This is a genomic window from Nocardia sp. NPDC003963 (assembly GCF_053605105.1).
In genome coordinates this window covers 1-57,671 of record NZ_JBSGIP010000024.1, presented here as the reverse complement: position 1 = coordinate 57,671, position 57,671 = coordinate 1, and the positions used below count along the sequence as shown (strand labels likewise).

The window sequence follows — 57,671 nt, the reverse complement described above, 5'->3', positions numbered from 1 at the left end:
ATCTGGACCACTCCGGCGGGCTGCGCCTGGTGCCGGACGGTACGCCGATCTTGCTCCAGCGCCGGGAGTGGGAGTTCGCGGTCGGACGAGCGAAACTGTCGCACTGTTACTTTCGCGACGACTACGCCAGCCGGGACACCGATGTGCGTCTCCTGGACGGTGACGCCGGGATCGCCCCCGGGATCGCGGCCGTCGCCACACCGGGGCACACACCGGGCCACCAGTCGTTCGGGATCGAGCTCGGCGCGCGGCGCATCGTCCTGGCGTGCGACGCGGCAGACCTGCGGGCGAATCTCGACGAGCGCCGCGCCCCGGGCTGGACGGTGGACCCGCAGGACGTGGCGGCCGCGCAACGGTCCGTCGATCGACTCGCCGATCTCGATGCCCGGCCGGATGTCGAGGTCTGGCCCGGCCACGATCCGCAGTGGTGGGTCTGGCAGGCACCCCGCGTGATTCACCGAGCGTCCGGTACCACCATTCACCCGAGGAGAACTTCATGACTGTCGATCAACTGCGACACCCGGGCACTGCCGTGCCGCCCATCGCGTCGTGCGAGCCTTTCCACATCGACGGGAAGTGGGTCGACCCGGCCGGCCACGAGACATTCGAGGTGGTGAACCCGGCGTCCGGGGAACTGCTCACCCGGGCGGTCACGGCGACGGACGCCGATATCGACGCGGCGGTAGCCGCTGCCGCACGCGCCCACGCCGACGGACGCTGGCGCACGCTACCGCCGCTGGCGCGGGCCCGGGTGCTCACCCGGATCGCGGATCTGATCGAGGACAACCTCGAGGAGCTCGCCGTCCTCGAGACACTCGACAACGGCAAGCCGATCGAGCGGTCCCGGGCCGATACGCAGTCCGGCGCCAATACCTTCCGGCACTTCGCGGGTGCCACGACGCGGCTGACCGGTCGCACGATCCCGATCGACGGGGGCGCGCATCATGTCTTCACCACGCTGGAACCGGTCGGCGTGGCCGCGCTGATCCTGCCGTGGAACTTCCCGATCATGACCGGCTGTTTCAAGATCGCGCCCGCGCTGGCGGCCGGATGCACAGTGGTCGTCAAACCGGCGGAGCAGACCCCGCTGACCATGCTGCGGGTTGCGGCACTGTGCGAGCGTGCGGGCCTGCCCGCGGGCGTACTCAACGTGGTCACGGGTGACGGACGGGTGGGGGCACGCCTGGTCGGGCACCCGGCCGTCGCGAAGGTGTCGTTCACCGGATCCACCGAGGTCGGCCGGATGGTCATGGCCGCGGCCGCGCCGACCAGCAAGCGGCTGACCCTGGAACTGGGTGGTAAGAGTCCGAATATCGTGTTCGACGACGCGGACCTCGACGCCGCCGTGCGCACCGCGATCCGGGCGTCGTTCGGGCATTCTGGTCAGATGTGCACGGCGGGCAGCAGACTGCTCGTCCAGCGGTCGATTCTCGACGAGATGCACGAGCGGCTGACCGCGGCGGTACACCAGGTGCCGCTGGGGAACGGACTCGACGGTGGAGTGACCGTCGGGCCGCTGGTCTCGGAGGAGCAGCGGCAGCAGGTACTGCGGTACATCGAGATCGGCCGTACCGAGGGTGCCCGGATCCTCGCCGGTGGCAGCATTCCGGACCGGCCGGGCTTTTTCGTCGAACCCACCCTGTTCGCGGGCGTGGACAATGCGATGACGATCGCGCGCGAGGAGATCTTCGGTCCGGTGGTCGGGGTGATCCCCTTCTCCGACGAGGAGGAAGCCCTGGCCATCGCGAACGATACGAATTACGGACTGGCGGCGGGCGTCTGGACACGCGAGGTGTCGCGGGCGCATCGGATGGCGGCGGGTCTACGGGTTGGGACGGTGTGGGTGAACACGTACAACGTGTTCGATCCGGCCCTGCCGTTCGGTGGGCGCGGAGATTCAGGTATCGGCCGAGATCTGGGTGATGAGGCGCTGCACGACTTCTGCGAACCGAAGAGCGTGGTCATATCCCTCTAGATGGGGTCCACAAAGAGACTTATTGTATCCAATCTGATAGTTTCGGGATATGTTCCCGGGTGGGCGGCCGACCGAACACCCACCCGGTTCTCTCGAATTCCCAGGAGGGTCAGGCGATGACACTGGACACGCCGGTCGGCGCGCCCGCGATCGACCCCGCAATGCAGCGAGCCACCACACCGGGGTCCGGACTCTCCCGGCATCTCAACGCCGCCGGCGCCGCCCTGCCCACGCACCGGGTCTTGTCCGAGGTGACGAGCCATCTGCGGCTCGAGGCCAGGCTCGGCGGCTACGAGGCCGACGCACTCGCCCGTGACCGCATCGATGCCGTGTACGGCAAGGTCGCGGGATTGCTCGGCGCGAAACCCGCGGAGATGGGCCTGGTCCAGAGTGCCACCGTGGCCTGGCATCGCGCGATCGAGGCGTTGCGACTCGGCCCCGGTGACCGGGTACTGATGTCGCGTTCCAGCTATGTCAGCTCCGCACTCAACGTCCTGGAGCTGTCCCGTACCCAGGGCGTGCAGGTCGAGGTGCTACCCAACGATCCCGGTGGCGCCGTCGACCTGGACGCGCTCGCGCAGGCACTACGCCGGCCGGCCCGGCTGGTGACGGTCGCACACATACCGACCTCGTCGGGGTCGGTCGAACCCGTGGCCGAGATCGGGGCGCTGTGCCGCACCGCGGGGGTGACCTATCTACTCGACGCCACCCAGTCCGTGGGGCAGTTGCCGCTCGATGTCGAATCGATCGGATGCGACATCCTGGTCGGCACCGGACGCAAGTTTCTGCGTGGACCCCGGGGAACCGGCCTGCTGTACGTCTCGGACCGCATCCGCGCCCAGCTACGGCCGACCGCGCCGGACGTCCGTGGCGCGATGTGGAAGACAGACCACGACTACGAACTCACCGATACCGCACGCCGTTTCGAAACATGGGAGACAGCGCACGCGCTGCAACTCGGTCTCGGTGCCGCGGTGGACGAGGCGCTCGCGCTCGGTATCGACCGGATCGCCGATCACATCGGCGGTCTCGCGGACTATATGCGGCGCCGGCTGGCCGCCCTCGGCGGAGTGACGGTCCTCGACCCGCCGGCGGCACGCAGCGGGATCGTCACCTTCCGGGTCGCGGGCGAGAGCCCGGTGCAGACCAAGGCGAGATTGCTGAGGAGGGGGATTCGCGTCGTCGCGGTCCCGGCCTCGCACGGCCGCTGGGACCTCGGCGACCGCGGACTCGACGCCGTCGTCCGAGCCTCCGTGCACGTCTACAACGGCGCGGACGATGTGGATGCCCTGGAAGAGGCACTCACCGAGCAGACACCGCTGACAAAACCGGAATCCGCTCCCGCGCCGCTGCGTTCGGTCCGGCACGACGAGCACACCGATGTCATCGTCGTCGGCGCCGGAATCCACGGCAGTTCCACAGCGTGGCAGCTGGCTCGCCGAGGGCTGCGGGTCATCGCGCTCGAACAGTTCGGACCGGGACACGAAGAAGGGTCCTCACACGGCCGGCACCGGATGATCCGGCGCGCCTATCCCGCACCGATCTGGTATCCGCTGGTCGACCGCGCCTATGCGGCGTGGGCGGAACTCGAGGCCGAGGCAGCACGCCCGTTCGTCACCGTCACCGGCGGACTGTACGCGCGCGCACTCGACGCCGAGAGCGGCCTGGATGGGCCGGGTTGTACTCTGCTCGACCACACGCGGGCCGGAACACTGTTTCCGGGCCTGGCACTCGGACCGGACTTCCGGGCCCTGCACGACCCGGCCGCCGGGGTCATCGACGCCGCCGGAGCGATGTCGGCACTGCGCACCCTGAACTGGCGCGCCGGTGTGGATATCCGCGAGGACACCCGAGTCCTGGGTCTCGACGACGACGCCGCCGGGGTGGTCGTCACGACGACGACCGGACGGTTCCGCGCCGACCGAGTGGTTGTCTGTGCCGGACCGTGGACGGGGCGACTGCTACCGGAATTCGCTTCGGTGTTGCGGGTGACCCGGATCGTCAATATCCATATCGGCTCCTCCCGGCCCGAGCTGCTGGCGCCGCCCCGGCTGGGACCGTTCTCGATCGAGATCCCGGATGTCGGCCTGCTGTACGGTATTCCGGCACTCGACGGGAAGTCCCTCAAAGTCGGCCTCGACGAGGGGCCGGCCGATGATCTCGATCGCCCACGAGAGCCGGTGAGCCGGCGCGAGATCGACCTCCTGCACGAGCAGGTGCGGCGTTTCCTGCCTGCGGCGGACGGCGTCGTCGAGGAATCTCTGTCCTGCCGGTACACGATGGCACCGCGCAACCGGTTCGCTCTCGGGGTCCGGCCGGGATCCTCCCGGATTCTGGTCGCGGCGGCCTGCTCCGGCCACGGATTCAAGTTCGGTCCCGCCGTCGGCGCCGCGATGGCCGACCTCGCCACCGGAACCGACCGCCCGGACCTCGATTTCCTGGCCCCGTCGACCATGCTCACGGGGACCGGACACAGCACGGGCTGATCACCGGACCGCACCGGCCACCACCCGCCCCGCCCCTGGCTCGGGTAGTGTCGCCGTTTCCGGGAGGGTGTCGCGGATCAGCCCTTGTAGACCGTCGACGAACGTCGCTCGTACCAGCGGGCCAGTTGCTCTCCCGCACTGAGCACGTGCGCTTTCATCTCTTTGCGAGCGGCATCACGATCACCGGCGCGCAGGGCGGCCACGATTCGTTCGTGTTCGGCCACATTGTCCTCGCGGTGGCGGGAATTGCCCTGGAGTACGCGGGCCGAGACATTACGCGGGAAGTTCTCGTTCAGGTCCCCGATGACCTTGGCCAGTTTCTCGTTGCCCGCGACCCGGTGGATCAGGGTGTGGAACAGGTCGTTGGCCTCGGTGGTGCCGGCGGCCCGGCCCGGTTCGGGCGCGCTGGGCAGTGCGGACCGCAGGATCTCGTTGGCTTCGTCGAGTTGGTCCAGCACATCGGCGGTGATGTAGTCGACGGCGCGTTCGCAGGCGAGTGCCTCCAGTTCGGCGCGCACCTCGTAGGCCTCCCTGACCTCCCACGGCACCGGAACCCGGACGATCGCACCGCGATTGGGCACCACTTCGATCAGGCCGCCGGCCTGGAGTTGACGCAGCGCCTCCCGGACCGGTGTGCGACTGACACCGAGCGAGGCCGCGAGATCGGCCTGGCCGAGCTGGGCCCCGATCGGGATCTCGCCGGACATGATCTTGGCGCGAATCGCGGACGCGGTGCTGTCGACCAGCGCCCGCCCCGATTCGGTGGATGCTGCCATTCGGTCTCCCCCTTCAACGGATCCGGTCGTGTCCAGAAAGCCCTCGCTGCCGCTACGGCCGGCGACTGCCACGGAACGGCCGGGCCGAACCATCTCGGCAAATGTGGATCCAGGATAGCGCAGATGGGATGCGTTGTTGGTCCGGGTCGAACGCGCCGCAGAGAGGACACACTGCGCTATTTAGGATACAGTGATTCGAATATTGGATACAAATAGTCGAGTCTGGAACTTCGGGCTCGCCCTAGGCGAAGGAGGCGGGTGTGAGCACCTACGCGCCCACCCAGGCACCGGCACCGGCGACCGCCCATCCGCTGGATCCCCTCTCCACCAGCGAGATCGACGCGGCCGTGGCACTGGTCCGGGCCGACGCCCGGCTGAGCGACCGCCTTCGCTTCTGGGGCGCGACCCTCGACGAAGCACACGCCCGGGCCGTCATCGCCGGAGTGGCGGCGGAGGCAGGCCGGTACGTCGGTCTCGTGGTACTCGATTACGGGGCGAACCAGGCATGGGAGGTCGACGTCGTACTCGGCGACCGGCCGCGGTGTGCCGACTGGCGTCCGCTGGACCCCCGCCGCCCTGGTATCACCTCGGAGGAGGCGCGGGCCGCGGCCCGCGCCTGCCGCGACAGTGCCGAGTTCCGCGAAGTCCTCGCCCGCCGCGGTATCGACGACGTCTCCCTCGTGATGGTGGATCCCGAGTCGATGGGCGGATTCGTCCCCGAGAAGTACGCCGGACGCCGCGTCACCTGGGGAACCGTATGGCACCGGGTCGACGAGGGCGACAACGGATATGCGCGGCCGGTCCAGGGGGTCGTCCCGATCATCGATATGCAGACCATGGAGGTTCTCGAGGTCGAGGACCACGGCGTCGTACCGCTGTCGGCGGAGACCGGCAACTACGACAGCGGAGTCTGGGGACCCGACCGTGAAGGACTCGCCCCACTCGACGTGATCCAGCCCGCGGGTACCAGTTTCACCGTCGACGGCTGGCAGGTCACCTGGCAGGGCTGGGAGTTCCGGGTCGGCTTCACCCACCGCGAGGGCCTGGTTCTCTACGACCTCACCTTCAAGGGCCGGTCCGTCCTCAAACGTGCCGCCTGCAACGAAATGTATGTCCCCTACCTGGATTCCGATGCCACCCAGTACCGGAAGAACTTCTTCGACTGGGGCGAGTACGGGGCGGGCGCGCTGACCAACTCACTGGCCCTGGGCTGCGACTGCCTCGGCGTCATCCACTACTTCGACACCGCGGTCCTCGGCGGCGACGGTGCCGCGCAGCGCATCGCCCAGTCGATCTGCATGCACGAAGAGGACGACAGCATCCTCTGGAAACATACCGATATGCGGCGCGGCGTCGGCGAGGTGCGCCGCGCACGCACGCTGATCATCTCGAACTTCCAGACGGTCGCGAACTACGACTACGGCTTCTACTGGTCCCTGCATCAGGACGGAACCATTGAACTGGCGATCAAACTCACCGGTTTGATGTCGGCGTCGGGCATCGAAAAGGGGCAGGGCGCCCCCTACGGGCGCGTCGTGTCCGAGAACGTGCAGACGCCGAACCATCAGCACTTTTTCGGTCTCCGATTGGACGCCGCTGTCGACAGCCCGCTCAACCGTATTGTCGAGGAGCACGCGGAACTGGAGACCGACCCGCAGAAGAACCCGTGGGGCAATGCGATTCGCACCGTCCGGGTTCCGCTGCTCAACGAGCGCGACGCCGCGCAGCGCAACGATCCGGCGACAGCGCGACACTGGCGGATCGAGAGTGCCGAGAAGACCAATCGTTACGGCGAACCCACCGGGTACCGCCTGCTGCTCCCCAACACATCGCAGTCGTTCTGCGCACCCGGCAGCGTGATGTCGCGCCGGGCACCGTTCATCGACAACCACCTGTGGGTCACGCCGTACGATCCGAATGAACAGTACGTCGGTGGCCAGTACCCGAACCAGGCCGAACCGGGCGAGGACGGTGTCCGGGTCTGGCAACAGCAGGCGCGCTCCCTCGACGGCGCCGAACTCGTGCTGTGGCCGGTGCTCGGTGTCTTCCACTTCCCACGCCCGGAGCAGTGGCCGATCATGCCCGTTGAGCAGATCGGGTTCGTCCTCACACCCGACGGATTCTTCGACCGGAACCCGGCTTTGGACATCCCTGCCCCGAGAGCAGATTGCGCAGACGATGCCCTGTCAGCCGACCGATGCTGCGGTAACAGCTGATCCGGCGTGCCGAGCACACCGAAGGTAGCGGCTCGAAACGCATCGGAATGACGTATCAATCCGGGTGTCTGAAACAGAAAACGGTTCTTACTCGGTTGAGGATCGAAACAACGCTACGAGCCCTCTGTACAGGCAGTGCACGCTCGGGTAGCGAGGCGTTGCCGTCTGGACCCCTGCACATCTCGTGGGCTGGGGAGACCGCGGGCAAGGCAGCGGCGTGATCGGCCGGGTAGGGAATCGACCACGGTGTGTCGTCCCTCCCCGGCCGTTGTATTCGACTGGGATAGGACGTGGTTCGAGCCCGCCCGCACGATCTCGACGCCCCCGAAATTCGGGAGCCCTTCGAGCTTTGACACAGACCGGCCGTGCAGGTGAGCTGGGATCGCGAATAGCTCATCGAAGGCCGGCCCACAGAAGCTCGTAAGTAGGGGCAAGAAATCCTACCGGGCCTGGCGACCGTGGGCCTGGTTCCGGGCCCACGAAAAGGTAACGGGGCAGATCACGCCGCCGACCATTTCGTCAATCTCTCTGCTGGGTGGACCGCTACTCACTGAGTGAGATCTCGACCGGGATTCCAAGCAGGGCGGCGCTGTCCGCCCACAGGGGCATTGCGGGCATCGGGGTTCTGGGCAAGTTTCGACGGATTCGCCCATTCGAGCTTCCGGCGGCGGAGTCGTGCGTAGCCTCCCCCGGAGGGGATCTCCGCGCGGCTGAGTACGAGGTCGGCGAGTGCCGCACCGGCGGTCTCGACGTCCCCCATCCCGGGGACGATTCGCACGACCGGTGTGCCCAGAAGCCACCAGGCGGCCTACATGCCGGGGCTGTAGTTTCGCGAGAGGCCGGTGCCTGAAGTGGCGCCGGGGCGTACGCGACGGCGGTGATGTCGAGTAAGCGGTGCATGAGTAGGGGTGTGATGAGGTGCCAGGCGTCGACACCGCCTCTGTGGTGGAGCCCCTTCGGCACCTTCTGGGTCTGCAGCGGGATACCGAGCAGCACCCGCACCACGGTCTGCCGCGACAATCGCACCGACCAGCGCCGCAGCATTCGGACCGCCGCCCGCCCGGCCAGCTCCCGCACCGCCGCACGCACGTGCCCGGTCAACCGGGTAGTGCGCCGCCGATAGCGTTCCAGCACACCGGGGACCTGTTCCCGGAACGTGCGCTGGCAACCCCGAGTCGGGCAATACAAGCGCCGGACCCGCACCCGCACCACCACGCTGCGCCCATCGACCGGCAGATCGGCCAGTCGCTCGTGAACTCCATGCACGCGGTCCGATTCCGCACCACAACCTGGGCATTCAGCAACACCACCGGGAGTCCGGGTTCGGACCATCAGCCGTGGACCCACCACACCCACATCCTCGACAACAAGTGGCGACAACCCTGAAAAAATCACGCCGACACCAACACTCACCTCAGCCACCGGGCTATCGTGCCGCCGTCACCTCACAGGCACCACCGAAAGTGGGCCAGAGCCCTTAAAAAATCCACAGTCCCCTGGTCCAGCCCGCACCACTCGCTCACGGTAACAACAACTTACGGCGCTAAACAGCGAATCAGTAGTCCTCCGACTGATTCTGGCGCACGCCCGCCGACACGAGAACGAGTCCGCCGAAGCCCAGAAATCCGAACCCTCCCCTGACCCATCCAGCACACTCACACCCCGCAGCGGTCCGACGCCCGGCCGCGATACCGATCACGACCAGGAGGACCCGCGGCGATGATCAGATTCGCTTTCGCAGGCAGAGTTTCCACCGAGGACCAGCAAGAACCCGAAGCCTCCCGGAACTGGCAGCGGGGCCGCGCCGAAGCCCTGATCGCGCAGCAGGGCCACATCGTCACCGAGTTCTTCGATGTCGGCCAGTCACGCTCCATCCCCTGGAAACGCCGACCCGCAGCAGCACAACTGCTCGACCTCCTCAAGCAACCCGACCGCGGGTTCGACGCCGTCGTCATCGGCGAACCCCAACGCGCCTTCTACGGCAACCAATTCGGGCTCACCTTCCCGGTGTTCGTCCACTACGGCGTCGAACTATGGGTGCCCGAGGTCGGCGGCCCCGTCGACCCCGAATCCGAAGCCCACGACCTCATCATGTCCGTCTTCGACGGCATGTCCAAAGGCGAACGCAACCGCATCAAAATCCGCGTCCGCGCCGCCATCGCCGCCCAAGCCAAAGTCGAAGGCCGCTACCTCGGCGGCCGCCCACCCTACGGCTACCGCCTCACCGACGCCGGCCCACACCCCAACCCCAGCAAAGCCGCCGACGGCAAACGACTCCACCAACTAGAACCCCACCCAGACACCGCACCCGTCGTGCAGCGCATATACCGCGAATACCTCTCCGGCATAGGAATCTTCGCCATCGCCCAACGTCTCACCGCAGAAGGCATCCTCTGTCCATCGGCCCACGACCGCCGCCGCAACCCGCACCGCTCCGGCATCGCCTGGTCCAAAGGTGCGGTCCGCACAATCCTCACCAACCCCCGCTACACCGGCTACGCCGTCTGGAACAAACAGCACAAACACGAATCCCTCATCGACGTCGACGACGTCGCCCTCGGCCACCAGACCCGCCTGACCTGGAACCAGAAAACCGAGTGGGTCTACTCCGACCACCCCGTTCACCCCGCGCTGGCCACCAAAGCCGACATCGAAAACGTGCGGCTGCGTCTGGCCTCTCGCGGACCGAAATCCAGCGGCCGAGTCGTGACCCGCACCAAACACACCTACTGCTTCACCGGACTGCTGTTCCACCAAGCATGCAAGCGACGGATACAAGGAACCTGGAACCACGACCGCGCCCACTACCGCTGCCGCTACCCCTCCGAATACGCCCTCGCCAACGACCTCGACCATCCCCCATCGGTCTACCTACGAGAAGACCAACTCACCGAACCCCTCGACACCTGGCTCGCCGAGGTCTTCCACCCCGACCACATCGAACACTCACTCACCATGCTCGAACAGGTCCAACCCGACGCTGCCCCTCCCTCGGACACCGGACGCAGCACACTCCGAGAACTCGACCAGAAACTGAGCAGATACCGCGCCGCGCTGGAAGCCGGAACCGACCCGGCTGTGGTTGCGACCTGGATCAAGGAAGTCCAACACCAACGAGAACTGGTCACCGCCCAGTTGGCGACGCTGGACTCGACTCGAGACCCCCAGCGAAAGCTGAGCAAGAAAGAAATAGAACGACTCATCGACGCCTTCGGCGGCCTGACCCCGGTCCTCCGCACAGCAGAACCAGGCGAAAAGCAGGAAGTCTACCGACGCCTCGGCCTGAAGCTCATCTTCGACCACGCCACACGGACGGTCGATGCTGAAGCTATCCCCCCACCGCCCGTGGGCGTAGTGGTCGTGTCCGGAGGGGGACTTGAACCCCCACGCCCGATAAAGGGCACTAGCACCTCAAGCTAGCGCGTCTGCCATTCCGCCACCCGGACCGGTGTGCTCAGCAAGAGTATCGGATCCCGCCACCCGGGCAAAATCGCGGGTGCCACCTGCGGAAATCCACTCGATTGTCAGCCTATGACGAATTACCACCCGGCCGCCGTGGACCGTGAGTAGATTGTGGTGCGCAGCGGTGCAGTCGCGGTGAGGAGCGCCAGTGGGACACGATGTCGCGGTCGTTATCGGAGTGGGCGGTATGGGGCGGGCCATCGCACGCCGGATCGGGGGTGGGCGGCGGCTGCTGATCGCGGATTTCGATCAGAGCAGCCTGGATTCGGTCGTGGAGCTGCTGGCCGGCGAAGGGCATCAGGTGATCGGACGCCAGGTGGATGTATCCGATGCCGGGTCGGTGACGGCGCTGGCCGCGGCCGCGGGTGCGTCGGGGCGGGTCACCCATATCGCGCATACGGCGGGGGTGTCTCCTACGCAGGCCGTGACGAAGGCGGTGCTGGAGGTGGATCTGCTGGGGACAGCGCTGGTGCTGGACGCTTTCGAAGGGGTGGTCGCCGAGGGTGGGGCGGGGGTGGTGATCGCGAGTATGTCGGCGTATATGGCGCCGTTGCCGGATGATCAGGTCGCGGCGCTGGCGCATACTCCGGCGGGGGAACTGCTGGCGTTGCCGTTCCTCGACCACGACGCGCATCCGGGTATCGCCTACGCGGTGGCCAAACGGGGCAATGTGGCGCGGGTGCAGGCCGCGGCTGTCGCGTGGGGACGGCGGGGGGCGCGGCTCAATTCGATCAGTCCGGGGGTGATCTCGACGCCGATGGGCCGGCAGGAGCTGGAGGGGGAATCGGGGGCGGCGATGCGGGCGATGGTCGACGCGTCGGCGACCGGCAGGTTGGGGACGCCGGACGATATCGCGCACGCTGCGGCCTTCCTGTTGGATCCGGCTTCGAGTTTCATCGCGGGGGTGGATCTGCTGGTCGACGGGGGGACGGTGGCAGGCGTGCGGACGCTGGCTTCCGGGTGAGGGCGCGGCGGGACGGATTCACGGCGGCGGGTTCGTGTCCAGGGTCGCGGTTCGCGTGAGGGGAATTGTTGACGACGCCGGGGCAGGCGGATGATGATGCGGCCACCAGCCCCGACGTCCCGGAAGTGAACTGTGCCGCCCTCGAGAGTTCCCGCAATCCATCTAGGCCCGGACCACCACCTCGCTCTCGCCCGGGGAATCGAGGCCGGCGGGGGCCGGTTGGTGCCGCTGGACGAAGCCGAGGCGGTGGTGTGGACGGGCGGGCCGGATTCGTTCCCCGCGCGGCTGCCGGCCGCCGTGCGATGGGTGCAGTTGCCGAGCGCGGGGATCGAACGGTGGTTCGCCGCGCGGATTCTCGACGGTGAGCGGGTCTGGACCTCGGCGGCGGGGGCTTATGCGTCGAGTGTGGCCGAGCACGCGGTACTCCTGCTGCTGGCCGGTGTCCGAGGTCTGGGTGAGCAGGCGCGGGCGACATCCTGGCGTAAGGCGGAGTTCGAGACGCGGGTCGGTACGCTGCGCGGGGCCACGGTCGCGATCATCGGCGCCGGGGGTATCGGTCGGGCCATGATCCCGCTGTTCACGGCGTTCGGGGCGGAGGTGCTGGCGTCGACCCGGTCGGGGGCACCGGTGCCGGGCGCCGCCGAGACGGTGGACGCGAGCCGCAACGCCGAACTCTGGGCGCGCGCGGATCATTTCGTGATCGCGGCACCGGCGACCGCGGAAACCGCGCGGCTCGTCGACGAGGACGCACTGGCGCAGATGAAACCGACGGCCTGGATCGTGAATATCGCGCGGGGATCGCTGATCGACACCGACGCGCTGGTGCGCGCGTTGCGCACGGAGACGATCGGGGGCGCGGCGCTGGATGTGACCGATCCGGAACCGCTGCCCGAGGGGCATCCGCTGTGGTCGCTGCCCAACGCGGTGATCACCCCGCATCTGGCGAACCCGTCGACCGGGCTGCCGAACCTGCTCGCCGAGCATGTGCGGGCCAATGTGGCGCGGTTCGCCGCCGGGGAACAGTTGCTGTCCCCGGTGGATATCGAACGCGGATACTGAGCCGGACCGCGGGCCTCCCCGTGGCCCGGCGGCGGCGTCAGACCTCGAGGATTTCGTCGAGCGGACGGCGCGGGGTATCGGCGAGCGGCGCCGCGGTACGGGAACTCCAGCCGACCCGGACCATGGATTGGGGGTACGCGCAATCGTGGAGCAGGCCGGCCCTGATCTCCTGCCGCGATTCCGCCACCCCGAGGGGTTCGGTCTGCACGCTGGTGGCGAGCCCCAGACCGGTCGCGGTGAGCAGGAGCGCGCTGGTGGCCTCCCCCGCGCGCAGCTGCGCCCGGCGGTCGTCGCGAGTGGTGCCGATGACCAGCCACTGGGCGGCGTCGGGGCGATCCGCGGGGTCGAACAGGGACGGGTCGGCGAAGGTGCGTACCGGGATCTCACCGGCCGGACGCGCCGCGGGGGCGTTCTGCGACGGCACCCCGTCGGTGATCCGGTGGCGACCGCTCCAGCGAGCGATCTCCGCCTGGTATCGCCGGTCGGTGGCATGCGCCGCGACCACCTGGCGCATCGGCGCGGACAGGCGGGGCAGCAGCGTGTCCGGGACCTGGCGGACCGCGGCGCCACAGGCCGACACCCGGGTGGCCAGCGACCGGAGATGGCGGGCCGGGACGGGCCTGGGCAGGTAGTGGCGCCGGTCGGTGCGGCGCAACAGGATGGCGGCGGCCAGGTCGATCTGCGCGTCGCTGGGCGGCCGGCGGAGGGTGTGGATCGTGGCGAGATGGTCCGGGTCGCGGGGATCGGGGCAGTAGTCCACGGCGGAGGCCCAGCCGAGCGCACCCAGCGCGGCGCGCATATGGTGCAGAGCGGCACCGCAGCTGACCACGAGTGAGCGCTGATACGGGTCGGTGATCGTCAACTGCCGGCCGGTATCGGCGAAGAGCTGGATACCGGTGACGGTGGGCCGCCAGCGCCAGGGTTGGGTGTTGTGCACCGACGGCGCTCGAACCGCCAGGCCGAGGGCGATATCGGTGACCTCACGATCCGGGATCGCGCAGGGCATGGTGTTGCGTCCTTCCGGTTACAGGCGATGTGCAGATTTCCCGGCCACACAGCCGCTTCCCGGTCACACAATCGCCGGGCGGCCGCGGAGAGCGCGGAGACGACCGCACCACGACCTCGACCGGCACCGGTGCCGCATGCTGCCGTGGCGGATTTCCAGAGACCGAGGGTAAACATTTTCGCGGCCCTGCGATACGGCCTCCGGCCTGATTTGCCGGAGGGCTTCCCGATCGCTCGCGCCGGCCGCCACGAATTCCGCACTGGGCGCGCAGATCCGACTTTGTCCCAGTTGAGACAATAGCTCTCGAGTTAATCTATGACTTTCATCACATAAATGCCCGATTGCCGAATATTCGCGACGATCCGGGGCGACGGCTCGCGCGGACACGGACGGCCCGGTGCTGTTTTCCGCGCCGGATGCCGGGTAGATCGGCAGTATTCTGGCCTACTACCCCTGGTGACCAGCTGTGACAGATGCGATACACCGAGGAAAGGGATGCCCATCATGCTGCTACGCCGGCTTGCCCGCCCCCTACTGGCGAGTGCGTTCGTCGTCAATGGAGTCGAAACACTGATGCATCCGGAATCCCGGGTGAAAGAAGCCTCGACTCTGGTCCACAAGGGCAAGGAGACGCTGCCCTCCGATATCGCCGGCAATCTACCCGAGGACCCCGGCACGCTGGTGCGGGTCACCGCGGCGGTGCAGATCGCCGGGGGCACGCTGCTGGCACTGGGCAAGGCGCCGCGACCGGCCGCGCTGGCCCTGGCCGCGACGGTGGTTCCGGCGACGGTCACCGAGCAGAATTTCTGGGCCGAGAACGACCCCGAACGCCGGGCGGCGAAACGGACGGCCTTCCTCAAGGATGTGAGCCTGCTCGGCGGCCTGCTGATCGCGGCCTCCGATACTGCCGGTAAGCCCTCGCTGGGCTGGCGTGGCCGCCGGGCCGCCCGCCGGGCGGCCGATACGGTGGGCGGTGTGCTCCCGGTCGGTTCGTCCGGTCGCGGCGGTTCGGGCGAGGCCGTGCGGCATCAGCTGCACCAGGCCGGTGAGCGTGGCCGGGATCTGGCGACCGTCGCGGCGAGCCGGGGCGCGGAACTGGCCGAAACCGCTCAGCAGCGGGGACCCGTATGGGCGGAGACCGCCAAACAGCGGGGTTCCGAATGGGCCGATATGGCCAAGCATCGGGGTGCGGAACTGACCGAGACGGCTCAGAAACGCGGACCTGAATGGGCCGAAGCCGCCAAGAGCCGCGCCGCCGGAATCGCCGACTACACCAAACACCGCGGCAGCGAACTCGCCGAAACCGCTCAGCACCGCGGCCCCGAATGGGCCGAAGCCGCCAAGAACCGCGCCGCCGGAATCGCCGACTACACCAAACACCGCGGCAGCGAACTCGCCGAAACCGCTCAGCACCGCGGCCCCGAATGGGCGGAGGTGGCCAAACTACGTGCGGCCGAACTCGCCGATTACGGCAAACACCGCGGCGAAGAGCTCTCGGCCGCGGCGAAAGCTCAGCGTGCCCAATTGGCGAAGACCAAGGCGAAGGCCGAGAAGGCAAAGGCGAAGGCCCGGGGAAAGAAGCGCATGTTCCGCTGAGCGCTCCGCGAATCCGACGCTGCCCGGGCTCTCCCGCCCGGGCAGCGTCGCGTCACATACCGGGGAATTCGAGCATCGGCGCCGGATAGTCCACCTGCAGTCGCCACGGCCGATGGATCGCCCGGCCCTCGATATCGGCGAGTTCGGGAACCCAGCGGCGTACATAGTCGCCGTCGGGGTCGTATCGTTCGGCCTGACGGAGTGGGTTGAGCACGCGGTTCGGGCGGGTGTCGTTTCCGGTTCCCGCGACCCACTGCCAGTTCAGCTGATTGTTTGCCACATCGGCGTCGACCAGCCAGTACCGGAAGTGCCGGGCGCCGATCCGCCAGTCCACACGTAGTGATTTGGTGAGGAAGCTCGCGGTGATCAGCCGGGCACGATTGTGCATCCAGCCCTGGGCGCGGAGCTGCCGCATTCCGGCGTCGACGATCGGCAGGCCCGTCCGGCCCGCGCACCAGGCCTCGACTGCCTGTTCGTCGTCGCGCCAGCGGATCTCCCGGTCCCGATAGTCCGCCCAGGCGGCGTCGGGCCGGGCCGCCAGGACCTGGTGGTGGAAATCCCGCCACGCCAGCTGGCGGACGAACGCCGCCGCGCCCTCGGTGGAATCACCGGCCCGGCGGACCACTTCGGCGGGCGACAGACAACCGAAATGCAGGTACGGCGAGAGCCGTGAGGTGCTGTCCGCGGCGAGATCGTCGCCGCCGCTCGCATAGCCGGCCGCGCTGTGGGAAAGCCAGTCCCGCAATAGTTTCCGCCCCGTCGACTCACCGCCGACCGATAACTCCGGAGACGGCTCCCCGCCGCCGATATCGCTTGGCTCCGGTAGCGATCCGGCCGGTATCGGGGGTAGTTCGAGGTGCCGTGGCGCCCGCAGCGGCGCCCGCCGCTGGGCGCCGGTCCATTGCCGTAGATAGGGCGTGAACACCGCGAAGTGATCGCGGCCGGCCGGGAGCAGATCACCCGGTTCGACGACGGTCAGCGAGGCGCTGTGTACCCGCAGCTCGCGACCGTCTCGGGCCAGCCGATCACGCAGCCGCTGTTCGCGTTTGCGGCTGTAGGAGCTGAAATCGGCGGCGATATGGACGACCGCCGCATCTGCGGCCGCCGCCACCTTCGCCACCTCCTCGGCGATATCCCCGGTGCGCACGATGAGCCGGCCGCCGAGTTCGCGGAGTTCGCTGTCGAGTTCGGCCAGGGCGGCTGCCAGGAAATGCGCGCGGTTGGGCGGGCATCCACCGCCGGACAGGATGGCCTCGTCGAGAACGAAGAGCGGCGCCACCCTGTCGGCTTCGCGATGCGCCGCGGTGAGCACCGGATTGTCCCGGACCCGCAGGTCGCGAGTGAAGAGGGCGACCGCTGCCGCGGTCACGCGAACCAGACCAGACAGAAGGTGTGCCCCACCGGATCGGTGTACACCCGGAATGTTCCTTCCGCGTGGACGAAGCCGGCGCCGAGCGCGAGAACGGCCCGTTCGGCGACCTCCACATCGCTCACCAGCACATCCAGGTGGATCTGCTGGGACCCGGCGGGATCCGGGAACCGCGGCGGTTCGTACTCCGGTGACAACTGGAACGCGAGCCGGCGGCCCTGCGGATCGACCATCACCACCCAGGTGTCGTCGCTCTCCTCGCGCATCACCTCGCCGCCGAGCAATCCCAGATAGAACTCGGACAACTTCCACGGATCCGGACAGTCCAGTACGACTGTGCGCAATCCCGCTACCCCGTCGGCCGCCATGATTCGGCCCTCCTTCCGGATGTGACAACGGTGTACGCGTACCCGGGCGTACACCGGGAAAACCCGCGTGCCGTGCGCGCCGAGTGTAGGGCGGTGGACCGGGCCCGGAGGGTAGGGGCCTCAGCGCGTCGGCGTGGATACCTCTTCGTAGACCTCGCCGACAGCGGCCGCGAGCAGCCGGTCGGTCATCTCCTGCTTCAGCACGGTCAACCGGGCGTCCGCGGCCGCGTCGCGGTCGCGGCGCGCGCCGAGTTCGATGAACTCGGCGGTGACGAAGCCGGCGTCCCGTAATTGCACCGCTACCGCGCGCTCGCCGTACGTGAATTCCCATACATACCGGGCGAGTACGGGACCACGTGCCGTGGCCGCGAGATCGGGGTCCACCACGAAACGGTCGCCGGTTACCGCGCGCAGCACCATCTCCACCGCGTCGCGTCCGCCCGGACCGGGGAAGGCGGTACGGACCGTGACCGCCCGGCGGTCGACCGCACCGAGTAGTGAGACGGCATATCGCATGGCGCAGTAAGCGTGCGCGACCCCGCCGGGGAACTCGGTGCCGTGATATTTCATCAGATCGGCGAACGAGAATTCGATCGGTGTGCCGTTTTCGTGGACTGTCAGCATGTCTTCTCTCTGTTCCTGGTGGCCCAGTGCAGTGCCGAATAGAGCAGTTGGGTGGCACCGGGCATGAATCCGGATCCGTGGTGGTACACCGGATCCATCGTGGTCACGAGCAGCCTTCCCGCGGTGGAGGTCTCGTCCAGGTACAGGATCGAGCCGTCGCGGATGCCGTCGCGGGTGTGCAGGTCGACCAGGCTCACCGCGCCCGGGGGTGGTTCCAGCACACCGTGGTAGTGCCAGATCACCGACCGGTCGGAGAAGAACTCCCACGCGGGGTGATCGGGGACGAGTGCGCGCAGCCGGTGGTCCTCGCCGGTTCGCCACCACCAGAACACGGTGGGCCGGGGCTCTTCCCGCACTCCGGGCAGCCATTGCCCGCTGCGGTTCTCGCCGAATACGAGGACGGTCGCTCCGCGTTCGAGACCGGCCAGGATCGTCGCGGTCCAGCGCCGCAGCAGATCGGGACGCAGCCGGTCGGCGACCACGATCACCTCGGCCGCGGTGATCTCGTCGAGGGCACCGGTCCGCACGTGGACCGGGCGGATCCGGTAGGGCGCCAGCGCGGGATCGGCGAGGGTGGCCAGCTGGGCATGACTGCCGCCGTGCAGGAGCACGATCCCGGTGGCCGGGGCGGGGTCATTCATCGTCGGCCTCCAGCCAGCGCACCAACTGGGTGTGCAGCCGTGCGGTGCCGCGGTCGGCGGTGGCGAACTGCAACAGATCGTTACCGCCGTGGACCAGCACCCGGCCCGCGCCCAGCGGGTAGTCGTAGTCGATCGGGGCGCGGGTGCGGCCGATCGTGTGGACGATACGCGCGCTCTCCGGCAGGTCCGGATAACAACCGCGACCGTAGAACCCGGCCACACCGATTCGTTCGAGTTCGCCGAACGGGACCGGCCCGCGGGTGCCGGTGTTGTAGAGGAACGCGCGCGGGTCGGTCCCGGCCCAGACCGGGTGTTCGGTCACACGCGTCAAGGCGAGATCGCCCGGGTCGCGGAACTCGAGTTTGCGCCATTTCGTCAGGCCTTCGAGGAAAAGACGCTGTACATGGCCGTTCACCACGACTCGGCCGCCGCGGGCGACGAATGCGTCGAGCAGCGGCCGCTGTCCGATCAGGAACTCCTGATCCACGTCACCGGTCAGGTAGAGACCGGTGACATCGGAGTTGCACTCCTCCGATAGGTCGTAGACATCGATCTCACGGAAACCACCGGCGGTCTCTCCATTGCGCGGCGCCATCACCGCTTTCAGCACCGTCACCGGATTCCCCGCCCGAAGTCGGGGACGGTCAGCCGCCGTATCGCACTGGGTGTCTCGATATCGGCGGTCACGATCGGTACCCCGTACATCTCCGACAGCAGGGGTCCGGTGAGCAGCTCACGGGTCGGGCCGATGCGCTGGTCGTCCGGGGCGACCATCAGCATGGACCGCTCGGCCACGTGCAGGGCGTGATCCGGATGATGGGTGGTCATCACGACCGCCATCCCCTCGTCGGCCAGCGCGCGCAGCACGGTCAGTACCCGGGCCTGGTTGCGCAGATCCAGCGCGGCCGCGGGTTCGTCGAGGACGATCGTGTCGCATTCGGAGACCAGTGCCCGGGCGATGAGCACGAGTTGACGCTCGCCGCCGCTCAGCGCGGTGTAGTCGCGGTCGGCCAGATGTGGCACACCCACCCGGCGCAGCGCTTCCCGGGCGGCCGCGCGATCGACGGCGGTGGGAGTGCTGTAGATCTTCACCGTGCGGGCCCGGCCCATCAGCACGATATCGAGGACAGAGAACGAGAACACCACCGAATGGCTCTGCGGGACATAGCCGACTCCGCCGGTCACCTCGACCGATCCGGAGACCGGTGGGGTGAGTCCGGCCAGGCATTTGAGCATGGTGGTCTTACCGCGCGCGTTCGGTCCGAGCACGGCGAGTACCTCGCTCCGGCGAGCCCGGACGGAGACGTCGCGAAAGATCCACGGCCCCTTGGCGGCGTAGCGGAAACACAGTGACCTAGCCTCGAGCATCGGCACCCCACAGGCGGGAACGGTTGCGGATCAACAGCACCACGAAGAAGGGCGCGCCGATGATGGCGGTGAGAATGCCGATCGGGATCTCGGCTGTACTCAGGGTGCGCGAGAGCGTATCGATCACGGTGAGATAGGCGGCGCCGAGCAGCGCGCTGACCGGTAGGACCACCCGGTTGTCCGTACCGATCATCATGCGCACCAGATGCGGGACGACCAGCCCGACCCAGCCGATGACCCCGGCGACCGAAACCGAGCCGGCGGTGATCAGTGCCACGCAGAACAGCAGGAAGTTGCGCAGGCGAGCGGGTTTCAGCCCCAGCGCGGTGGCGTCCTCGTCGCCCATGGCGAGAATATTGAGCCGCCAGCGCAGCGCCAGTACCACCAGGCCCGCCGTCACGATCGGGATCGCGGCGGTCGCCACCTTGGTGTAGCTCGCGGTCGACAGCGAACCCATGAGCCAGAAGACGATCGAGGGCAGTTCGCTGTACGGGTCGGCGATATAGGTGATGAACGAGACCATCGCCTGGAACATCGCCCCCACTACCGTGCCGCCGAGAATGATCATCAGCAGCGGCGCCCCGGGCACCGCCCGCGCGATCGTCACCACCAGCACCAGGGCCAGTACACCACCGAGAAAGGCACCGCCGACCAGTGCGGCACCGCCGAAGCCCGCCAGCAGGATCAGGACACCGCCGAAGGAGGCACCCGAGGACACACCCAGCACCTGGGCGCTGGCCAGCGGATTGCGGAAAACGGCCTGCATCACCGCACCGGTGAGCGCGAGTCCGGCACCGAGCAGGATCGACAGCAGGACCCGCGGCAGCCGCACATCGAGTACCACCGTGCTCTCCTGCGGATACCAGGTCTGCTCGAGCGGGAAGATCTGCCCCAGCAGGATTCGCACGATCTCGTTCGGGGGGACGGTGTAGCGGCCCACCGCCAGCGCGGCGATCGCCACGACGATCAGCAGCAGGAAGAAACCCGGTATCGCGAGCAGCCGCCGATCGAAACGCGCGCGGCGCGGCGCCGGAACCTCCGGCGCCGCGGCCGCGACAGGGTCAGCGGCGGAACTGGTCATAACCCGCGGCGTCCTGGTTCAGGTCGAACCGCAGCACCTGATCGATCTCCTCGTCGGAGATCCGGTAGGCGAACAGATCGTCGAACGCGGCCCGGATCTCGTCGCGGAACTTCCCGTCCCGGGCACCCGGGTACAGGACCTGGTGCATCCACTGCCACATCAGTGGCGATTCCGCACTGGGCACCTGCCAGCGGTAGCCGCCCAGCGGAGTCTTGTAGACCCGCTTGTGCTGGACCGCGCTGACGCTCGCCAGCCGCGGATCGGCGTAGATATCGGCGGGTGTGCTCTCGTCGAACCCGCTGAGCATGATCACCTCGGGATTCCAGGCCAGAATCTGTTCGGGGCTCACCTGTCCGGCATCGGAGACGAAACCCTTGGTCACCAGATCCGCGCCGACGAGGTCGAACTGGAAGCCGTCGTAGCCCTTCGGGCTGGTGGTGCTGTAGGTGTCGCCGGCCCGGGACAGGATCATCGCCTTGGGGCGCGGTCCCTGCTGCGCCGCCACCTGCGCGCGCATCTCGGACAGTTCGGTGTGCTGCCAGTCGATGAGCTGCTCGCCGCGTTCGGGTTTACCCGCGATCTGCGCGAAGAGGGTGATCCACTGTTCGAGATCGTCCTGCGTCCCGTATTTCAGGCCCACCACCGGAAAGCCCGCCGCCTCGATGGGCGCGGTGACGTCCGGCCCGCGGTCACCCCACTGGACCACGACATCCGGGTCGAGTTGCAGCAGGGTCTCCACATTCGGCACGAAGTCGTTACCGGCGACGACCGCCGATTCGGCCGAGGCGGGGAACATGGTCGCGAACATGCCGCCTTTGTTGGCCACCAGGGTGGACTGGTTGATGCCGACGATGCGGTCGTAGCCGCGGTCGACCGCGGCGAAGATCGACGGCGCCGGCATGACGGTGAACGCCACCTCGGCCGCCGGGCCGTCCAGTGCGACGGTTTCGCCGCGCTGATCGACGATGGACAGCGCACCGGTGCCGGCCGCGTCCTCGGTCTGCGCTTCCCGGGTCGAGCACCCGGCGGTCAGCGCGAGGGCCCCGATCATGCCGGCGACCATCCATCGCCGTGGCGGCAAGCTCCGCTTCCACCGCCGTGCACGCTGCATATTCGATGCCATGCGCTCTACCGTCCTGCCTCTGAATCGTACAAACCGGATTCAGGTTAGCCTTACCTACAAGAACCGTGTGAATCGGGGGTGACTCACTTGACGGCACCGGCGAGCGGATTTCGCGCGACCACCCCGGCGGCGGACGGAAGGCCTCCGGACGTAGTCCGGTGCAGGTACTCCCGGCAGGTTGCGGGCACAGAAACCACGGCGACCGGGCGAATCGGCCGCGCCGCGCGATCGCGGTGACACCGCGCGCCCGAGTCGCCGGGTCCGGAATCCGTTGCGGAAAGACACCTTTCGAGTTCGGCCGGCAAATACGCCAGGAGCCGAACCACGATCGGGCGGCTCCGCGGACGCCCGGAAATCCGGCGGACAGAGTCCGCCGGATCGCCACGACACACGCCCTCCGGACGAGAGGGCGGCGAATTACTGCCGCTGTTCCGCGAGTTCGGCGCGGGGCGTTTCGGGCGCACCATCGGCGAAGCCGCTGGGCCACCACACCTTCGGGCCGACGAGGGCGAACAGGGCGGGTATGACGACCGTACGCACCAGGAACGTATCGAGCACGATTCCGATACCGACGATGATGCCGAGCTGAGTGAGGGTGATCAGCGGCAGGACACCCAGGACACAGAACACCGCGGCGAGCACGATCCCGGCGCTGGTGATCACCGCACCGGTCGCCGAGACCGCGCGGACCATACCGTCGACGGTGCCGTGCCCCGGCGTCTCCTCGCGCGCCCGGGTCACCAGGAAGATGGTGTAGTCGATACCCAGCGCCACCAGGAACAAGAAGCCGAACAGCGGCACGGTCGTATCCAGCGCCGGAAACCCGAAGAGGTGCGTGCTCACCAGGCTGCCCAGACCCAGTGCCGCCAGCGCGCTGAGCACGGTGACGCCGATCAGCAGGACCGCCGCGGGCAGCGCGCGCAGCAGGACGAGCAGCACCGCGAACACCACCACCAGGATGAGCGGTATCACCAGCAGTTGATCGTGGCGGGCGGCATCGCGCGTATCGAGGGCTTTCGCGTCGCTACCGCCCACCAGGGCGTCCGCGCCGGGAATTCCGGACAGTGTCGTCCGCAACTCTTCGATCGTGGTGTAGGCCGCCTCGGATTCGGGAGCCGCCTCGAGAGTGACCATCCACCGGTCCACCCCGTCGTGACTACCGGTGGGCACCACGCCGGAGACGCCCGAGGCGCCCTCCAGTGCGGGCCGCACCGCCGCCGCGGCACTGTGCTCGGCGAGGACGATCGTGGGATCGGAAGCACCCGAGGGGAAGTGGGCGGCCAGAGTGTCCAGACCGTCGACCGATTCGGCCCGGACCCGGAACTGCTCGGTCTGGGACAATCCGATATCCGCGCCGGTCAGACCCGCCGCGAAAACGAGCAGCAGTACGATCGCACCGCCCGCGACCGCCGCGGGCCGGGCCACCACCCGGGTGGCGATCCGATGCCAGACCCCGTGGGCCGCGGTGCCGTCGGCGCTCGCACGAGGAACAAAGGGCCAGAAGATCTTCCGACCGCACAGCGCCAGGGCGGGCGGGAGCGCCAGCAGCACGAAGAGCACCGCCACGAGCAGCCCGGCGGCCGCCATGAGCCCGAGTGAACGGGTATTGGGCAGAGTGGCGAGCAGCAGCGTGCAGAGCGCGAGTACCACGGTCACATTGCTGGCGAGAATCGCCGGTCCGGCGCGGCGGACCGCCTCGTGCAGGGCGCGGCGATGATCGCTGTGCCCGTGTAATTCGTCGCGATAGCGCGATACGAGCAGTAGCGCGTAGTTGGTTCCCGCACCGAAGACAAGCACGCTGGTGATGCCCGAGGTGGACCCGTCGAAGGAGAGGTCGGTGACCCGGGCGAGTGCTGTACCGATACTGGTCGCGGTCCGGTCCGCCAGGCCGATCACCAGGAGCGGCACCAGCCACAGCACCGGCGAGCGATAGGTGACGATCAGCAGCAGCGCGACCACCAGAGCGGTGACGGCCAGCAATGTCACATCCGCACCGGCGAAGGAGTCGGCGATATCGGCTCCGAAGGCCGGACCGCCGGTGATCTGAACGGTCAAACCGGGGGGTGCGTTCTGGGCAGCCGATTCACGCAACCGCTCGATCTCGGTGGTGAGATCCTCGCCGCTCAGTTCGGCCGAAACCGTCGCGCGGCCGAGTGCCGCCTTACCGTCCGGCGCGACCATGAGTGCGTCCCCACCCGCACCGGAGACCTCCTGGACGGTTTTCGCGGCCGCCGCGCGGTCGGACTCGGTCAGTGCGGCGCCGTCGGTCCGGGTGATCACGAGGATCGCGGGCGCGTCGCGGCCGCCCGGGAACTCCGCCACCGCGGCCTCCACCTGCGCGGCTTCGGAGTTCTGCGGTAGCGAGGTGGGAGCCTGCCCGGCGTCACTGTTCTCGCCGACGCCCATGATCACCGCGCAGGCGGCGGCGAGAACGGCGACGAGCAGTACCCATGAGCGGCGACCGGTGACCACGGTGGCGAAACGTTCCCAGGCATTCACACGGCCGACTATTTCAGAAACTGAAATAATTGGCAATCCTGACAGCCCGGGCACCTACACTCTTGCGAGCGGGAACACGGAAAGGACGTCGCAGGTGACCAACGAACCAGCGGAGGAGGCCGGCACCGGGCGCCGCGACGACGCCGAAACCGCGATCGCCACCGATATCCGCGCGCTCACCGCGGTCTCCGAACAGATCGGGCACCTCTTCGCGCATTCGCATTCGCTCCGGAGCAACGATTTCCGCGCACTCATGCATATCGCCACCGCCGAAGCCGAGGGCCGACCGCTCACGGCCGGGCAGTTGCGCGAACTCATGGGTCTCTCACCGGCGGCGATCACCTACCTGGTGGAACGAATGATCACTTCGGGCCATATCCACCGCGAAACCGATCCCGGCGACCGCCGGCGGGTACTGCTGCACTACTCCGACCACGGCATGTCGGTGGCCGGCGAATTCTTTCGCCCACTGGGCGCGCGCACCCGCGGGGCGCTGGCCGATCTGCCCACCGCCGACCTCGCCGCCGCCCACCGGGTGCTCTCCGCTGTCGTCTCCGCGATGCGCGACCACCACCTCGCCCTGACCCAGGAGTCGGCCGGCGGATGACCCGGCGGAAGTCTCCGTGGATACCGGCTCGCTCGCGGGTACGCCGCCCAGCGACCCGCGGTGGACCACCGCATGCTGATTGCCCCGGCCTTGCGTGGGTATCCGGCCGGGCAGACAGGAGGTGTGTCATGCCGAAGGAATGGACCGGCAAAGAGGAACGGCAGTACGAGCACATCAAGGATTCCGCGGAGGAGCGCGGGGCCGGTACGAAGCGGGCGAAGGAGATCGGTGCGCGCACCGTCAACAAGAACCGCGCCCAGTCCGGTCGGTCGAAAACCGCGAGCCGATCCTCGACCCGCGATATCTCGCCGCAGCGGCGCGGTGGCCTGCGCTCGGGGACCGACAAACCCAAGGGCCGCACCCGCGACCAGCTGTACAACGAGGCCAAGAGCCGCAATATCAAGGGCCGTTCGAAGATGACCAAGAACGAGCTGGCCGAGGCGCTGGGCCGGTCCTAGGTCCGATCACCACCGCCGCTGTGGTGCCGTGGCCCGGGTCACGGCCACGGTGCACAGTGCGTCGGTGTCGCTCGCGCCCGACCGTGGCGGGACGTATTCCCGCGAGATCTCATCTGCATCCGCGATACGGCACCGACCCGGACCCGTCGCGGCCGTGTTCATCTGCCCGGCCCGAGGTCGAGGCGCCGGGTGACACGGTCCACCAGATCGGGAGGCATACCCGGTTCGCGGCGGGCGGCCTGCGCCTCCCGCCGACCGGCCTCGGTGACCTCGGCACGGATACGTTTCACCGCGACCACCATGCGCGCGTCCCGCTCGGCCTGGGCGCGTGCGTCCTCGTCGGCAGCTTCCGGGTCGGCCCGGGCCAGCCGCCGCCGGATGCCCTCGCGGAGCCGCTCGTAGAGTTCCTCGGGTACGTGCTCGGCTTCCGACAACTCTTTGAGCCGGGCCAGTTCCGCCTCGACCACTCGTTCCCACAGTTGCCGCTCGAGCAGACGTTCGGCCCGGGTGTCGGAGTGCACCCCGGTGAGCCGGACGACGAGCGGCAGGGTCGGCCCCTGGACGAGCAGCGTGAACAGCACCACCGCGAACGCGGTGAACAGGATCTGGGTCCGCCCCGGGAAATCCGCGCCCGCATCGGTCGACAGCGGAATGGCAAGCGCGAGTGCCACCGTGGCCACCCCGCGCATACCCGTCCACCAGGTCACCACGGTCTCCCGCCAGGTGTGCGGCTCGTCGGCCTCCTCGTCGGGCCACAGTTTCGTGCGCAACCACAAGGTCGTCATGAGCCAGCCGAGCCGCAGCACCACCACCACGGCGACCACCACGCCCGCGCCGCCGAGCAACTGCGGCCAACTGTCGCCGGTCGCCGCCAGCACCGCGCTCAGTTCCAACCCGATGAGGCCGAAGGCGAAACCGCTGATCAGCAGTTCGGTGATCTCCCAGAACGAATTGCCGACCACGCGATAGTCGGCGTCCCCGAATTCGGTGACGGCATCGGTCAGATACAGGGCACACACCAGCACCGACAGCACCCCGGAGCCGCCCCAGGACTCCGCCAGTCCGTAGGCCGCGAAGGGCAGCAGCAGGCTGAGGGCCACCTGCCAGCTCGCCTCGGCCAGATAGCGGGTGAGCCGACTACCCACCATGCCCAGAACCAGCCCGACCGCGATCGCGACCACCGCCGACACCACGAACTCCAGCGCCGCGCGCGGTGTGGAGAACTGCCCGGTGAGAACCGCCTGTACGGCGACTGTGTAGACAACGATCGCGGTGACATCGTTGAACAGCCCCTCCCCACCGAGAACGACCACCAATCGACGCGGCAGTCCCAGCCGTCCGGCCAGCGCGGTCGCCGCGACCGGATCGGGTGGCGCCACAATCGCCCCCAGTACGACGGCGGCGGCGACCGGCAGACCCGGAAACCACGCGTGGAACACCGCGGCCACCGCCGCGGTGGTCGCCAGAACCAGTCCCACAGCCCGCAGCACGATGGGTTCCCAGCTCTCCGCGAACTGCCGCCACGAGGTGCGTCGCGCCGCGGCGTAGAGCAGCGGGGGCAGGACGAGCGGCAGGATCAGATGCGGCGGGATCGCGATCTGTGGAACGAACGGGACCAGGGCGAGCCCGCAACCGAACAGCGTCATCAGGACCGCGGAGGCGATACCGATCCGCCGTCCGATCGCTTCGGCGAGTACCGCGGCGAACAGGATCACGAATGTCAGCACCAACTGGTCCACGACCGTTCAGTCTGCTGCCACCGAGCGCTCCGGGTCACGCGCAATGCCGAACAACGCCGGAAAGGTAGTTGGACAGGTACTGACCTGGCCGGCGGACCGGCCGCGTCAGCCAACCACCGAACATCAGAAGATTGATTTCTGGTCGGACACGCTCCGTTATCGATCACCCAGAATTCAGAACTCAGGTCACCGCGTAGGGCACATCCGGTTCAGCGACCCAGAACACGCCCGCAGTGGAGTACACACACCCTGCGGGCAGCCGCGGTTCGAAAACCGGGCCGGGCCACACGGTAAGGAAGCTGAACGCCGCGGACCCCGAGCGATCCGACGACACTCCCAATCGAATGATCGACGGTCCGAGCAGGCCGAGAACCGCGGCAGAGAACTCGCGAGAGAACCGATCACGTTCTCTACGAACACCTTCCAGTCCGGGAACTCCGATCGCAACTGCGCCGCGGCCGCCGAATCGTCAAGTGCGGCCGGGTCCATCAGCAAGTTGTTCGCCACCACCTACGTCGCCGGATTCGCCACCCAACAGGCTGCGGTAGTTTCGGAGCAGCTCATGGTCTGCAGTCATCGCGGTGAGTTGATCACCGAGCCCCGCCGAATCGGTCGCAAGGTTCACTCGGACATGCACTTGACCTCAACAATAGTTGAGGAACCAGAGTAGGTGCCGGAGCGGCGCATCGGCCGCCCGGCACACACTGGAGGAAACATGGACAGCACCACCACCGCATCCGGCACCACGCCCCTGCGCGTCGCGGTCATCATCGGCAGCAGCCGCGACGGCCGCTTCGCACCGGCAGTCGGTGACTGGTTCCTGGCCAGGGCCGCGCGCCGGGCGGATCTGTCGCCGGTCACCGTCGATATCGCGGCCACCGAACTACCGCACACCTTCGGCGCCCCGGCCGCCGCTCTCACCGGAACTCGGGAAACCCTGGGTGCCGCGGACGCTTTCGTGGTCGTCACCCCCGAGTACAACCACAGCTATCCCGGCACCTTGAAGAACTTCATCGATCTGCACAATGCCGAATGGCAGGCGAAGCCCGTAGGTTTCGTGAGCTACGGCGGGATATCGGGTGGCCTGCGCGCGACCGAACACCTCCGGACGGTGTTCGCCGAGCTGCACGCGGTCACCGTGCGGGAGACCGTGAGCTTCCACAATCCCTGGAGTCAGCGCGACGAAGCGGGTGCGCTGGTCGGCGGCGACGGTGCCGATACCGCGGTCACCACCCTGCTCGATCAGCTCGTCTGGTGGGGCGAGGCACTGCGGACCGCCCGTGCGGTCCGGCCCTACGGCGGCAGATGAGTCCGCGCCGAACCGTCCGGCGCTCGGTGACCGATACCGCGGAAGCTGCCGTCACGCCTGGTCATACGATGTTCCGGTGACCGAATACGACCACCTCGACACCTCGACACTGCCGCACCGCCAGCGCCGGATTCTCGCGGCGATACAGGAATGGGTGGTGCGTCACGGCTATCCGCCCAATACCCGGCAGCTCGGCGAGGCGGTGGGACTGCGGTCGTCGTCCTCGGTGTCGAAACATCTGAAGAGCCTGGAGGAGAAGGGCTTCCTGCGTCGCGGCGACGGGGTCTCCCGGCCGATGGATATCCGGTTGTTCCTGAACGCCGGGACGGAGGACCGGCCGGACCGGGACGCGGTAGCCGTACCCGTCGTCGGCGATATCGCCGCGGGCACACCGATACTCGCCGACGAACACACCGACGACGTCCTCACCCTCCCCCGCGAACTCGTGGGTCGCGGCACCGTATTCGGACTGCGAGTGCGCGGGGATTCGATGGTGGACGCCGCCATCTGCGACGGGGATATCGTCGTGGTCCGTCGCCAGCCCGACGCGCAGACCGGGGAGATCGTCGCCGCGATGCTCGACGGTGAGGCGACGGTCAAGGTGTTCCGCCGCCGGGCCGGCCACGTGTTCCTGGAACCGCGCAATCCGGCATATCAGGTGATCGACGGCGATCACGCGGTGGTGCTGGGCAAGGTGGTCTCGGTGATGCGGCGGATGTGAACCCGGCGCCCGCCGCCCGGCGGCACCGGGTCGATGGTGCATGATCGAACGTATGGGCGCAGATCCGGGACCGCGGGTCCCCCACGACCTCGACGATTTCCGGACGCTGGCGCGGGCCCGGCTCGCGGTGTTCCCCCGGGTCGTGGTGCCCGATACCGAGGGGTTGCGCCGGGCCGCTGTGGTGCTGTGCGTGGTCGATACCGGTGGTTCGCTCGCGGTCCTGGTCATCAAACGCGCTTACCGGGGCCGCAACGCGGGGCAGTGGGCACTGCCCGGCGGCCGGGTCGAACCCGGCGAGACCACGCAGCAGGCCGCCCTGCGCGAACTGCACGAAGAGCTCGGGCTCGCGATGGAACCCGGCGATGTACTCGGCACCCTCGACGACTTCCCGGCCGCATCGGGATTCGCCATCACTCCCCTGGTCGCCACCCTGTCCGATATCACCCGGCTACAGCCCAGCCCGGACGAGGTCCATTCGGTGCACCGGGCCGGTTTCGATCGCCTCGCCGCCGACGACGCCCCGCATTGGGTGCTGCGGGACTCCGCTCGGATGCACACCGCGGGCCCGGCGATCGACGCGCCGCCCGGGGAGCCCGGTCTGCTGCAGATGCGGCTGGGCCCGGGTATGACCATCCACGCCCCCACCGGCGCGATGCTGTGGCAGTTCCGCGAAGTGGTGTTACTGGGCAGCGACCCGAAGGCGGCCCGGGTCGCCGATTTCGCCCAACCCGACTGGACCCACCACTGACCGGTCGCCGGCCGACGCGCCGCACCGGGATCGGCTGGTGGGTTCAGGACCGATCGATACCCCGCCGGACGTCCGGTCCAGTCGCCGATCGCTACCACTCCGGCACGATATCGGGCTCCTCCTCCGGGAGCCGCCGCTCCATCGGATCCCCGGCTCGCTGTTCCCTGGGGGTGTGGCGTAACGATCGGCCGCCGACCAGTCGTCGGGCGGGTCCATGGCCTCCTCCAGCGAGTCGGCGGCCAGTTCGTCCTCGTCCAGTTGCTCGCCGGTCGAGGGGATCGCACCGCTCGCCCACTCGGCGATATCGGCGGATTCCCGGCCCGGATCCTCGGTTCCGTTCATCTCCGCGTCCTTTCCGGACGCCACCGGGCAAACCCGTGATCGCCGATTTCCTCGAACGGGCCGTCACCGGGGCGGGCTCACCTCGACCCGGCCGGTCTGCCGGTCCTCGACGCCGCGGCCGCGGCGGCTGCCGTCGTAGGCGGATTCCCGGAGCCACTGAACCTGCCGGGGTAACAGCGCCACTTCGGCGGGATGGTTCAGCACCGGGTCGTAGAAATCGGTCCAGTGCTCGCCCGGATCCGCTGCGCGCAGCAGCAGATGCCCGGCCTTCCGGCGGCCGGGCCCGAACCCGGCGACGGACAGGGTGTAACCGACAGGGTGCTCGTGTACGTGCCGCGCCAATACCGTCAGCGAGGTGGTCGAGGGTTGTCCGGGATCCGGTTCCGCGAGGACCCAGAGCGGGCCGGACGCGCCCCATCGGTACGGCAGCAGACTGCCGTAGCGCGCACTGTCCCACCCGCGAGCGAGAGTCAGTGTCCACCGGACCGCCGTGCTCTGCCCCGTGGTGGCCAGCGCGAAATCCCAGGGTTTATCGTCGCGGTCGAGTACCCGGAAGGCGAGACCGAGAATATCCGGCACCCCACCGGGTGTTCCCACACCCTTCGACAACCGCGCGATGGTCGCGCGTTCGCCCGCGCCGAACAGCGGCTCGAATTCGGGTTCGGCGTGGAACCGGCCGGACAGGCGGATACCGCGCGGATGGAAGAAGCGAGCGTGCCGCAGCCGGGCGCCGGTATCGAAGGCGCCACGGACCAGCACCGACAGCGGACCAGCCGGAGTGTGATCGGTCATCGCCGGTCCCGCCTTCCGCCGGCGCACACCGGCCACCATCTGCGACCCGGGCCGATCCTTCGGCAGGCGCGGCGCCGGCCGAGCGATGGGCGATACCCGTATCGGCACCCGCCGACCGGGGCCGCCACGCGGCCGGCAGACGAATCGGCGCCGGTTACGACCGCCCGTAGCGGCGCGGCGATACGTTCCTCGGATAAGAGAGCGATAGTAGCCATGGCACGCGGCTACCCGGGTCGGCCGTGATCACACAGGCATACTCGACAGGATCGCCCCGACCGCCCACCGGGATCGGGCGGCCGGTACGACGATGTGACCACGGCATTCGGGCTCGCCGGCGCGGCGACCCGCACCGCCGGGGCCGTCGATGATCGCGATACCGCGCTGTGCGGTGCCGGCGGGTCGTCAGCCGGCGAGGATCTGCGGGGAGAGCGCCTTCAGCATGGCGTTGGTCCAGCGCAGTTGCCGCAGCGTACCGGGGTGGCACTGCGCGGCCAGGTCCAGCAGCTCCGGTTCACGTGCCGCCTGCGCACCCTGGGCCAGCAGTTCCCAGTCGACCGAGACCCCGGCCGCGAGCTGATGCAGCCGGCGCAGGTCGCGGAGCAGTCGCAACCCCGGGTCCGGTGTCCGGCCGGCCGTTCCGCGCCACCGGTGACCGCGGGGCAGCCGGGCCCACCGGTGGCGGCGATAACGCGCCGCGGCCGCCCCGAAACGGGGTGCGAGCGCGTCCAGTTCGCGCAGATGGTCCTGCGACCGGACCGCCAGATCCTGGGCCGTATGGTGGATCTCGTACTCGGCGCGGTGCCGGATCGCGACCGCGGACAGTTCACCGGCGAGTTCGCGTTCGGAGAACTGTAGTTCCTCGATGACGATATGCAGTTTCACCGGGCGCCTCTCTCCGGGACGTCGACCATACGGCGCACCAATTCACCGCCGTCACAACACAACTGTCTCATCGGGCGGTCCGCCCGCGGCCGTGCCGCTTTCGAGGTGCGGCCCGGCCGTCGCCCACCGGGTCGATCGCCCGGACCCCGCGCATCGGTCCGCCCCGCACTCGGTCTCGCGTTTTCATCCCCGCCGATTACCCAGCGCGCCGCGATTCATCGCGATGATCCCGCTCGGGCATCTCAGGCGCCCGGACGGGCCCCCGGCGCGCTCGGGGTCGCATGCCCCGGAAGTACACAGACCGCGTCGAGTCCGAGCACATGGTTGAGTCGGCCGAAGGCGAGCCAGGAGCCCAGGCACATACTCAGTTCCACGATCTCGGCCTGGCTGTAGTGCGCGGTCATCCGGGACCAGAAGTCCTCGTCGAGGTTGTGATGGTCCACGGCGTAGCGTTCGGCGTATTCGGCGGCCAGCCGCGCCCGGTCGTCCAGCACATCGGTATCGCGCCACTGGGCGACGGCGGTGTCGAATCCCTCCTCCACCTTTACGCCGTCGCGTTCGGTACGCCAGTCCAGGCAGAACACACACCCGTTGATCTGGGCGATCCGCAACCGCGCCGCCTCGAATTCGCGCAGACCGAGCGTGGTGTGCGAGTACACCGCCAACGAGAAGTTCGACGCGGCGACACCGATCCCGGGCACCATCTCGCCCCAGACGTAGCCGATCGGATCCTTGCCTTCGGGGATGTCAACTCTCATGACCGTTCCTTCCCAGCTTTCCCGCCGCGGGCCGCAGCGGCACATCGAGCGCGTCGTAGAGGCCGGGCCCGGCCGCGACCAGCCAGTCGATCGCACTCACCAGCCGTCCCACCGCGGTGGCGTTACCGCCGGCAGCGTAGTTACCGCCCTCGTCGGTGGCCTCCACGGTGACTTCGATCCGCGGGCGTCCTTCGATGATCACCCGGTGGGCGCCCTCGCCGTTGGGTGGGGCCGGCCATTCGGGTGCGCACGAGGGATGGATGCGGGTGATGTGCTCCACCACGATCCGGGGCTCCCCGGCCACGATCCCCTGCACCTCGAAGCGCATCGCGCCCTGGGTACCGGCCTCGAACTTGCCCATGGTCGCGGTCTCGACGGTGGTTTCCAGTGGTAGCCGCCGCACGGTCTCCCGGATCTCGTCCAGTTCGACCCCGAGCGCCCGGGCCATGAGCCGCACCTGACCGCCCCACACCATGGTCGGAACGGTGGGTGCCACCATGGGCGGCACCTGATCCATCGGTTGCCCCATACCCACGAGGTAGCGCACGGAATCGGGCTGGTCGTAGCTGGAGTAGTCGAAGATCTCCTGGCAGCGCACCACGTCCACGACGCTGCCCAGACCGCTGACCAGCAGTGGCAGCACATCGTTGCCCCAGCCCGGGTCTATTCCGGAGACGAACAGCGAACCTCCACCGGATTCGGTCGCGGCCAGTACTGCCTCGCGCATCTCGGGCGGTGCGTTGCGCTGGTCGTAGAGGGCATACAGCGCCGGCGTCACCACGACCGCGCCGACGCCGATCGCGCGGACGATATCGGCGAGGGCGTCGTCGGGCCGGATTTCACCGGAGGCGGCGTACACCACCGCGCCCGGACGGCTCGCGAGTACCGCGTCGATATCGGTGGTGGCGGCGATGCCGAGCGCCCGGTCCAGTCCGGCCAGTTCGCCCGCGTCCCGGCCGGCTTTGGCGGGATCGTGGACGAGGACAGCACGGAGTTCGAGTGCGGGGTGGGCGTCGACCGCCCGGATGGCGGCGCGGCCCACATTGCCGGTCCCCCAGACGACCGTCGAGATCATCGCCGGAGTCTAACAAGCGCTTGGTTGTGAAGGGGGCGATTCCGGCAGCTTCGCCGGCGATACCTGATCGTTCGCCGGGTGGCCGATATCTCCGCCGGCGGGAATGCCGCACCGGACCCACACCCGTATCGTTTACCTGGTGACGGAATTCCTCACGGACACAACGGAATCCGATTTACCTTCGGTTACCCGGATGTTACTGCGCGCTGACGGCTCGATGACGAAACTACTGGAGGCGCTGGTCGGCCGCCCGCTGGCGCTCGACCTCACCGATCAGCACCTGACCATAGGCCGCGGCCTCGACCCCACGGTACGGGCGGCCCTGCGCTGCGCCGACTCCGATCCCGTGGTCGTCCGCCGCTCGACCCTCACCACGAGCGACGGTGCGGCGGTCTCGTGGAACTGTGTCGCGGTAGTGGCCACCGACGACGAACTCACCGCCCTGCTCACCGACGAACGACTACCCATCGGCCACAGTCTGGCCGCCGCCCACCGCCACCTGGCACGCACGGTACTGGGCGCCGGGGTCACCCGGTGGCCGGTGACCGGGGACCAGGAAGACCGGCCCTGCGCGTACAAGGAAAGTGTGCTCAGCGACCACGGGTCCACCGTGGTGGCACATCTGCACGAGCGCTTCAACCCCGCCTACGTCCCATTGGACGCGGACCGGTGAAGGTACTGATCGTCGGCGCCGGGATCGGCGGGCTGACGACCGCCCTGCACCTGCACGCGGCCGGGATCGAGGCCCAGGTGATCGACCGGGTGCAGACCCTGCGCCCGCTGGGGGTCGGCATCAATCTGCTGCCACACGCCACCGGCGCCCTGGCCGAACTCGGCCTGCACGACGCACTCGCCGCAACGGGGGTCGCCACCTCCGAACTGGTGCACTACGACAAATTCGGCAACGAGATCTGGCGGGAACCGCGCGGACTCGCGGCCGGGCACCGGTGGCCGCAGTATTCGGTGCACCGGGGTCGGCTACAGGCATTACTGCTGGACGCGGTGCTCGCGCGACTCGGTCCCGGTGCAGTGCGCACCGGATACCTTTTCACCGCAGCCACCCAGGAGGACCGGTCGGTCCGCGTAACCGTCGAGGACCGCGACAGCGGGAGCGCCGTCGAATTGACCGCGGATGCGGTGATCGGCGCCGACGGTCTGCACTCCGGAGTGCGGGCACTGCTGTACCCCGGCGAGGGACCGCCGCGCTGGAACGGAATCCGGATGTGGCGCGGGGTGGCGACCGCGTCGCGTTTCCTCAGCGGGACGTCGATGCTGATGGCCGGTAGCAACCACGCGGCCAAACTCGTCGCCTACCCGCTCACCACCGCCGCGCCCGGTCACGATGTGCTCGTCAACTGGGTCGCCGAGGTTCGGATACCGCAGGACACACAGGGTGAGGCCGAGTGGACGCGCGCCGGGCGCCTCGACGAGGTACTGCCGCACTACCGCGGCTGGCGGATCGCGGGCCTGGACGCGGCGGAGCTGATATCCGCCGGCGAAACCCTGCTGGAGTATCCGATGGTGGACCGGGACCCGCTGCCACGCTGGAGCTTCGGCCGGGTCACCCTGCTCGGCGACGCCGCGCATCCGATGTATCCGGTGGGCTCCAACGGCGGTTCACAGGCGATCCTCGACGCCCGCGCGGTGGCCGCCGGATTGGCGGACGCCGGCGATCCGGTCGCCGGGCTGGCGGCCTACGAAGCGGCACGGCGCGAACAGGCCAACGCCGTGGTGCTCGCCAACCGGGATATCCCGATGGACCGGACGCTGCGCATGGTGGCGGAGCGGGCACCGGCGGGCTTCGCTCGTATCGAGGATGTGCTGACCGATACGGAACTGCGTGCGATCAGCGACGGATACCGCCGGACGAGCGCGGTCCGGTAGCCGGCACGCCGGGCCGGCCACCGCCGCGCGAACCGCTACGCGGATTCGGGGAGCTGCTCCCCCTGCACCACCTGGATATCCAGATCGATCTTGACCGTGGTCCCGATCGCCGCGACACCGGCGCGCACCACCGCGTTGTAGTCGATGGCGAAATCGTCACGCCGCAGAGTGGTCTCGGCGTGGAAGGCGGCCCGGATCCCTCCCCAGGGATCCGGGCCGAACCCGCCGTAGGTCAGCGCGAGATCGACCGCGCGGCGCTGCCCGTGCAGCGACAGCTCACCCGCCATCACCCAGGTATCGCCGCCGGTCCGGCTGAGCCCGTTGCTGGTGAAGGAGATCAGCGGATAGTTCTCGACATCGAGGAAATCGCTGGACCGCAGATGGGTGTCGCGCATCTCGATACCGGTATCGATGGTGGCGGCCTTGATCTCGGCGTACCCGGTGGTCTGTTCGAACCGGTCCGCGATATCGAGCCGGCCGCTCACTTCGGCGAACCGGGCTTTGATACTGGAGATACCCAGGTGACGCGCGGTGGCGATCACCGAGGAGTGCACCGGATCGATGGTCCACGGACCGGCCGGCGGCAGGGCGACGGCGTCCACCACCGGCACCAGCGCGATATCGCCCAGCAGGCCCGACCCCGAGGACGAGATCTGCACCGCCCGGGCCGCGGGCTGATACCCGGCGGCGGTGATCACGGCCGTGTGCACACCCGGACGGACCGGCTCGGTGGAGACCACTCCGTTCTCATCGGATACCGCGCGGCAGATCTGCCGACCGCGCATATCCGTCACGGTCAGCACCGCTTCGGGTACGGGCCAGCCGTCGGCGCCCTGGATGCGGCCGGTCACACCGGACATGAGCATCACCTTTTCACCACTCAGAGTTGATTAGCACAAGCAACTAGTTGCCGATGCCGAATATACCCACGCCACCGAACCGCCGACAGAGGTGGTGGCCTCATCCCTCGATGATGGAGAGCGCACCGCCGATCCGGACGAAGGCCGACGGAGTGAGCCCGAACATCGCCCGGAAGGTATCGCTGAAATGGGACGGCGAGGCGAAACCCGCGTCCGCGGCCGCCCGGGTCATATCGTGGCCCGCCGCGTGGGAACGCGCGATTCGCACCATCCGCGCCCACTGGACATAGCGGCGGAAACTCGTCCCGGTCTGCGCGGCGAAGGTGCGCAGGAAATACGAGGTCGACAGCCCCACGCCGCGCGCACAGTCCGCGGCCCGGTGCGGATGCGCGGGGTCGGCCCGGATCGCCGCCGCCACCGCGGCGATCCGGGCGTCACGGATCGCCGGCAGCGGCACGCTGGCCAGCGCCAGGATCCGTTCGATATCCGGATCGGGCGCGCGGCACAGGGCAACGAGTTCGTCCTCGTGGCGGTGGGCGTAGGGGTAGCCGGCGGCCACGGCCGTCATACCGCCCAGACACCGGGTCATCCGGGCACTGGTCGGATCGAAGAAGCAGAACAGCATCCGCCCGTCGGTCTCCACCAGATGGTGGACCACCCGGGCGCGGAACAGGAAACTGCGGGCGGTGAGGTCCACCGATTCCCCGGCGCGGACCCGGAACGGCGCGTCCACACCCAGCCCCAGCGAAGGGATCGCGGTGGAATGCGGGGCCAGGCCCAGCCCGGGACCGAGATAGACGGCATGCCCCAGCCGCACCCACAGACGCGCCGCCGACGCGGGCGCGGCGCACGTTTCCGGAAGTGCCGACAGGGTCATACGCGCGACGATACCGGCGCGTGATCGACCAGCGGTTCGAACGCGATACCCACCGCGGACCACTCTCAGGAGGCAGCGATGACCACCGATCGAATCGACCCCGCCGCGAACCGATCTCCGGTGTCGTACGAGACCACCGTGGACGGAGCGAGACTGTGCTACGCCGCGGCGGGGGCCGGGGACCCGCTGGTCCTCTTACACGGCTGGCCGCAATCGCATCTGGCCTGGCGACACCAGATCGGACCGCTGGCCGAGAGCCGGCGGGTGATCGCACCGGACTGGCTCGGCTGGGGTGATTCGGCCCGCGATACCGCTCTGTCGTGCGACTACGACAGCGAGGTCGACCGGATCGCGCGCCTGCTCGACGCCCTCGAGCTCGACCGGGTCGATCTGGCCTGCCACGATTACGGCGGCTTCCTCGGACTGGGTCTCGCACAGCGCCATCCCGACCGGGTCCGGCGGCTGGCCGTCCTCAACTCACGCGCCCACGGCACTTTCGTCGCACCGTACGCACTGCTGTTCGGGGTGTTCACCGTCGCCGCCCGGCGGCGTCTCGGACGGCGCCTGATCACCACGCCGGCGCTGCACGCGGTACATCGCTGGGGCCTGCGCCGGTACCTGCGGAACGGGACCTTCACCCCGCAGCGGTCGGAACAGGACCTCGGCTTCCTGCGTACCCCCGGCGGACGGCGCTGGTACGCGCATTTCTGGTCGGGCTACGAGGTGCGGGTGCGCCCGGAACTGGGCGCGCGGCTGCGGGAGATCGCCTGCCCCACCACGATCGTCTGGGGTATCCGGGACCCCGCGATCCCGATGACCACGGCGCTGGAGCTGGCGCGGAATATCCCGCACGCGGAACTGGTGTGTATCGACGCCGACCACTTCCTGATGGAACAGCGACCCGCGGAGGTCACCGAGGCGCTGCGCCACTGGCTGGCGCGGCCCGCACTGTGACAGCGAGCCCCGTACCGGACCGGCTACCGGCCAACACTCGCCGAACTGTGCGAGCAGGTATGAGTGCGGACATCCCGGGTAGCCGCCGCGTATGGATCGGACAAGCGACCGGACCGCGGCCCGGCGCGGGCGGATTCACCGGGCGACCGGGGCGGCGGCGTCCGAATTCCGGGCGGACCGGCGATGACACTGCGGATCGGCACCTCGGGGTGGCAGTACCGGGACTGGCGCGGCGTCCTCTATCCGGACGGATGCCCGCAGCGGCTGTGGCTGGAACACTATGCCGCGAATTTCGCGACCGTCGAGAACAACAACGCCTTCTACCGGTTACCGGCACGGGAGACCTTCGCGTCCTGGCGCGAACGTACCCCCGGTGATTTCGTCGTCGCCGTCAAAGCCAGTCGTTTCCTGACACATATGAAACGCCTGCGCGACCCAGGGGAACCGGTATCGCGACTGCTGGACCGCGCCGCGGGACTGGGATCGCGCTTCGGACCGGTGCTCCTACAGCTGCCCGGGACATTGCGGGCCGATCCGGTCCTGCTCGATACCTGTCTGCGCTGTTTCCCGGACGGTATCCGGGTCGCGGTCGAACCCCGGCACGAATCGTGGTGGTCCCCGCGTATCCGTGGCGTACTCGAGGACAACCGGGCCGCGCTCTGCTGGGCCGATACCGGATCGCATCCGGTGACACCACAGTGGCGGACCACCGACTGGGGCTATCTGCGCCTGCATCGCGGCCGAGCGCGTCCGCTGCCTCGCTACGGTCCGCGCGCCCTGCGGACCTGGGCCGAGCGGTTGACCGGAACCTGGGGCGCCCGCGACGACGTATTCGTCTACTTCAACAACGATCCCGGCGGGGCGGCCGTCCGCGACGCCGTCGCGTTCGCCGCCATCGCGACCGAGATCGGTGCCACCGTGACGCGTACACCCACCGCCCTCGGCCGGGCGGCCCCGGCCTGACGCGGCGGCAGTGGCCGCGGGGACGGATCTCCGGGTTTCTCGCGGGACCGTTCGGGTATCGCGCGGCTGTCCGGCGTCGCGTGCTCGCGAACCCGGACTCGCGGTGCCCATCGACGACCACAGTGTTCGGAGGAAACCATGGAGATCGGCTACAAGCTCGCCGCCGAAGGATTCGGCCCCACCGAACTGGTCCGGCAGGCCGTTCGCGCCGAGGCCGCCGGGTTCGATTTCGTCGAGATCAGCGACCATTTCCACCCGTGGCTGGACAATCAGGGCCACTCCCCCTTCGCCTGGTCGGTACTCGGTGCCATCGCGTCGGAGACCGAGCGGATCGGACTCGCCACCGGCGTCACCTGCCCGACCGTGCGGTACCACCCCGCGATCATCGCGCAGGCGGCCGCGACGCTCGCGCTGCTCTCCGAAGGCCGCTTCACCCTGGGCCTCGGCTCCGGTGAGCGCTTGAACGAGCACATCGTGGGTGAGGGTTTCCCGGTCGATGTGGCCGGGCGCCACCAGCTGCTGCGGGAGGCGGTGGAGATCATCCGGCTGCTGTGGCTCGGTGGATACCGGTCCTATGACGGCCGGTACCTGAAACTGTCCGACGCCCGTATCTTCGATCTCCCCGCGGAACAACCACCCATCGCGGTGGCCGCGGGCGGGAACAATGCTGCCGAACTCGCCGCGGAAGTGGGCGATGGACTCTTCGCCACCGAGCCTAGGCCGGACCTGGTGGCCGGCTACGAATCGGCCGGCGGCGCGGGGCCGCGCTACGCCGAGGTACCCATGGCCTGGGCGCCCGATGTACACACCGCCGCCGCGGCGGCGCTGGACACCACGCGCTGGGCGCTCACCGGCTGGAAGGTGATGAGCGAACTGCCCAATCCGGTGAATTTCGAGGCGGCCTCGTCGACGGTACGCGAGCAGGACATAGTGGACCGGTTCGCCTGCGGGCCGGACCCGCGACGCTATCTCGACGTCGCCCAGCCCTTCGTGGATGCCGGATTCGACCATCTCGTGATGCAGAACGCCGGGCCCGATCCGGACGGTTTCCTGGACTTCTTCCGCGCGGAACTGGACGAACCCCTGCGCAAACTGACCCCGCAACCGGTCTGACGGGCGTGGAGCCGGTAGGTCGCGGTACCCGGCACAGACCGCGATTTCGCCGGATCGGCGATTCGATCGGCGCCGTCCGGGTATGGCGCCTGCCGTGAATGGCATGAGTATCAGAGACGTAGCGCAACGATCGGGACCGTTCGCCTCGCTGTACATCGACGCCGAACACGACACCGAGGACGCGGAACGGCAACGCGCCCTGCGCTGGCGGGCGCTCGCCGAGCGACTCGCCGCCGGGGGCGCGTCGGAACAGATGATCGCGGTGCTCGGCGCCGCGGTCACCGGTGCTCCACCCGAACCGGGACGTACCGGCCGGGTCCTCATCGCCGACGCCGAGTCGGTACTCCTCGACAGACGGCTACCGGCGCCGCCGCAACCGGAGATCGTCCGGGTGTCGGCACTGCCGTATCTGCTGCCGCTCATCGAATCCGGAGCGGAGGAGGTACCGCACGCGGTGGCGGTGGTCGATCGGGTCGGCTCGGATATGTACGGAGTCGACGAACAGGGCGAGGTGGTCGACGAATCCATCGAGGGCACCGGGCATCCCGTCCACAAGGTGCGCCACGGTGGCGGGTGGTCTCATCGTTCGATGCAGCGGCGAGTCGAGGAGACGGTCCGGCGCAATGCCGACGAGGTCGCCGATGAACTCACTCGCGTCGCCCGGCGGGTCCACGCGGAGGTCGTGGTGGTGGCCGGCGAGGTCGGCACCCGGTCAGCGGTTCGGCGGGCACTGGGTACCACCGGGGCGCGGGTGGTGGAGGTCGAGGCCGGAAGCCGGGCCGCGGGCTCCGGCGACGCCGAACTCGACGAGGCGATCCGCGAACTCGTCGCCGAACAGGCCGAACAGCGCCGCGACGAGGTGGTGGCACGTTTCGACAAGGCCCAGGGCCGCGACGAGGGACTGGCCGTCACCGGATTGTCCGGGACGGTCTCGGCGCTGCTGGCGGCCAATGCGGAGAATCTGCTCATCAACTCCGCGGCGCTCGGTGATCGCACCGTTCGCCTCGCGGCCGAACCGCTGCGCGACCCCGCCGAGCTCGGTGCGCCCGGGACGGACACCGGGGCGACCTGCCGGGCGGACGAGGCGCTGCCGGTGGCCGCGCTGGTCCGAGGCGGCACAGTCACGCCGGTCGGCGAACAGGCCGCACCGCTGGAGGGAGTGGGCGCCCTGCTGCGCTACGCCTGACCGACAACCGCTCGAATCGAGACAGGTCGAGACAGATCTGGACAGGAGGAACAGATGGAACGAGGCAGCAGCAAGCACGGTCCGGCGCGCGACGAGCAGCTGGCGCACGAGCTCCAGGGCACCCTGCGCGGTAACCGGTCCAGCCGGGCCGAGGAATGGCGCGATCCGGAACCACCCGCCGACGACGATCTCCTGATACACGAACGGGTGGACCGGACCGAACGCCGCGACCGCGGATAGCCGCTCGGCCCGAGACAGTTCCCGAACGACAGCGCCGAGCCCTCGGAATCGGCCCGGCGAGGCTGTCGAGACGGCCACCGACCGGCACTCCGCCCGATTCGGTGGGCCGCGGCGAGCACTGTCACGCGAGGTCGTCGGGCGGAACAGAACCCCGGACGACAGAACCGGCCGCCTGTGTACGGGCGGCCGGTTCGCTGTGTACGTGACGGTCTCCGGTGCACTCCGTCCCGGATATCCGCCGGAATTCCCGCTGGTACCCGGCACAGTGGCCGGTGCTCCGGTCAGGACGGCATCTCGGTGGCCTGCGCGGTATCGATCACGCCGAAGGTCTCGCCCTGCGGAGCGGTGAGTACGCCCATCCGGCCGAACGGGCTGTCGTCGGGCCCCATCACCAGCGTCGCGCCCAGACCGGTCGCCGCGGCGAGGATCGCATCGGTGTCGTCCACCTGGAACCAGGTCAGCCAGTACGCCGGTCCGGCACCGGGGTTCTTGGTGGCATCGTTCAGACCGCCCACCGGTTCCCCGTCCGGAGTGAGCGCGAAGGTCGCGTAGTCGACATTCACCCCGTCGCCGATCTCGGTGAAGGTCCAGCCGAACACCTGCGAGTAGAACTCCTGGGCCCGCTGGTAGCCGTCGGTGTGCAGCTCGTTCCAGCAGTACGCCCCGGGTTCGTTGTAGATCCCGGCACCGGAGTGCCGTTTCGCCTGCCATACCCCGAAAGCCGCGCCGGTGGGATCGGTCGCGACGAGCATCCGTCCGACGTCCAGCACGTCGAAGGGCGCGGCCAGGACGGTACCGCCGGCGGCCACGATCGCGGCGGCGGCGTCGTCGGCGTTCTCGGTGGCGATATAGGTGGTCCATACCGAGGGCATGACCGGCCCGGGTGGTTTGGGACCGATGCCCGCGGCCGGGTGACCGTTGCGCAGCGCCATCAGGTAGCCGCCGGCTTCCGGCGCGCTCTCGGCGATCTCCCAGCCGAAGAGGGCGCGGTAGAACTCACGGGCCCGGTTCGTATCGTCGACCTGACAGTCCGCCCAGCACGGAGTGCCCGCGGGCCAGGGGGTTTCTCGTATCGGCATTGCGTGTCCTCCGTGTTCCGTTTCGGGTTCGCACGAGCGATTACGGGGCCTTGCGGCGGATGGGACAGAGCCGGATGAGAGAGACGCATACCGCCGCGAGTGGTGCCTTGCTCCACGGCCGGTGGTGAGCCAACGGTATCCAGCGGACGGCAGGCGGGCAACCACCTGGCAACGTAGCTGCCCGGCGCCGGACCCCGGAACCTCAGTTGCCTATATTGTGAGTCTGTGCTCATAATGTGAATCCACTGTGGCCTGCGTCACGGATTCGGTGCCACGGGCACGAGTACCGCGCCGGGCCGAGTGCGACTCGATGGGATACACAAATGTCAGACCTTGCCACGATGATCAATACGGCCGCCGCGGTGCTCGCGGTGGTCGTACTGATCATCCGATTCAAAATCAACCCGGCGGTATCGCTGGTCATCGGCTCGGCCTATCTGGGACTCACCGCAGGCCTGGGCACCGAGCAGACGGTCGAAACGATCGCCACCGGTTTCGGCGACATCATGGCCGAGGTCGGGTTGCTGATCGCCTTCGGTGTGCTGACCGGTGCGATGCTGCAGGAAACCGGGGCCATCGAACGCCTCGTCCAGACCCTGATCCGGGTCTTCGGTGTCAACCGGATGCCGTACGCGCTCTCGCTCACCATCGCCACCGCCCTGCAATCGATCTACCTCGATGTCCTGCTGGTGATCTCGGCGCCGCTGGCCCGGTCCGCCGCCGCCAGGATGACCAGGAAGGGCACCGCCCGGATGGCCACGGCACTGGCGATCGGCGGTGAATGCGGGATCGTGCTCACGGTGCCCGGTGTCGGCGCCCTGGCCCTGGCCGGCCTGCTCGGCGTACCGCTGGGCAAAATGCTGCTGTTCGGCCTGATCCTGGTGATCCCGACCGTCACCATCGCGGTGGCCGTCATGTGCTTCCTCTTCGATCGCGGCTGGTGGAACGAAGAGCGCGACGAACAGCCCTACTCGAGCGCCGAACAGCCGGATTCCACCGGCGACCGGACGAGTCCGGGCGAGGACGAACCCGCAGTCGGGACCGGTGGTCTGGCTGTCGCCGCACCCGGACGGACCGAGGTCCGCACCCCGCTGCCACTCCTACTCGCTCCGCTGCTCACCGCACTGCTGCTCATCGCCGCCGGCGCCGTCCTGGATGTCGCCGATATCCACCATCCGGTGATCGGATTCCTCTCGACCCCGGTCATCGCCCTGCTGATCGGGCTGGTCGGCACCAGTATCGTCGGCCGCCGCAGTGTCGGCATCGACCGGATCCAGCGGTGTATCGCGACCGGCTTCCAGGAGAGCGGGCAGATCCTCATCCTGACCGGTGTCGGCGGATCCCTGGCCGCCACCATCGCGGCCACCGGCCTCGGCGATATCCTCGGCGACTACTTCAGCGCGAGTACCGCGGCGCCCCTGCTGATGGTGTGGGCCATCGCGGCCGTACTGCATATCGCGGTCGGTTCGGTGACGATCTCGGCGATCACCGCGGCGGGCATCCTGGCCCCGGTGGCACCGGCGCTCGGCATCGATCCGGTGCTGATCGCCCTGGCCGCGGGCGCCGGATCCCTGTTCGCCGTACACGTCACGAGCAACACCTTCTGGCTGCTGCAGTCGCTGATGGGTCAGACGACGCGCGGCACGCTGAAAACCTGCTCGGTGGGTGTCTCGGTCGCCTCGGTGGTGGCGATCCTGCTCATCCTGCCGCTGAGCCTGGTCCTGTGAACCTCGCAACCGAGAGGGAAGATATGCACAACGAGCCCGTTCGCCCGCTCGCCGGGATCCGGGTCCTGGAACTCGGCAACTACATCGCCGCCCCGACCGCCGGCCGGATGCTGGCCGATTTCGGCGCCGAAGTGATCAAGGTCGAACGTCCGGTGACCGGCGACGAACTGCGCCGCTGGCGGCTGTACGACGGTGAGACCTCCATGCTGTACCGAACGGTCAACCGCAACAAGAAGTCCATCGTCGTGGATCTGCGCACCGAGTCGGGCCGGGCCCTCGTACTCGATCTGGTCCGCGAATGCGATGTACTGCTGGAGAATTTCCGGCCGGGGACCCTGGAACGGTGGGGAATCGGGCCCGAAGCGCTCCAGGAAGCCAATCCGGACGTGGTGATCACCCGGATCTCCGCGTACGGGCAGACCGGACCGCAATCGGCGCGGCCCGGTTTCGCCGCGGTGGCCGAGGCGGTCGGCGGGTTGCGCGAACTCATCGGCGATCCCGATCGCCCGCCGGTACGCACCGGTGTCTCCATCGGCGATTCGATCGCCGGGATCTACGCCGCGTTCGGCACGGTCATGGCCCTGTTCCAACAAGTACGCAGCGATGCCCCGATCCCGTTGACCGAGCGCATCATCGATGTGGCACTCAACGAGTCGATCCTGTCGGTGATGGAATCACTGGTGCCCGACTATCTCGCCTACGGCGTGAAACGCGAACGTGTGGGTGGCCGGATGGAGGGTATCGCGCCCAGTAACGCGTATCCGTGCGGCGACGGCACCAGCATCATCGTCGCCGGTAACGGCGATGCCATCTTCCAGCGCTATATGGAGACCATCGGCCGCCCGGATCTGGGCGCCGACCCGGAGCTGCGCGACAATGCGGGCCGCTGGGCCCGCCGCGACGAACTGGATACCGCGATCGCCGACTGGACCCTCCGGCACACCCGTGCCGAGGCACTGGAGATCCTCGACGCGGCCGGGGTGCCGTCGGGCCCGATCTACACCGCGGCCGATATCTGCGCCGACGAGCAGTACGCCGCGCGCAATATGATCCAGCGGTTCGAGGTGGACACCGGCGCGGCGGAACCGGCCACGGTGGGATTCCCCGGCATCGTCCCGGTGATCGGCGAGACCTCGCTGCCGATCCGTACAATCGGCCCCGACCTGGGTGAACACACACGCGAGGTACTCGCCACGGTACTGCGCCTCACCGACGACGAAATCGACGCCGTCACAGGAACTTCGGAAAAAGAGGTTACGGTATGACCTTCACCTACACACCGGCGGCACAACTGCGCGACGTGACACTGCGCGACGGACTGCAGCTCACCGGCAAACCGCTGGACACCGAGCGCAAGGTGGGGTTGGCCCGCGATCTGCTCGCGCTCGGGGTGCCCGAGCTCGAGATCGGGTCCATGGCACGCCCGGACCTGGTACCGCCGCTGGCCGATACGCTCGAGGTCATCGCGGCCCTGACGCCGGAGGAACTCGCGCGATGCTGGGTATGGGTGGCCACACCGCGCCATGTCGAGAAGGCGGCCGCGGCGGGCGCGCGTAATTTCCAGTACTGCCTGTCGGCGTCGGATTCGCACAACCAGGCCAATATCGGGCGCAGCACCGAGGACAGCGTCGCGGCCATGCCCGCGGCGATCGAACTCGCCCGCGACAGCGGTGGCGCCATCCAGCTCTGTATCGCGACTGCGTTCAGCTGTCCGTTCGAAGGCGTTGTCGATCCCGCGCGAGTACTCGGTATCGCCGCGGATCCGAGGACCGACGGTGCCGCCGATATCGTCGTCGCCGATACTCTCGGCCAGGCGGTACCGGCGCAGGTGAGCCGGCTGATCCAGGCGGTTCGCACGAACACACCCCCACGCCGGATCGTCTACCACGGCCACGATACGTGGGGTCTGGGTGTGGCGAACACACTGGCGGCCGTCGATGCGGGCGCGACGCTGGTGGACGGCTCGCTGGGCGGACTGGGCGGTTGCCCCTTCGCGCCCGGTGCGAGCGGCAACACCGCCACCGAGGATCTGCTGTTCGCCACCCGGCCGGACTGGCTCACCCCCGCGGTGCTGGCGACCGTCGTCGGGACCGGCGAGGCATTGCTCGCCGATCTCGGCGAACCCAACCGTTCCAAGACCGCCCAGGGCGCACGTTCGGAGGCCCGCGCCTTCGAATGGGTGATCGGCGGGCAGTCGTGACGGCTACGGATTTCCTCGTCACCACCCCGCTACCCGACCCGGGTATGCGGCTGCTGGAAGCCGCGGGATCGGTGACCGTGGCCGCGAGCCGGATGACATACGAGGAATTGGCGGATGCCTGCGGATCCGGCAACTACCGGGTGGTCGTGGCGCAGTTACAGGACGAATTCGACGCCGCGCTCCTGGACCGGGCGAAAATCGCCGGTATCAGCAATTTCGCGGTGGGTTACAACAATATCGATATCGCCGCGGCCACGGCGAACTCCATTGTCGTGGGCAACACCCCCGGTGTGCTCACCGACGCCACGGCCGATCTCGCGCTGCTGCTGATACTCGCGGTCGCACGGCGGGGCGTCGAAGCCGACACCTTCGTCCGGTCCGGGCAGTTCAGCGGCTGGGAACCGGAACTGCTGCTGGGCCACGATGTCAGCGGCCGGACCCTCGGCCTGGCCGGATTCGGCCGGATCGCGCGGGCCACCGCGCGCCGCGCGCTCGCCTTCGGGATGACGGTGAACTTCAGTCCGCGGCCGCCCGGTGAGCGTCCGGTGAGCGCGGAGGAGCTCGGTGAATTCGCCGGGCGGGTGCGGCAACTGCCCTGGCCCGAACTGATCGCCACCAGCGACTATCTCTCGCTGCACGTCCCGCTGAACGAACAGACCCGCCACCTGGTGGACGAATCCGCGCTCCGATCGATGAAACCGTCGGCGATTCTGATCAATACCGCGCGCGGCCCGATCGTCGACGAGACAGCGCTGGTCGCGGCACTGCGCGACGGAACGATCGCGGGCGCCGGGCTCGATGTGTACGAGGACGAACCGCGGCTGGCACCGGGGCTGGCCGATCTGCCCAACACCGTGCTGCTGCCGCATATCGGGAGCGCCACCGTCCCGGTGCGTGCCGAGATGGCCCGCCGCTGTGCCGAGAACGCGGTAGCCATGGCCCGCGGCGAACTCCCGCCCTATCCGGTCAATCCGGAAGCGCGGGCACGCTGACCACGGGAGATCCCGTATCCCCGGCGGGAATACGCCCGCCGAGGGTGCGGGTCACCTGTTCGGCGTAGCCGACGAGCAGGTCCACCCAGGCCTCGCATTGCGCCAGCGGCATCCGCAGCGTGGGACCGCTGATCGTCAACGCCGCGACCGCTTTCCCGGCCGCGTCGAATATCGGTGCGGACAGTCCGGACGCCGAATCCTCCCGTTCCCCGGCACTGATCGCGTAGCCGTCGGCCTTCGCCCGGGCGATGAGCGCACGCAGTTCGGGCGGACTGGTGACCGTGCCCCCGGTCAGGGGTTCCAGCGGTGCCGCGAGCACCCGTTCGGCGAGTTCGGAATCCCAGGCCAGCAGAATTCGGCCCGCCGATCCGGCGTAGAGCGGAATGATCTTGCCCACGTACATGTCCCGGCGCAGCGCGTGCCGGGTCTCGGCGATCGCGACGCACACCCGGAACCCGTGCTCGGCCCGGAACACACAGGCGGTCTCACCGGTGACGTCGCGGATCTCGCGCAGCACCGGATCGACGATCGACAGCAGATCCAGCCCCTTGACCGCCGTGGCCGCCCAATAGCTCATCCGCAGCCCGACCCGGATCCGGTCCCCGGCCCGATCCAGCAGACCCCGGTCCACCATATTGGTGACCAGGCGCTGCACCGTGGAGGTCGGTAATCCGGTGGCCTGCTGGATCTCTCCGAGCGTCAGCGCCGGCCGGGCCGGGGAGAAGGCATCGAGAATCTCGGTGATCTTTCCCAGTACCAGCAGCGGCTGGTGATTCGCGGCCGCAGCGCCGTCTTGCCTCGACATACCGCCGAATCTACGCCGCGCGCGCCCGGCCGGCGCCGGACGCCGCCGGTACGCACAGGTACAGCCCACCGGGCGGCACTCCGGGCCGCGCGGTGGGCTCGATTCCCGCCGTACCGGCGGTATCCGGCATCGGCGATCAGACCTGCACGAGTTCGGGATCGGGCTTCTCGGTGTCGTCGGTCGCTCCGGATGCGCTGGACCGGTTCGGCAAGAGGACCGCCGTCACGATCACGATCACGGCCAGCGCCGCGGACACCACGAAGGCCAGTCGCATACCGTCGAGCTGCGCGGTCAGCGCGTCGGTGCCCGCGGCCTGGAGCGCGGTGGTCCGGCTCGCCATCACGGTCACCACCAAGGCCGTGCCCAGGGCGGCGGCGACCTGCTGGAGGGTGCCCAGCATGGAACTGCCGTGCGAATAGAGATCCTCGGGCAGGGCCCCCAGCGCCAGCGTGAACACCGGAGTGAAGGCCGCGGCCAGCGACACCATGAGCAGGATGTGCAGGGCCAGCAGCTGCCAGTACGGCATGGCGGCGGAGATCTGGGTGAACCCGGCCAGTGCCGCGGTGATACCGATCGAGCCGGGGATCACCAGGACCCGCCCACCGAACCGGTCGAACAGCCGGCCGATCACCGGCCCGAGCACGCCCATGGCCAGACCACCGGGCATGACCAGCAGACCGGTCTCCAGCGGCGACAGACCGCGCAGGTTCTGCAGATACAGCGGCAGCAGCATCATCGAGCCGAGCATCGCCAGGAACGCCACCGCCATCAGGATCAGGCCCTTGGTGTAGGTGCCCGAGCGCAGGATACGCAGATCCAGCAGCGGGGTACCGTGCCGCTGCAGCCACAGCTGCCGGGCCACGAACAGACCGATCAGGACGGCCCCGGCGAGGGTGATCAATGCCGGGGTGGCCACCGTACCGGCCTCGAAACGGCTCAGCCCGTACACCAGGCTGCCGAACCCGAGCGCGGCGAAGACCACACTGAACCAGTCGATGGAACCGGTCTCCGGTTCCCCGATGTTCTCCAGCCGCCGCAACCCGAACCAGGTGACCACACCCGCGATCGGCAGCACCAGCACGAACAACCAGCGCCACGACGCGATCTGCAGTACCAGCCCGGAGATCACCGGCCCCATGGCCGGCGCCACCGAGATGGCGAGGGTGACATTGCCCATGACCCGCCCGCGGTCGCGTTCGGGCACCACCGTCATCAGGGTGGTCATCAGCAGCGGCATCATCACCGCGGTACCGCCGGCCTGGATGATCCGGCCGATGAGCAGCACCGCGAACGAGGGGGCCACGGCCGACAGCGCGGTACCCGCGAGGAAGACGCCCATGGCCAGCGCATACGCCCGGCGGGTGGTGACCCGCTGCAGGAACCAGCCGGTCACCGGGATGACAGCGGCCATGGTGAGCATGAAGGCGGTGGAAACCCACTGCGCCGCCCGCTCGGTGACCGCGAGATCGTGCATCAGGCGCGGGATCGCGTTGATCATGATGGTCTCGTTGAGGATCACCACGAAGGTCGCGATGACCAGCAACCGCACGACGGCCGGGGTACCTCCGCCGGGCCGGCGAACGGATAACAGGGCGGGCATCGGCTACCTCCGGAGGTCGTGAGCGAACTGGCGTGGCCCGAGAGCGGTCGTCCTCGACCGCCGCTCGGCGCGTACGTGAGAACAGACGAGTGAGCTGCGCTGTGCTCATCGGTGACGCGCCAGTGTTTCTTACGGCTACGCACCGGATCAATCGGTTTTCGGGCGACCGTATTCCCGGTCACAGCCGGAATCGGCAGCTCCGGACAGTTCGGGGCCGACCGGTCCCGGGCCGATGTGAGTGAGGTCATGTCCGCCCGTCCGGCGGCTCGCGGTGGCGGGGGCCATACCGGCGCACTCCCCCACCCGCGCGACTCGTCCACGGGTATCAGGACAGTCCCAACTGCCGGGCGGCGATATCGAGGTCCTTGTCACCGCGGCCGGACAGGCACAGCAGGACGACCGAACCCGCGGATACCGCACCGCGCTCGGCGAGTTCCAGCAGACTTCCTACGGCATGTGCGGATTCGAGGGCGGGAATGATCCCTTCGCTGTGCGCGAGCTCCTGCATCCCGCGCAGCGCGAGATCGTCGGTGACGGGCACCGAGTCCAGACGGCCGCTGTCCTTCAGGTAGCTGAGTTCCGGGCCGACCCCCGGATAGTCCAGCCCCGCGGCGACGCTGTGTGTTTCGGCGATCTGGCCGTCTTCATCCTGGAGCAGGTAGCTGAAACTACCGTCGATCTCGCCGACAGTGCCGAGGCTCAGCGAGGCCGCGTGCGCACCGGTGTCCAGTCCGTGCCCGGCGGCCTCCGCGCCGAGCAGCCGGACGCCGGCATCGGCCACGAACGGCCGGAAGGCGCCGAGGGCGTTGCTGCCGCCGCCGATACAGGCGATGACGTAATCGGGCAGCCGGCCCTCGGCGGTCAGGATCTGAGCGCGGGCCTCCGCACCGATGGGGTACTGGAAATCCCGGACGATCCGCGGGTAGGGGGCGGGCCCGGCCGCGCTGCCCAGCAGGTAATGCGTGGTGTCCACCTGCGAAACCCAGTCCCGGACGGATTCGGTGATCGCCTCCTTGATCCGGCGCTTCCCGGTTTCCACCGCCCGGACCTCGGCGCCGAGCAGTCGCATCCGGGTCACGTTCGGCCGTTGCCGTTCCATATCGACGGCGCCCATATATATGGTGCTGCGCAGACCGAGCATCGCGCCCACCGTGGCGACCGCGACCCCGTGTTGTCCCGCACCGGTTTCGGCTACGATGCGGTGTTTGCCCATACGCCGGGCCAGCAACGCCTGCCCGAGCGCATTGTTGATCTTGTGCGACCCGGTGTGGGCCATATCCTCCCGTTTGAGGTAGACCGTCGGCGCCGCCGCCCCCAGCCGCGCCGCGAATCGCGGCACCTGGTGCAGCAGTGTGGGTCTGCCGACCCGGGTCCGCAACAAAGCGGTGAGTTCCCGGGTGAACGCCGGATCCGCGCGGGCCACATCGTAGGCGTGTTCCAGCTCGAGCAGGGCCGCCATGAGACCCTCGGGAACGTATCTGCCCCCGAATTCGCCGAATCGACCGCGTTCATCCGGGAAATCCCCGGGACGAAAGGTATTCCGCTCGACCCCGTGACCGACGACCATCCAGCACTCACATTCCCTGTTCCCGACTCCACTGCGGAAAGTGTGTCGGCCCGGCGCAAGCACTGGGTCACCTCTCGGCAACGAAATAGTTAACAGTACTAAATGGTCGGATTTTCGCCGCAACCGACCTGACGCGCAATCCGGGTCTTCCCCACCACGAGAACTGGACCCTATTGTAGGATTGTCGACAATATGGGTCCGGCTCGACCGGCCGCCGACAGGGAGGAGCATCCACCGTGCTCACGGAAGCCACACTCACCGCCGCCGAACGGAAAGCCGTCGAGTCGGTACCCACCGGCCTCTTCATCGACGGCCGTACGTACGAGACCGCGAAGACCATGCCCGTCCTCGATCCGGCGACCGGCCGGCGTCTGTGCGAGATCGCCGACGCCGGCCCCGAGGACGGTCTGGCCGCACTCGATGCCGCGGCGAGCGCGCAGGCCGCATGGGCACGCACCGCCCCGCGTGAGCGCAGCGAGATCCTCATGCGGGCCCACCGCATGCTGCTCGACGACGCCGACCGGCTCGCCCTGATCGCCACCCTCGAAATGGGCAAACCGCTGGCGGAAGCCCGGGGCGAGATCACCTACGCCGCAGAGTTCTTCCGCTGGTTCGCCGAGGAGGCCGTACGGCTCGACGGCGGCTATATGCCCGCACCGGGCGGCGGTGCCCGGTTCCTGGTGACCAAGCAGCCCGTCGGCCCCAGCCTGCTGATCACCCCGTGGAACTTCCCGATGGCCATGGGCGCCCGCAAGATCGGGCCCGCGCTCGCCGCCGGCTGCACCAGCGTGGTCAAGCCCGCCGAACAGACACCGCTGTGCACCCTGGCTCTCGCGCAGATCCTGCACGAAGCCGGGGTACCCGCCGGTGTGGTGAACGTGGTGACCACCTCGGACCCCGGTGCGCTGATGACACCGCTGATCCACGATCCGCGCTCGCGCAAACTGTCGTTCACCGGTTCGACCGCGGTGGGTAAGAAACTGCTGGAACAGTGCGCCCGGACGGTGATGCGGACCTCGATGGAGCTCGGCGGCAACGCACCGTTCCTCGTATTCGACGATGCGGATCTCGACGCGGCGGTCGAAGGAGCACTGGCGGCCAAGATGCGCAATATCGGACAGGCCTGCACCGCGGCCAACCGGTTCTTCGTCCAGCGCGGTGTACTCGACGAATTCGCCGCACGGCTGGCCGCGCGGATGGGCGAACTGCCGCTGGGCCGCGGCACCGAACCCGGGGTCGTCGTCGGCCCGCTGATCGATTCGGACGCGGTCGCCAAGGTGAGCGGACTCGTCGCCGACGCCCGCGCCCGCGGCGCCCGCGTACTGCTGGGTGGTGAACCGCTGGACGGTCCCGGGAACTTCTATCCCGCGACCGTCCTGGTGGATGTCCCCGACGCGGCGGAGATCTGCCATACCGAGGTCTTCGGCCCGGTCGCGAGCATCGCGTCCTTCGAGACCGAGGAGGAGGCCGTGGCACGCGCCAACGACACCCCCTACGGTCTGGTCGGCTATGTGTACACGGAGGGTCTGCGGCGTGGGTTGCGGGTCTGCGAAGCGCTCGACACCGGCATGGTCGGCCTGAACCAGGGTGTCGTATCCAACCCGGCGGCCCCGTTCGGCGGGGTGAAAGAATCCGGACTCGGGCGCGAAGGCGGCCTGGTCGGCATCGACGAATTCCTCGAGATCAAATACATCGGAGTGCCACTGTGAATTCCTATCGGATCGCGACGATTCCGGGCGACGGTATCGGCGTCGACGTCACCGCCGAAGCGGTGAAAGTTCTCGACCGGGTACTGCCCGGGATCGAATGGACCGAATTCGACTGGTCCTGCGAGAACTATCTGCGCACCGGCGCAATGATGCCCGCCGACGGACCCGAGCAGCTCGCCCGGTTCGACGCGATCCTGCTCGGCGCCGTCGGGTTTCCCGGAGTACCCGACCACATCTCGCTGTGGGGGCTGCTGATCCCGCTGCGCCGGGCCTTCGGCCAGTACGTGAACCTGCGCCCGGTCCGGTTGCTGCCCGGGACCACCTCGGCACTGCGCGACCGCACCGCCGCGGATCTGGATCTGCTCATCGTGCGGGAGAACTCCGAAGGCGAGTACTCCGAGATCGGCGGCCGGCACAACCCCGGCCGGCCGGACGAATTCGTGTTGCAGGAATCGGTGTTCACCCGGGTCGGCTGCGAACGGATCATCCGCTACGCCTTCGACCGGGCGACCGAACGCGCGGGCCGGGTCTGCTCGGCGACGAAATCGAACGGCCTCATCCACTCCATGCCCTACTGGGACGAGGTGTTCGAGCGGATCGCGGCCGAATACCCGGGGGTGGAAACCCGGCAGATGCACGTCGACGCGCTGGCCGCCGAGATCGTGCTGCATCCCGACCGGCTCGACGTGATCGTCGGCTCCAATCTGTTCGGCGATATCCTCTCCGATCTCGCCGCCGCGGTGACCGGCGGTCTGGGACTCGCCCCGTCCGGCAATATCAACCCACAGCGGGACGCGCCGTCGATGTTCGAGGCGGTCCACGGCAGCGCACCCGATATCGCGGGCCAGGGCATCGCGAACCCGGTGGCGCAGATCCTCGCGGGTGCCATGCTGCTCGAACATCTCGGTGAGCACGCCGCCGCGGCGGCGGTCGATCGGGCGGTCACCGATGTCCTGGGCAGCGGCGGTCCGCGCACCCCGGACCTCGGCGGTACCGCCACCACCACCGAGGCCGGTACCGAGATCGCCGAACGCGCGTCGGCACTGCTGCACGCCTGACCGCGGGCCGGGACCGCCGGTCCCGGTACCCACCGGCCCGTCCTGTTCCACCTCGCAGATGTCGCACGGATCGTCACCCGGCGTAGACGTTCAGAACCGGGCCGGCCCAGGCCCGCCCGCGCGTACTCGGCGATCTTCGCCGATGAACCGCATCGTCGGCCCCGGATCATGCCCAGCTCCACCGCACGCCGCCACAGCGCCGTCCCGGCAGCGCAGTACAGGTGCGGCGGATCGGCGAACCCCTCCGTCAACCAGTCGCCGGGCTCCTCGTCCGTATCGATATCCGCGAGCGCGGTGAAACGGGTCAGTCCGTCGAAGAAATCACGCCGCCGGGCGTAATCGGGATGCTCGTCGATCTCGAACCGGTAGCAGTACTCCCGCGCGAGCAGGATCTCCATCACCCGGAAACACGTGAACGAACAGTCGTACTCGTCCTGGAACGCGTACAGGCAGGCGAACCGGTCCCGGACCCGGCGGTCCGCCGCCGGATACCGCGCATGCAGTACCCGCACCGACCATTCGACCAGATCCTCGATCTCGTGCATCGACACACGCGCGAGGATATGCCCGCTCTCCGACGTCTGAGCAGCGTCGCACCCGGAGTTCGGATCCGCGGTCGTCGATTGCCACTTGACGGCGGACATTTTGCAGTGAACACTGCTCTCAATAGAGAGCAGTGTTCACATCATCGCCGAGGAGCGGGTATGTACGAAGTCTGGAAATGGGCAAACCTCACGCTGGCCTTCGTGCTCGAGTCGGCCGCGTTCGCGGCGGTGGCACTCTGGGGATGGAAGGCCGCCGACACGACTCCGGTCAAGCTGGTACTGGCGATCGGCGCGCCGGTACTCGCCGTATCGCTCTGGGGTCTGTTCGCGGCACCGAACGCGCGCTTCGACCGCCCGCTACTCGCGGTCACCACCGAAATCCTGGTCTTCGGCGGCGCGACGGCCGCGCTGTGGACCACACACCACCGGACCGCCGCGGCGGTTTTCGTTATCGTCCTGATCGCGAACCTGCTGATCATCCGGCTCGGACACCTGACGCCGTGAAAAGGCGGCACCCGGTGGATCCACTTGGGCCGTCACTGCCCGGAGCACGAGCCGTTTCGGGCGCGGTGGCACGGGTCCGGCACCGTGTTCCTTTCTTCCTGATTGCCCGGCGACATTCTGGGAACAGCCAGTGTGTGGACGGTCCCGGGTCAGGAGCTCCTTCCTCCCGCTCGATCCGGCCACGCGATAAGGCCGCCGGTTCCGCAACCCCGGAGCCGGTCCATTCGCTCGGAAGGAGACGCCGAGAGCATGACCAGCGAGCAGCCCGAAATCCTGACGACCGATGCCGGCATCCCGGTCGAGAGCGACGAGCATTCACTCACCGTCGGCCCGGACGGGCCGATCCTGCTACAGGACCACTACCTCATCGAGCAGATGGCGCAGTTCAACCGGGAACGGATCCCCGAGCGCCAGCCACATGCCAAAGGTAGTGGCGCCTTCGGCCGGTTCGTGGTGACCAACGATGTCAGCGCGTATACGAAGGCCGCCGTCTTCCAGCCGGGTGCCGAGACCGAGATGGTCGCCCGGTTCTCCACGGTCGCCGGCGAACGCGGCAGCCCCGACACCTGGCGTGACCCCCGTGGTTTCGCCCTGCGCTTCTATACCAGCGAGGGCAACTACGACATGGTCGGCAACAACACGCCGGTGTTCTTCATGCGCGACCCGATGAAATTCCAGAATTTCATCCGCTCGCAGAAGCGCCGCGCCGACAACAACCTCCGCGACCACGATATGCAGTGGGATTTCTGGACTCTGTCGCCGGAATCCGCCCACCAGGTCACCTGGTTGATGGGTGATCGCGGTATCCCCAAGACCTGGCGGCATATGAACGGCTACTCCAGCCACACGTATATGTGGGTCAATGCCGGCGGTGCGAAGTTCTGGGTCAAGTACCACTTCAAAACCGATCAGGGCATCGATTTCCTCACCCAGCAGGAAGCCGACCGCCTGGCCGGTGCCGACAGCGATTACCACATGCGCGATCTCTACCAGTCCATCGATCGGGGTGAATATCCGAGCTGGACGCTGTACATGCAGATCATGCCGTTCGGCGAGGCGCAGAGCTACCGGTTCAATCCGTTCGACCTCACCAAGGTGTGGCCGCACGGGGACTATCCCCTGATCGAGGTCGGGCGGATGACATTGGACCGCAATGCCACCGACAACCACACCGAGATCGAACAGGCGGCGTTCCAGCCCAACAATCTGGTACCGGGGATCGGTCCGAGCCCGGACAAGATGCTGCTGGCCCGCATCTTCTCCTACGCCGACGCGCACCGGGCGCGGCTGGGCGCGAACTATCAGCAGATCCCGGTGAACGCGCCGCATGTCCCGGTGCACAGTTACAGCAAGGACGGCGCGATGCGTATCCAGCCGGTATCGGATCCGGTCTACACGCCGAACTCCAAGGGCGGACCGCGTCCCGATATCGACCGCTACGGTGAGCCGGCCGGCTGGCATACCGACGGCGATCTGGTGCGCGGCGCCTATACGCTGCACGCCGAGGACGACGATTGGGGTCAGGCGGGGACCATGGTGCGCGATGTCCTCGACGACGCCGCGCGCGAACGGCTGGTGAACAATATCGTCGGCCATCTGCTGGACGGGGTCACCCGGCCGGTGCTCGAGCGCGCGTTCGAATACTGGCGCAACGTCGACAAGGAGCTCGGGGACCGCATCGAGAACGGTGTCGCCGCGAAATCCTGATCCCGCCGACCGGCGGCCGCGGGCAGCTCGGGCCCGCGGCCGTCGCGGCATCCGGGC

General features: G+C 68.4%; 51 protein-coding genes, 1 tRNA gene and 2 pseudogenes (1 of these 54 running past the window's edge). 28 read left to right on the top strand and 26 right to left on the bottom strand.

All coding sequences use genetic code 11. The features are described 5' to 3' along the window. From ACWEWT_RS27095 to ACWEWT_RS27085, 3 genes are all read left to right on the top strand, one after another. Positions 1-500 carry the 3' portion of an N-acyl homoserine lactonase family protein gene (locus tag ACWEWT_RS27095; protein WP_452563052.1) on the top strand. It extends 412 nt beyond the left edge of the window, so the window shows 500 of its 912 coding nt (coding positions 413-912); its start codon lies beyond the left edge, outside the window; it ends in the stop codon at positions 498-500. Further along, entirely contained in the window at positions 497-1,975 is a 1,479-nt protein-coding gene (locus ACWEWT_RS27090; RefSeq protein ID WP_452563050.1) for an aldehyde dehydrogenase family protein, read from the top strand. The genes ACWEWT_RS27095 and ACWEWT_RS27090 overlap by 4 nt, the downstream gene beginning before the upstream one ends. 116 nt (positions 1,976-2,091) lie before the next feature. Then, entirely contained in the window at positions 2,092-4,461 is a 2,370-nt protein-coding gene (locus ACWEWT_RS27085; RefSeq protein WP_452563049.1) for an aminotransferase class V-fold PLP-dependent enzyme, read from the top strand. 77 nt (positions 4,462-4,538) lie between these two features. On the opposite strand, the gene ACWEWT_RS27080 is transcribed toward ACWEWT_RS27085, so the two are convergent. After that, positions 4,539-5,237, bottom strand: a complete 699-nt coding sequence (locus tag ACWEWT_RS27080; RefSeq protein WP_452563047.1) for a GntR family transcriptional regulator — start codon at positions 5,235-5,237, stop codon at positions 4,539-4,541. A gap of 260 nt (positions 5,238-5,497) precedes the next feature. Here ACWEWT_RS27080 and ACWEWT_RS27075 point away from each other — a divergent pair, with 260 nt between their 5' ends. Beyond that, positions 5,498-7,453 carry a primary-amine oxidase gene (locus ACWEWT_RS27075; protein ID WP_452563045.1) on the top strand — a complete coding sequence of 652 codons (1,956 nt, stop codon included), beginning with the start codon at positions 5,498-5,500 and terminating at the stop codon, positions 7,451-7,453. Positions 7,454-8,000: 547 nt separating this feature from the next. Here the strand turns inward: ACWEWT_RS27075 and ACWEWT_RS27070 are convergent. Both ACWEWT_RS27070 and ACWEWT_RS27065 read right to left on the bottom strand, forming a co-directional pair. Then, positions 8,001-8,213, bottom strand: a complete 213-nt coding sequence (locus ACWEWT_RS27070) for a hypothetical protein (RefSeq protein WP_452563105.1) — start codon at positions 8,211-8,213, stop codon at positions 8,001-8,003. A 155-nt stretch (positions 8,214-8,368) separates the two neighbouring features. Next, a pseudogene (locus ACWEWT_RS27065) lies at positions 8,369-8,875 on the bottom strand (transposase family protein); the annotation flags it as partial. Positions 8,876-9,172: 297 nt separating this feature from the next. Between ACWEWT_RS27065 and ACWEWT_RS27060 the strand changes: the two are divergent. Further along, positions 9,173-10,072, top strand: a pseudogene (locus ACWEWT_RS27060) (recombinase family protein); the annotation flags it as partial. 327 nt (positions 10,073-10,399) lie between these two features. Here ACWEWT_RS27060 and ACWEWT_RS27055 read toward each other — a convergent pair. Together ACWEWT_RS27055 and ACWEWT_RS27050 are read right to left on the bottom strand one after the other, a co-directional pair. Further along, positions 10,400-10,756 (bottom strand): hypothetical protein, encoded by a 357-nt coding sequence (locus ACWEWT_RS27055; protein ID WP_452563044.1) that lies wholly within the window; start codon positions 10,754-10,756, stop codon positions 10,400-10,402. 58 nt (positions 10,757-10,814) lie between these two features. Next, positions 10,815-10,899: transfer RNA gene (locus tag ACWEWT_RS27050), tRNA-Leu, on the bottom strand. A 164-nt stretch (positions 10,900-11,063) separates the two neighbouring features. Here ACWEWT_RS27050 and ACWEWT_RS27045 point away from each other — a divergent pair. Further along, positions 11,064-11,879, top strand: a complete 816-nt coding sequence (locus ACWEWT_RS27045; protein WP_452563043.1) for an SDR family oxidoreductase — start codon at positions 11,064-11,066, stop codon at positions 11,877-11,879. 132 nt (positions 11,880-12,011) lie between these two features. Next, on the top strand, positions 12,012-12,938 hold the full coding sequence (locus tag ACWEWT_RS27040; RefSeq protein ID WP_452563042.1) for a D-isomer specific 2-hydroxyacid dehydrogenase family protein: 927 nt from the start codon (positions 12,012-12,014) through the stop codon (positions 12,936-12,938). A 37-nt stretch (positions 12,939-12,975) separates the two neighbouring features. On the opposite strand, the gene ACWEWT_RS27035 is transcribed toward ACWEWT_RS27040, so the two are convergent. Beyond that, positions 12,976-13,944, bottom strand: a complete 969-nt coding sequence (locus tag ACWEWT_RS27035; protein WP_452563041.1) for an Acg family FMN-binding oxidoreductase — start codon at positions 13,942-13,944, stop codon at positions 12,976-12,978. A 495-nt stretch (positions 13,945-14,439) separates the two neighbouring features. Between ACWEWT_RS27035 and ACWEWT_RS27030 the strand changes: the two genes are divergently transcribed. Then, positions 14,440-15,540, top strand: a complete 1,101-nt coding sequence (locus ACWEWT_RS27030) for a DoxX family protein (RefSeq protein WP_452563040.1) — start codon at positions 14,440-14,442, stop codon at positions 15,538-15,540. A gap of 52 nt (positions 15,541-15,592) precedes the next feature. Here ACWEWT_RS27030 and ACWEWT_RS27025 read toward each other — a convergent pair whose 3' ends face one another. The 9 genes from ACWEWT_RS27025 to ACWEWT_RS26985 all read right to left on the bottom strand — a co-directional run bounded on the left by ACWEWT_RS27025 (position 15,593) and on the right by ACWEWT_RS26985 (position 24,613). After that, the gene (locus ACWEWT_RS27025; RefSeq protein ID WP_452563039.1) at positions 15,593-16,909 is read right to left on the bottom strand and encodes a cryptochrome/photolyase family protein; all 1,317 of its coding nucleotides are present in this window, start codon (positions 16,907-16,909) and stop codon (positions 15,593-15,595) included. Then, positions 16,906-17,277: a VOC family protein gene (locus tag ACWEWT_RS27020; RefSeq protein ID WP_452563038.1), complete on the bottom strand. Its 372-nt coding sequence runs from the start codon at positions 17,275-17,277 to the stop codon at positions 16,906-16,908. Before ACWEWT_RS27020 ends, ACWEWT_RS27025 begins: the two co-directional genes overlap by 4 nt. Before the next feature lie 120 nt (positions 17,278-17,397). Beyond that, positions 17,398-17,901 carry a hypothetical protein gene (locus ACWEWT_RS27015; protein WP_452563037.1) on the bottom strand — a complete coding sequence of 168 codons (504 nt, stop codon included), beginning with the start codon at positions 17,899-17,901 and terminating at the stop codon, positions 17,398-17,400. Beyond that, positions 17,895-18,542, bottom strand: coding sequence for a hypothetical protein (locus ACWEWT_RS27010; RefSeq protein ID WP_452563035.1), 648 nt, complete (start codon positions 18,540-18,542; stop codon positions 17,895-17,897). Before ACWEWT_RS27010 ends, ACWEWT_RS27015 begins: the two co-directional genes overlap by 7 nt. After that, positions 18,535-19,158 carry a hypothetical protein gene (locus tag ACWEWT_RS27005; RefSeq protein WP_452563034.1) on the bottom strand — a complete coding sequence of 208 codons (624 nt, stop codon included), beginning with the start codon at positions 19,156-19,158 and terminating at the stop codon, positions 18,535-18,537. The genes ACWEWT_RS27010 and ACWEWT_RS27005 overlap by 8 nt, the downstream gene beginning before the upstream one ends. Further along, positions 19,155-19,910: an ABC transporter ATP-binding protein gene (locus ACWEWT_RS27000; RefSeq protein WP_452563033.1), complete on the bottom strand. Its 756-nt coding sequence runs from the start codon at positions 19,908-19,910 to the stop codon at positions 19,155-19,157. Before ACWEWT_RS27000 ends, ACWEWT_RS27005 begins: the two co-directional genes overlap by 4 nt. Continuing rightward, entirely contained in the window at positions 19,897-20,991 is a 1,095-nt protein-coding gene (locus ACWEWT_RS26995) for a FecCD family ABC transporter permease (RefSeq protein WP_452563032.1), read from the bottom strand. The genes ACWEWT_RS27000 and ACWEWT_RS26995 overlap by 14 nt, the downstream gene beginning before the upstream one ends. Beyond that, positions 20,972-22,042, bottom strand: coding sequence for an ABC transporter substrate-binding protein (locus ACWEWT_RS26990; RefSeq protein WP_452563030.1), 1,071 nt, complete (start codon positions 22,040-22,042; stop codon positions 20,972-20,974). The genes ACWEWT_RS26995 and ACWEWT_RS26990 overlap by 20 nt, the downstream gene beginning before the upstream one ends. Positions 22,043-22,531: 489 nt before the next feature. Beyond that, entirely contained in the window at positions 22,532-24,613 is a 2,082-nt protein-coding gene (locus tag ACWEWT_RS26985) for an MMPL family transporter (protein WP_452563029.1), read from the bottom strand. Positions 24,614-24,707: 94 nt separating this feature from the next. On the opposite strand from ACWEWT_RS26985, the gene ACWEWT_RS26980 reads away from it, so the two are divergent. Together ACWEWT_RS26980 and ACWEWT_RS26975 are read left to right on the top strand one after the other, a co-directional pair. After that, the gene (locus ACWEWT_RS26980) at positions 24,708-25,220 is read left to right on the top strand and encodes a MarR family winged helix-turn-helix transcriptional regulator (protein ID WP_452563027.1); all 513 of its coding nucleotides are present in this window, start codon (positions 24,708-24,710) and stop codon (positions 25,218-25,220) included. A 128-nt stretch (positions 25,221-25,348) separates the two neighbouring features. Then, positions 25,349-25,678, top strand: a complete 330-nt coding sequence (locus ACWEWT_RS26975; protein WP_452563025.1) for a plasmid stabilization protein — start codon at positions 25,349-25,351, stop codon at positions 25,676-25,678. A 158-nt stretch (positions 25,679-25,836) separates the two neighbouring features. On the opposite strand, the gene ACWEWT_RS26970 is transcribed toward ACWEWT_RS26975, so the two are convergent. Beyond that, positions 25,837-27,417, bottom strand: coding sequence for a Na+/H+ antiporter (locus ACWEWT_RS26970; RefSeq protein ID WP_452563024.1), 1,581 nt, complete (start codon positions 27,415-27,417; stop codon positions 25,837-25,839). A gap of 715 nt (positions 27,418-28,132) precedes the next feature. Here ACWEWT_RS26970 and ACWEWT_RS26965 point away from each other — a divergent pair. The 3 genes from ACWEWT_RS26965 (at position 28,133) to ACWEWT_RS26955 (ending at position 30,195) form a co-directional block, all read left to right on the top strand. After that, complete coding sequence (locus ACWEWT_RS26965) at positions 28,133-28,726, top strand: NADPH-dependent FMN reductase (protein WP_452563022.1); 594 nt, start codon at positions 28,133-28,135, stop codon at positions 28,724-28,726. Positions 28,727-28,802: 76 nt separating this feature from the next. After that, positions 28,803-29,447, top strand: coding sequence for a transcriptional repressor LexA (lexA, locus tag ACWEWT_RS26960; protein ID WP_452563021.1), 645 nt, complete (start codon positions 28,803-28,805; stop codon positions 29,445-29,447). A gap of 52 nt (positions 29,448-29,499) precedes the next feature. Further along, entirely contained in the window at positions 29,500-30,195 is a 696-nt protein-coding gene (locus ACWEWT_RS26955; RefSeq protein WP_452563020.1) for an NUDIX hydrolase, read from the top strand. A gap of 405 nt (positions 30,196-30,600) precedes the next feature. Here ACWEWT_RS26955 and ACWEWT_RS26950 read toward each other — a convergent pair whose 3' ends face one another. From ACWEWT_RS26950 to ACWEWT_RS26935, 4 genes are all read right to left on the bottom strand, one after another. Continuing rightward, positions 30,601-31,329 carry a phosphodiesterase gene (locus ACWEWT_RS26950; RefSeq protein ID WP_452563018.1) on the bottom strand — a complete coding sequence of 243 codons (729 nt, stop codon included), beginning with the start codon at positions 31,327-31,329 and terminating at the stop codon, positions 30,601-30,603. Between the two features lie 402 nt (positions 31,330-31,731). Continuing rightward, the gene (locus tag ACWEWT_RS26945; RefSeq protein WP_452563017.1) at positions 31,732-32,211 is read right to left on the bottom strand and encodes a hypothetical protein; all 480 of its coding nucleotides are present in this window, start codon (positions 32,209-32,211) and stop codon (positions 31,732-31,734) included. 242 nt (positions 32,212-32,453) lie between these two features. Further along, complete coding sequence (locus ACWEWT_RS26940; protein ID WP_452563015.1) at positions 32,454-32,969, bottom strand: carboxymuconolactone decarboxylase family protein; 516 nt, start codon at positions 32,967-32,969, stop codon at positions 32,454-32,456. Beyond that, positions 32,959-34,044 (bottom strand): NAD(P)H-dependent amine dehydrogenase family protein, encoded by a 1,086-nt coding sequence (locus ACWEWT_RS26935; RefSeq protein WP_452563014.1) that lies wholly within the window; start codon positions 34,042-34,044, stop codon positions 32,959-32,961. The genes ACWEWT_RS26940 and ACWEWT_RS26935 overlap by 11 nt, the downstream gene beginning before the upstream one ends. 193 nt (positions 34,045-34,237) lie before the next feature. On the opposite strand from ACWEWT_RS26935, the gene ACWEWT_RS26930 reads away from it, so the two are divergent. Beyond that, a complete protein-coding gene (locus ACWEWT_RS26930; protein WP_452563012.1) occupies positions 34,238-34,717 on the top strand; it encodes a hypothetical protein in 480 nt (159 codons plus the stop codon). Next, a complete protein-coding gene (locus tag ACWEWT_RS26925; protein WP_452563011.1) occupies positions 34,714-35,928 on the top strand; it encodes a flavin-dependent oxidoreductase in 1,215 nt (404 codons plus the stop codon). Before ACWEWT_RS26930 ends, ACWEWT_RS26925 begins: the two co-directional genes overlap by 4 nt. Positions 35,929-35,963: 35 nt before the next feature. Here the strand turns inward: ACWEWT_RS26925 and ACWEWT_RS26920 are convergent, their stop codons facing one another. Further along, the gene (locus tag ACWEWT_RS26920) at positions 35,964-36,788 is read right to left on the bottom strand and encodes a YceI family protein (RefSeq protein WP_452563010.1); all 825 of its coding nucleotides are present in this window, start codon (positions 36,786-36,788) and stop codon (positions 35,964-35,966) included. 100 nt (positions 36,789-36,888) lie between these two features. Then, positions 36,889-37,665, bottom strand: coding sequence for a helix-turn-helix transcriptional regulator (locus ACWEWT_RS26915; RefSeq protein ID WP_452563009.1), 777 nt, complete (start codon positions 37,663-37,665; stop codon positions 36,889-36,891). A gap of 78 nt (positions 37,666-37,743) precedes the next feature. On the opposite strand from ACWEWT_RS26915, the gene ACWEWT_RS26910 reads away from it, so the two are divergent. The 5 genes from ACWEWT_RS26910 (at position 37,744) to ACWEWT_RS26890 (ending at position 42,121) form a co-directional block, all read left to right on the top strand. After that, positions 37,744-38,619, top strand: coding sequence for an alpha/beta fold hydrolase (locus ACWEWT_RS26910; RefSeq protein WP_452563008.1), 876 nt, complete (start codon positions 37,744-37,746; stop codon positions 38,617-38,619). 183 nt (positions 38,620-38,802) lie between these two features. Beyond that, on the top strand, positions 38,803-39,582 hold the full coding sequence (locus ACWEWT_RS26905) for a DUF72 domain-containing protein (protein WP_452563007.1): 780 nt from the start codon (positions 38,803-38,805) through the stop codon (positions 39,580-39,582). A gap of 138 nt (positions 39,583-39,720) precedes the next feature. After that, complete coding sequence (locus ACWEWT_RS26900) at positions 39,721-40,695, top strand: TIGR03557 family F420-dependent LLM class oxidoreductase (RefSeq protein ID WP_452563006.1); 975 nt, start codon at positions 39,721-39,723, stop codon at positions 40,693-40,695. Positions 40,696-40,798: 103 nt separating this feature from the next. Then, positions 40,799-41,881 carry an Rv2629 family ribosome hibernation factor gene (locus ACWEWT_RS26895; RefSeq protein WP_452563005.1) on the top strand — a complete coding sequence of 361 codons (1,083 nt, stop codon included), beginning with the start codon at positions 40,799-40,801 and terminating at the stop codon, positions 41,879-41,881. Positions 41,882-41,935: 54 nt separating this feature from the next. Further along, positions 41,936-42,121 (top strand): hypothetical protein, encoded by a 186-nt coding sequence (locus ACWEWT_RS26890; protein WP_452563003.1) that lies wholly within the window; start codon positions 41,936-41,938, stop codon positions 42,119-42,121. Positions 42,122-42,402: 281 nt separating this feature from the next. Here the strand turns inward: ACWEWT_RS26890 and ACWEWT_RS26885 are convergent, their stop codons facing one another. Continuing rightward, complete coding sequence (locus ACWEWT_RS26885; protein WP_452563002.1) at positions 42,403-43,200, bottom strand: VOC family protein; 798 nt, start codon at positions 43,198-43,200, stop codon at positions 42,403-42,405. A gap of 323 nt (positions 43,201-43,523) precedes the next feature. Here ACWEWT_RS26885 and ACWEWT_RS26880 point away from each other — a divergent pair, with 323 nt between their 5' ends. Genes ACWEWT_RS26880 through ACWEWT_RS26865 form a run of 4 tightly spaced genes read left to right on the top strand, consistent with a single transcriptional unit; the run spans position 43,524 to position 48,119 of the window. Next, positions 43,524-44,927, top strand: a complete 1,404-nt coding sequence (locus tag ACWEWT_RS26880) for a GntP family permease (RefSeq protein ID WP_452563001.1) — start codon at positions 43,524-43,526, stop codon at positions 44,925-44,927. A 23-nt stretch (positions 44,928-44,950) separates the two neighbouring features. Beyond that, complete coding sequence (locus tag ACWEWT_RS26875; RefSeq protein ID WP_452563100.1) at positions 44,951-46,192, top strand: CaiB/BaiF CoA transferase family protein; 1,242 nt, start codon at positions 44,951-44,953, stop codon at positions 46,190-46,192. Continuing rightward, positions 46,189-47,127, top strand: coding sequence for a hydroxymethylglutaryl-CoA lyase (locus ACWEWT_RS26870; protein ID WP_452563000.1), 939 nt, complete (start codon positions 46,189-46,191; stop codon positions 47,125-47,127). The genes ACWEWT_RS26875 and ACWEWT_RS26870 overlap by 4 nt, the downstream gene beginning before the upstream one ends. 44 nt (positions 47,128-47,171) lie before the next feature. After that, positions 47,172-48,119 (top strand): NAD(P)-dependent oxidoreductase, encoded by a 948-nt coding sequence (locus tag ACWEWT_RS26865; protein WP_452563098.1) that lies wholly within the window; start codon positions 47,172-47,174, stop codon positions 48,117-48,119. Here the strand turns inward: ACWEWT_RS26865 and ACWEWT_RS26860 are convergent. From ACWEWT_RS26860 to trpB, 3 genes are all read right to left on the bottom strand, one after another. Then, positions 48,094-48,924, bottom strand: coding sequence for an IclR family transcriptional regulator (locus ACWEWT_RS26860; protein WP_452562999.1), 831 nt, complete (start codon positions 48,922-48,924; stop codon positions 48,094-48,096). The genes ACWEWT_RS26865 and ACWEWT_RS26860 overlap by 26 nt on opposite strands. Before the next feature lie 136 nt (positions 48,925-49,060). Then, a complete protein-coding gene (locus tag ACWEWT_RS26855; RefSeq protein ID WP_452562998.1) occupies positions 49,061-50,524 on the bottom strand; it encodes an MDR family MFS transporter in 1,464 nt (487 codons plus the stop codon). 325 nt (positions 50,525-50,849) lie between these two features. Beyond that, a complete protein-coding gene (trpB, locus tag ACWEWT_RS26850; RefSeq protein WP_452562997.1) occupies positions 50,850-52,091 on the bottom strand; it encodes a tryptophan synthase subunit beta in 1,242 nt (413 codons plus the stop codon). Positions 52,092-52,429: 338 nt separating this feature from the next. Between trpB and ACWEWT_RS26845 the strand changes: the two genes are divergently transcribed. The 4 genes from ACWEWT_RS26845 to ACWEWT_RS26830 all read left to right on the top strand — a co-directional run bounded on the left by ACWEWT_RS26845 (position 52,430) and on the right by ACWEWT_RS26830 (position 57,614). Then, entirely contained in the window at positions 52,430-53,800 is a 1,371-nt protein-coding gene (locus ACWEWT_RS26845) for an NAD-dependent succinate-semialdehyde dehydrogenase (RefSeq protein WP_452563096.1), read from the top strand. Continuing rightward, entirely contained in the window at positions 53,797-54,858 is a 1,062-nt protein-coding gene (locus ACWEWT_RS26840) for a tartrate dehydrogenase (RefSeq protein WP_452562996.1), read from the top strand. Before ACWEWT_RS26845 ends, ACWEWT_RS26840 begins: the two co-directional genes overlap by 4 nt. Positions 54,859-55,562: 704 nt before the next feature. Next, positions 55,563-55,907 (top strand): YrdB family protein, encoded by a 345-nt coding sequence (locus tag ACWEWT_RS26835; RefSeq protein ID WP_452562995.1) that lies wholly within the window; start codon positions 55,563-55,565, stop codon positions 55,905-55,907. Positions 55,908-56,156: 249 nt separating this feature from the next. Continuing rightward, positions 56,157-57,614 carry a catalase gene (locus tag ACWEWT_RS26830; RefSeq protein WP_452562994.1) on the top strand — a complete coding sequence of 486 codons (1,458 nt, stop codon included), beginning with the start codon at positions 56,157-56,159 and terminating at the stop codon, positions 57,612-57,614. Positions 57,615-57,671 lie beyond the last annotated feature (57 nt).

Coding starts and splice junctions, on each gene's coding strand:
- ACWEWT_RS27090 (WP_452563050.1), top strand. CDS start 497: ATGACTGTCGATCAACTGCGACACCCGGGCACTGCCGTGCCGCCCATC.
- ACWEWT_RS27085 (WP_452563049.1), top strand. CDS start 2,092: ATGACACTGGACACGCCGGTCGGCGCGCCCGCGATCGACCCCGCAATG.
- ACWEWT_RS27080 (WP_452563047.1), bottom strand. CDS start 5,237: ATGGCAGCATCCACCGAATCGGGGCGGGCGCTGGTCGACAGCACCGCG.
- ACWEWT_RS27070 (WP_452563105.1), bottom strand. CDS start 8,213: ATGGGGGACGTCGAGACCGCCGGTGCGGCACTCGCCGACCTCGTACTC.
- ACWEWT_RS27035 (WP_452563041.1), bottom strand. CDS start 13,944: ATGCCCTGCGCGATCCCGGATCGTGAGGTCACCGATATCGCCCTCGGC.
- ACWEWT_RS27030 (WP_452563040.1), top strand. CDS start 14,440: ATGCCCATCATGCTGCTACGCCGGCTTGCCCGCCCCCTACTGGCGAGT.
- ACWEWT_RS27020 (WP_452563038.1), bottom strand. CDS start 17,277: ATGGCGGCCGACGGGGTAGCGGGATTGCGCACAGTCGTACTGGACTGT.
- ACWEWT_RS27015 (WP_452563037.1), bottom strand. CDS start 17,901: ATGCTGACAGTCCACGAAAACGGCACACCGATCGAATTCTCGTTCGCC.
- ACWEWT_RS27010 (WP_452563035.1), bottom strand. CDS start 18,542: ATGAATGACCCCGCCCCGGCCACCGGGATCGTGCTCCTGCACGGCGGC.
- ACWEWT_RS27000 (WP_452563033.1), bottom strand. CDS start 19,910: ATGCTCGAGGCTAGGTCACTGTGTTTCCGCTACGCCGCCAAGGGGCCG.
- ACWEWT_RS26995 (WP_452563032.1), bottom strand. CDS start 20,991: ATGACCAGTTCCGCCGCTGACCCTGTCGCGGCCGCGGCGCCGGAGGTT.
- ACWEWT_RS26990 (WP_452563030.1), bottom strand. CDS start 22,042: ATGATCGGGGCCCTCGCGCTGACCGCCGGGTGCTCGACCCGGGAAGCG.
- ACWEWT_RS26975 (WP_452563025.1), top strand. CDS start 25,349: ATGCCGAAGGAATGGACCGGCAAAGAGGAACGGCAGTACGAGCACATC.
- ACWEWT_RS26965 (WP_452563022.1), top strand. CDS start 28,133: ATGGACAGCACCACCACCGCATCCGGCACCACGCCCCTGCGCGTCGCG.
- ACWEWT_RS26955 (WP_452563020.1), top strand. CDS start 29,500: ATGGGCGCAGATCCGGGACCGCGGGTCCCCCACGACCTCGACGATTTC.
- ACWEWT_RS26950 (WP_452563018.1), bottom strand. CDS start 31,329: ATGACCGATCACACTCCGGCTGGTCCGCTGTCGGTGCTGGTCCGTGGC.
- ACWEWT_RS26940 (WP_452563015.1), bottom strand. CDS start 32,969: ATGAGAGTTGACATCCCCGAAGGCAAGGATCCGATCGGCTACGTCTGG.
- ACWEWT_RS26935 (WP_452563014.1), bottom strand. CDS start 34,044: ATGATCTCGACGGTCGTCTGGGGGACCGGCAATGTGGGCCGCGCCGCC.
- ACWEWT_RS26930 (WP_452563012.1), top strand. CDS start 34,238: ATGTTACTGCGCGCTGACGGCTCGATGACGAAACTACTGGAGGCGCTG.
- ACWEWT_RS26920 (WP_452563010.1), bottom strand. CDS start 36,788: ATGTCCGGTGTGACCGGCCGCATCCAGGGCGCCGACGGCTGGCCCGTA.
- ACWEWT_RS26915 (WP_452563009.1), bottom strand. CDS start 37,665: ATGACCCTGTCGGCACTTCCGGAAACGTGCGCCGCGCCCGCGTCGGCG.
- ACWEWT_RS26910 (WP_452563008.1), top strand. CDS start 37,744: ATGACCACCGATCGAATCGACCCCGCCGCGAACCGATCTCCGGTGTCG.
- ACWEWT_RS26905 (WP_452563007.1), top strand. CDS start 38,803: ATGACACTGCGGATCGGCACCTCGGGGTGGCAGTACCGGGACTGGCGC.
- ACWEWT_RS26900 (WP_452563006.1), top strand. CDS start 39,721: ATGGAGATCGGCTACAAGCTCGCCGCCGAAGGATTCGGCCCCACCGAA.
- ACWEWT_RS26895 (WP_452563005.1), top strand. CDS start 40,799: ATGAGTATCAGAGACGTAGCGCAACGATCGGGACCGTTCGCCTCGCTG.
- ACWEWT_RS26890 (WP_452563003.1), top strand. CDS start 41,936: ATGGAACGAGGCAGCAGCAAGCACGGTCCGGCGCGCGACGAGCAGCTG.
- ACWEWT_RS26885 (WP_452563002.1), bottom strand. CDS start 43,200: ATGCCGATACGAGAAACCCCCTGGCCCGCGGGCACTCCGTGCTGGGCG.
- ACWEWT_RS26880 (WP_452563001.1), top strand. CDS start 43,524: ATGTCAGACCTTGCCACGATGATCAATACGGCCGCCGCGGTGCTCGCG.
- ACWEWT_RS26875 (WP_452563100.1), top strand. CDS start 44,951: ATGCACAACGAGCCCGTTCGCCCGCTCGCCGGGATCCGGGTCCTGGAA.
- ACWEWT_RS26870 (WP_452563000.1), top strand. CDS start 46,189: ATGACCTTCACCTACACACCGGCGGCACAACTGCGCGACGTGACACTG.
- ACWEWT_RS26865 (WP_452563098.1), top strand. CDS start 47,172: ATGCGGCTGCTGGAAGCCGCGGGATCGGTGACCGTGGCCGCGAGCCGG.
- ACWEWT_RS26860 (WP_452562999.1), bottom strand. CDS start 48,924: ATGTCGAGGCAAGACGGCGCTGCGGCCGCGAATCACCAGCCGCTGCTG.
- ACWEWT_RS26855 (WP_452562998.1), bottom strand. CDS start 50,524: ATGCCCGCCCTGTTATCCGTTCGCCGGCCCGGCGGAGGTACCCCGGCC.
- trpB (WP_452562997.1), bottom strand. CDS start 52,091: ATGGTCGTCGGTCACGGGGTCGAGCGGAATACCTTTCGTCCCGGGGAT.
- ACWEWT_RS26845 (WP_452563096.1), top strand. CDS start 52,430: ATGCCCGTCCTCGATCCGGCGACCGGCCGGCGTCTGTGCGAGATCGCC.
- ACWEWT_RS26835 (WP_452562995.1), top strand. CDS start 55,563: ATGTACGAAGTCTGGAAATGGGCAAACCTCACGCTGGCCTTCGTGCTC.
- ACWEWT_RS26830 (WP_452562994.1), top strand. CDS start 56,157: ATGACCAGCGAGCAGCCCGAAATCCTGACGACCGATGCCGGCATCCCG.